The organism is Rhodococcus opacus (assembly GCF_012396235.1).
Taxonomy (GTDB): domain Bacteria; phylum Actinomycetota; class Actinomycetes; order Mycobacteriales; family Mycobacteriaceae; genus Rhodococcus_F; species Rhodococcus_F opacus.
Genome location: NZ_JAAXPA010000002.1, coordinates 226,340 through 283,082 on the forward strand (window position 1 = coordinate 226,340; position 56,743 = coordinate 283,082).

The 56,743-nt window shown below is 68.3% G+C and carries 54 protein-coding genes, 1 tRNA gene and 1 pseudogene (2 of these 56 cut by a window edge); 36 read left to right on the top strand and 20 right to left on the bottom strand.

Going from position 1 to position 56,743, the window contains the following annotated elements; all coding sequences use genetic code 11:
• From HGB39_RS03035 to HGB39_RS03070, 8 genes are all read left to right on the top strand, one after another.
• Nucleotides 1-632, top strand: partial view of an alpha/beta fold hydrolase gene (locus tag HGB39_RS03035; protein WP_005573373.1) — the end only. Its footprint begins 1,144 nt before the window's first position; 632 of the gene's 1,776 nt are visible here — the last part of the coding sequence; its start codon lies beyond the left edge, outside the window; it ends in the stop codon at nt 630-632.
• Between the two features lie 2 nt (nt 633-634).
• Nucleotides 635-2,008 carry a lipopolysaccharide biosynthesis protein gene (locus tag HGB39_RS03040; protein ID WP_005573372.1) on the top strand — a complete coding sequence of 458 codons (1,374 nt, stop codon included), beginning with the start codon at nt 635-637 and terminating at the stop codon, nt 2,006-2,008.
• On the top strand, nt 1,995-3,239 hold the full coding sequence (locus tag HGB39_RS03045; RefSeq protein ID WP_052024083.1) for a hypothetical protein: 1,245 nt from the start codon (nt 1,995-1,997) through the stop codon (nt 3,237-3,239). The genes HGB39_RS03040 and HGB39_RS03045 overlap by 14 nt, the downstream gene beginning before the upstream one ends.
• Nucleotides 3,240-3,241: 2 nt before the next feature.
• On the top strand, nt 3,242-3,913 hold the full coding sequence (locus HGB39_RS03050) for a DUF998 domain-containing protein (RefSeq protein ID WP_005573370.1): 672 nt from the start codon (nt 3,242-3,244) through the stop codon (nt 3,911-3,913).
• Entirely contained in the window at nt 3,906-4,742 is an 837-nt protein-coding gene (locus HGB39_RS03055; RefSeq protein WP_237720595.1) for a glycoside hydrolase family 16 protein, read from the top strand. The genes HGB39_RS03050 and HGB39_RS03055 overlap by 8 nt, the downstream gene beginning before the upstream one ends.
• Complete coding sequence (locus HGB39_RS03060) at nt 4,735-6,843, top strand: hypothetical protein (RefSeq protein ID WP_005573368.1); 2,109 nt, start codon at nt 4,735-4,737, stop codon at nt 6,841-6,843. Before HGB39_RS03055 ends, HGB39_RS03060 begins: the two co-directional genes overlap by 8 nt.
• A 56-nt stretch (nt 6,844-6,899) precedes the next feature.
• The gene (locus tag HGB39_RS03065) at nt 6,900-7,739 is read left to right on the top strand and encodes a glycoside hydrolase family 16 protein (RefSeq protein ID WP_005573367.1); all 840 of its coding nucleotides are present in this window, start codon (nt 6,900-6,902) and stop codon (nt 7,737-7,739) included.
• A 394-nt stretch (nt 7,740-8,133) separates the two neighbouring features.
• On the top strand, nt 8,134-12,108 hold the full coding sequence (locus tag HGB39_RS03070; protein ID WP_043793462.1) for a bifunctional diguanylate cyclase/phosphodiesterase: 3,975 nt from the start codon (nt 8,134-8,136) through the stop codon (nt 12,106-12,108).
• Nucleotides 12,109-12,144: 36 nt separating this feature from the next.
• On the opposite strand, the gene efeB is transcribed toward HGB39_RS03070, so the two are convergent.
• From efeB to efeU, 3 genes are read right to left on the bottom strand one after another with little or no spacing between them, the layout of a single operon-like run.
• Complete coding sequence (efeB, locus tag HGB39_RS03075; RefSeq protein WP_210752483.1) at nt 12,145-13,425, bottom strand: iron uptake transporter deferrochelatase/peroxidase subunit; 1,281 nt, start codon at nt 13,423-13,425, stop codon at nt 12,145-12,147.
• A gap of 2 nt (nt 13,426-13,427) precedes the next feature.
• Complete coding sequence (gene efeO, locus HGB39_RS03080) at nt 13,428-14,567, bottom strand: iron uptake system protein EfeO (protein ID WP_005572551.1); 1,140 nt, start codon at nt 14,565-14,567, stop codon at nt 13,428-13,430.
• Nucleotides 14,568-14,583: 16 nt separating this feature from the next.
• Complete coding sequence (efeU, locus tag HGB39_RS03085; RefSeq protein ID WP_005572554.1) at nt 14,584-15,492, bottom strand: iron uptake transporter permease EfeU; 909 nt, start codon at nt 15,490-15,492, stop codon at nt 14,584-14,586.
• A 245-nt stretch (nt 15,493-15,737) separates the two neighbouring features.
• On the opposite strand from efeU, the gene HGB39_RS03090 reads away from it, so the two are divergent.
• The 6 genes from HGB39_RS03090 to HGB39_RS03115 all read left to right on the top strand — a co-directional run bounded on the left by HGB39_RS03090 (nt 15,738) and on the right by HGB39_RS03115 (nt 20,361).
• A complete protein-coding gene (locus HGB39_RS03090) occupies nt 15,738-16,508 on the top strand; it encodes a lytic transglycosylase domain-containing protein (RefSeq protein ID WP_005255613.1) in 771 nt (256 codons plus the stop codon).
• Nucleotides 16,509-16,704: 196 nt separating this feature from the next.
• Entirely contained in the window at nt 16,705-17,991 is a 1,287-nt protein-coding gene (gene eno, locus HGB39_RS03095) for a phosphopyruvate hydratase (protein WP_005238851.1), read from the top strand.
• A 33-nt stretch (nt 17,992-18,024) separates the two neighbouring features.
• Nucleotides 18,025-18,750, top strand: coding sequence for an FtsB family cell division protein (locus HGB39_RS39795; RefSeq protein WP_005255615.1), 726 nt, complete (start codon nt 18,025-18,027; stop codon nt 18,748-18,750).
• Entirely contained in the window at nt 18,747-19,301 is a 555-nt protein-coding gene (locus tag HGB39_RS03105; RefSeq protein WP_005255623.1) for a DUF501 domain-containing protein, read from the top strand. The genes HGB39_RS39795 and HGB39_RS03105 overlap by 4 nt, the downstream gene beginning before the upstream one ends.
• Nucleotides 19,298-20,242 (top strand): Ppx/GppA phosphatase family protein, encoded by a 945-nt coding sequence (locus HGB39_RS03110; protein ID WP_005572558.1) that lies wholly within the window; start codon nt 19,298-19,300, stop codon nt 20,240-20,242. The genes HGB39_RS03105 and HGB39_RS03110 overlap by 4 nt, the downstream gene beginning before the upstream one ends.
• A gap of 42 nt (nt 20,243-20,284) precedes the next feature.
• Nucleotides 20,285-20,361, top strand: a tRNA-Leu gene (locus tag HGB39_RS03115).
• 29 nt (nt 20,362-20,390) lie between these two features.
• Here the strand turns inward: HGB39_RS03115 and HGB39_RS03120 are convergent.
• The 3 genes from HGB39_RS03120 to HGB39_RS03130 form a co-directional block, all read right to left on the bottom strand.
• Complete coding sequence (locus tag HGB39_RS03120; protein WP_005255625.1) at nt 20,391-21,167, bottom strand: class I SAM-dependent methyltransferase; 777 nt, start codon at nt 21,165-21,167, stop codon at nt 20,391-20,393.
• A 21-nt stretch (nt 21,168-21,188) separates the two neighbouring features.
• The gene (locus HGB39_RS03125) at nt 21,189-21,560 is read right to left on the bottom strand and encodes a hypothetical protein (protein ID WP_005255626.1); all 372 of its coding nucleotides are present in this window, start codon (nt 21,558-21,560) and stop codon (nt 21,189-21,191) included.
• Between the two features lie 154 nt (nt 21,561-21,714).
• The gene (locus HGB39_RS03130; protein ID WP_005255627.1) at nt 21,715-22,158 is read right to left on the bottom strand and encodes a hypothetical protein; all 444 of its coding nucleotides are present in this window, start codon (nt 22,156-22,158) and stop codon (nt 21,715-21,717) included.
• A gap of 167 nt (nt 22,159-22,325) precedes the next feature.
• On the opposite strand from HGB39_RS03130, the gene HGB39_RS03135 reads away from it, so the two are divergent.
• Both HGB39_RS03135 and HGB39_RS03140 read left to right on the top strand, forming a co-directional pair.
• Nucleotides 22,326-22,760 carry a hypothetical protein gene (locus HGB39_RS03135; RefSeq protein WP_005572559.1) on the top strand — a complete coding sequence of 145 codons (435 nt, stop codon included), beginning with the start codon at nt 22,326-22,328 and terminating at the stop codon, nt 22,758-22,760.
• Nucleotides 22,757-23,359 carry a metallophosphoesterase gene (locus HGB39_RS03140; RefSeq protein ID WP_005572560.1) on the top strand — a complete coding sequence of 201 codons (603 nt, stop codon included), beginning with the start codon at nt 22,757-22,759 and terminating at the stop codon, nt 23,357-23,359. Before HGB39_RS03135 ends, HGB39_RS03140 begins: the two co-directional genes overlap by 4 nt.
• Here the strand turns inward: HGB39_RS03140 and HGB39_RS03145 are convergent.
• The 5 genes from HGB39_RS03145 to HGB39_RS03165 all read right to left on the bottom strand — a co-directional run bounded on the left by HGB39_RS03145 (nt 23,331) and on the right by HGB39_RS03165 (nt 27,530).
• Entirely contained in the window at nt 23,331-24,317 is a 987-nt protein-coding gene (locus HGB39_RS03145) for an AraC-like ligand-binding domain-containing protein (protein ID WP_064080172.1), read from the bottom strand. The genes HGB39_RS03140 and HGB39_RS03145 overlap by 29 nt on opposite strands.
• Before the next feature lie 8 nt (nt 24,318-24,325).
• On the bottom strand, nt 24,326-24,865 hold the full coding sequence (locus HGB39_RS03150; RefSeq protein ID WP_005571065.1) for a MarR family winged helix-turn-helix transcriptional regulator: 540 nt from the start codon (nt 24,863-24,865) through the stop codon (nt 24,326-24,328).
• A gap of 100 nt (nt 24,866-24,965) precedes the next feature.
• Complete coding sequence (locus tag HGB39_RS03155; RefSeq protein ID WP_005571066.1) at nt 24,966-25,802, bottom strand: mycofactocin-coupled SDR family oxidoreductase; 837 nt, start codon at nt 25,800-25,802, stop codon at nt 24,966-24,968.
• A gap of 23 nt (nt 25,803-25,825) precedes the next feature.
• Complete coding sequence (locus HGB39_RS03160; protein ID WP_005571067.1) at nt 25,826-26,569, bottom strand: SDR family NAD(P)-dependent oxidoreductase; 744 nt, start codon at nt 26,567-26,569, stop codon at nt 25,826-25,828.
• Nucleotides 26,570-26,594: 25 nt separating this feature from the next.
• Nucleotides 26,595-27,530 carry a 3-oxoacyl-ACP reductase gene (locus HGB39_RS03165; protein ID WP_005255638.1) on the bottom strand — a complete coding sequence of 312 codons (936 nt, stop codon included), beginning with the start codon at nt 27,528-27,530 and terminating at the stop codon, nt 26,595-26,597.
• Nucleotides 27,531-27,773: 243 nt separating this feature from the next.
• Between HGB39_RS03165 and HGB39_RS03170 the strand changes: the two genes are divergently transcribed.
• Entirely contained in the window at nt 27,774-29,237 is a 1,464-nt protein-coding gene (locus HGB39_RS03170) for an MFS transporter (protein WP_043791485.1), read from the top strand.
• Nucleotides 29,238-29,327: 90 nt separating this feature from the next.
• On the opposite strand, the gene HGB39_RS03175 is transcribed toward HGB39_RS03170, so the two are convergent.
• Both HGB39_RS03175 and HGB39_RS03180 read right to left on the bottom strand, forming a co-directional pair.
• Nucleotides 29,328-29,810 (bottom strand): nuclear transport factor 2 family protein, encoded by a 483-nt coding sequence (locus tag HGB39_RS03175; RefSeq protein ID WP_005238867.1) that lies wholly within the window; start codon nt 29,808-29,810, stop codon nt 29,328-29,330.
• Nucleotides 29,807-30,703 carry a TIGR03619 family F420-dependent LLM class oxidoreductase gene (locus HGB39_RS03180; protein WP_005569934.1) on the bottom strand — a complete coding sequence of 299 codons (897 nt, stop codon included), beginning with the start codon at nt 30,701-30,703 and terminating at the stop codon, nt 29,807-29,809. Before HGB39_RS03180 ends, HGB39_RS03175 begins: the two co-directional genes overlap by 4 nt.
• A gap of 203 nt (nt 30,704-30,906) precedes the next feature.
• On the opposite strand from HGB39_RS03180, the gene HGB39_RS03185 reads away from it, so the two are divergent.
• Complete coding sequence (locus HGB39_RS03185; protein ID WP_005569936.1) at nt 30,907-31,800, top strand: IclR family transcriptional regulator; 894 nt, start codon at nt 30,907-30,909, stop codon at nt 31,798-31,800.
• 33 nt (nt 31,801-31,833) lie between these two features.
• On the opposite strand, the gene HGB39_RS03190 is transcribed toward HGB39_RS03185, so the two are convergent.
• Nucleotides 31,834-32,370: a flavin reductase family protein gene (locus HGB39_RS03190; RefSeq protein WP_005565232.1), complete on the bottom strand. Its 537-nt coding sequence runs from the start codon at nt 32,368-32,370 to the stop codon at nt 31,834-31,836.
• Nucleotides 32,371-32,567: 197 nt separating this feature from the next.
• On the opposite strand from HGB39_RS03190, the gene HGB39_RS03195 reads away from it, so the two are divergent.
• The 13 genes and pseudogenes from HGB39_RS03195 to HGB39_RS03250 all read left to right on the top strand — a co-directional run bounded on the left by HGB39_RS03195 (nt 32,568) and on the right by HGB39_RS03250 (nt 44,335).
• Nucleotides 32,568-33,443, top strand: coding sequence for an alpha/beta fold hydrolase (locus HGB39_RS03195; protein ID WP_005565233.1), 876 nt, complete (start codon nt 32,568-32,570; stop codon nt 33,441-33,443).
• A complete protein-coding gene (locus HGB39_RS03200; RefSeq protein ID WP_005565234.1) occupies nt 33,440-35,152 on the top strand; it encodes an FAD-binding protein in 1,713 nt (570 codons plus the stop codon). Before HGB39_RS03195 ends, HGB39_RS03200 begins: the two co-directional genes overlap by 4 nt.
• Nucleotides 35,152-35,937 carry a 2-keto-4-pentenoate hydratase gene (locus HGB39_RS03205; protein WP_005565235.1) on the top strand — a complete coding sequence of 262 codons (786 nt, stop codon included), beginning with the start codon at nt 35,152-35,154 and terminating at the stop codon, nt 35,935-35,937. The genes HGB39_RS03200 and HGB39_RS03205 overlap by 1 nt, the downstream gene beginning before the upstream one ends.
• A gap of 11 nt (nt 35,938-35,948) precedes the next feature.
• Complete coding sequence (locus tag HGB39_RS03210) at nt 35,949-36,851, top strand: acetaldehyde dehydrogenase (acetylating) (RefSeq protein ID WP_005565236.1); 903 nt, start codon at nt 35,949-35,951, stop codon at nt 36,849-36,851.
• Nucleotides 36,852-36,887: 36 nt separating this feature from the next.
• Nucleotides 36,888-37,946: a 4-hydroxy-2-oxovalerate aldolase gene (dmpG, locus tag HGB39_RS03215; protein WP_005565237.1), complete on the top strand. Its 1,059-nt coding sequence runs from the start codon at nt 36,888-36,890 to the stop codon at nt 37,944-37,946.
• A gap of 40 nt (nt 37,947-37,986) precedes the next feature.
• Entirely contained in the window at nt 37,987-39,165 is a 1,179-nt protein-coding gene (locus HGB39_RS03220; protein ID WP_005565238.1) for an acyl-CoA dehydrogenase family protein, read from the top strand.
• 88 nt (nt 39,166-39,253) lie between these two features.
• On the top strand, nt 39,254-40,165 hold the full coding sequence (gene bphC, locus HGB39_RS03225; RefSeq protein WP_005565239.1) for a biphenyl-2,3-diol 1,2-dioxygenase: 912 nt from the start codon (nt 39,254-39,256) through the stop codon (nt 40,163-40,165).
• A complete protein-coding gene (locus HGB39_RS03230) occupies nt 40,162-41,319 on the top strand; it encodes an alpha/beta hydrolase family protein (protein ID WP_005565240.1) in 1,158 nt (385 codons plus the stop codon). The genes bphC and HGB39_RS03230 overlap by 4 nt, the downstream gene beginning before the upstream one ends.
• Nucleotides 41,320-41,397: 78 nt before the next feature.
• Nucleotides 41,398-41,784: a hypothetical protein gene (locus HGB39_RS03235; protein ID WP_005565241.1), complete on the top strand. Its 387-nt coding sequence runs from the start codon at nt 41,398-41,400 to the stop codon at nt 41,782-41,784.
• Between the two features lie 9 nt (nt 41,785-41,793).
• Nucleotides 41,794-42,446 (top strand): annotated as a pseudogene (locus HGB39_RS38420) (PEP/pyruvate-binding domain-containing protein); the annotation flags it as partial.
• Between the two features lie 189 nt (nt 42,447-42,635).
• Nucleotides 42,636-42,875, top strand: coding sequence for a PEP-utilizing enzyme (locus HGB39_RS38425; RefSeq protein ID WP_248949740.1), 240 nt, complete (start codon nt 42,636-42,638; stop codon nt 42,873-42,875).
• Entirely contained in the window at nt 42,875-43,474 is a 600-nt protein-coding gene (locus HGB39_RS03245) for a hypothetical protein (protein WP_005565246.1), read from the top strand. Before HGB39_RS38425 ends, HGB39_RS03245 begins: the two co-directional genes overlap by 1 nt.
• Before the next feature lie 18 nt (nt 43,475-43,492).
• Nucleotides 43,493-44,335 (top strand): DUF427 domain-containing protein, encoded by an 843-nt coding sequence (locus tag HGB39_RS03250; protein ID WP_005565247.1) that lies wholly within the window; start codon nt 43,493-43,495, stop codon nt 44,333-44,335.
• On the opposite strand, the gene HGB39_RS03255 is transcribed toward HGB39_RS03250, so the two are convergent.
• Together HGB39_RS03255 and HGB39_RS03260 are read right to left on the bottom strand one after the other, a co-directional pair.
• Nucleotides 44,332-45,567, bottom strand: coding sequence for a low temperature requirement protein A (locus HGB39_RS03255; protein WP_005565249.1), 1,236 nt, complete (start codon nt 45,565-45,567; stop codon nt 44,332-44,334). The genes HGB39_RS03250 and HGB39_RS03255 overlap by 4 nt on opposite strands.
• A gap of 69 nt (nt 45,568-45,636) precedes the next feature.
• Nucleotides 45,637-46,452: an alpha/beta fold hydrolase gene (locus tag HGB39_RS03260; protein ID WP_054247348.1), complete on the bottom strand. Its 816-nt coding sequence runs from the start codon at nt 46,450-46,452 to the stop codon at nt 45,637-45,639.
• 230 nt (nt 46,453-46,682) lie between these two features.
• Here HGB39_RS03260 and HGB39_RS03265 point away from each other — a divergent pair, with 230 nt between their 5' ends.
• A complete protein-coding gene (locus HGB39_RS03265; protein WP_005570109.1) occupies nt 46,683-47,468 on the top strand; it encodes an SDR family NAD(P)-dependent oxidoreductase in 786 nt (261 codons plus the stop codon).
• A 9-nt stretch (nt 47,469-47,477) separates the two neighbouring features.
• Here HGB39_RS03265 and HGB39_RS03270 read toward each other — a convergent pair whose 3' ends face one another.
• Genes HGB39_RS03270 through HGB39_RS03280 form a run of 3 tightly spaced genes read right to left on the bottom strand, consistent with a single transcriptional unit; the run spans nt 47,478 to nt 49,684 of the window.
• Nucleotides 47,478-48,269 carry an SDR family NAD(P)-dependent oxidoreductase gene (locus tag HGB39_RS03270; RefSeq protein WP_005570110.1) on the bottom strand — a complete coding sequence of 264 codons (792 nt, stop codon included), beginning with the start codon at nt 48,267-48,269 and terminating at the stop codon, nt 47,478-47,480.
• Between the two features lie 22 nt (nt 48,270-48,291).
• Nucleotides 48,292-48,546 carry a hypothetical protein gene (locus HGB39_RS03275; RefSeq protein WP_005255686.1) on the bottom strand — a complete coding sequence of 85 codons (255 nt, stop codon included), beginning with the start codon at nt 48,544-48,546 and terminating at the stop codon, nt 48,292-48,294.
• On the bottom strand, nt 48,524-49,684 hold the full coding sequence (locus HGB39_RS03280; protein ID WP_043791620.1) for a 3-ketosteroid-9-alpha-monooxygenase, oxygenase component: 1,161 nt from the start codon (nt 49,682-49,684) through the stop codon (nt 48,524-48,526). The genes HGB39_RS03275 and HGB39_RS03280 overlap by 23 nt, the downstream gene beginning before the upstream one ends.
• A 167-nt stretch (nt 49,685-49,851) precedes the next feature.
• Here HGB39_RS03280 and hsaA point away from each other — a divergent pair, with 167 nt between their 5' ends.
• Nucleotides 49,852-51,018: a 3-hydroxy-9,10-secoandrosta-1,3,5(10)-triene-9,17-dione monooxygenase oxygenase subunit gene (hsaA, locus tag HGB39_RS03285; RefSeq protein ID WP_005570116.1), complete on the top strand. Its 1,167-nt coding sequence runs from the start codon at nt 49,852-49,854 to the stop codon at nt 51,016-51,018.
• On the opposite strand, the gene HGB39_RS03290 is transcribed toward hsaA, so the two are convergent.
• Nucleotides 51,019-52,557 carry an FAD-dependent oxidoreductase gene (locus HGB39_RS03290; protein ID WP_005570118.1) on the bottom strand — a complete coding sequence of 513 codons (1,539 nt, stop codon included), beginning with the start codon at nt 52,555-52,557 and terminating at the stop codon, nt 51,019-51,021.
• Nucleotides 52,558-52,741: 184 nt separating this feature from the next.
• Between HGB39_RS03290 and HGB39_RS03295 the strand changes: the two genes are divergently transcribed.
• From HGB39_RS03295 to HGB39_RS03305, 3 genes are all read left to right on the top strand, one after another.
• On the top strand, nt 52,742-53,353 hold the full coding sequence (locus tag HGB39_RS03295) for a TetR/AcrR family transcriptional regulator (protein ID WP_005238914.1): 612 nt from the start codon (nt 52,742-52,744) through the stop codon (nt 53,351-53,353).
• A 181-nt stretch (nt 53,354-53,534) separates the two neighbouring features.
• Nucleotides 53,535-54,698: a steroid 3-ketoacyl-CoA thiolase gene (locus HGB39_RS03300; RefSeq protein ID WP_005570121.1), complete on the top strand. Its 1,164-nt coding sequence runs from the start codon at nt 53,535-53,537 to the stop codon at nt 54,696-54,698.
• A 23-nt stretch (nt 54,699-54,721) separates the two neighbouring features.
• Nucleotides 54,722-56,743: the 5' portion of an acyl-CoA dehydrogenase family protein gene (locus HGB39_RS03305; protein ID WP_043791627.1), read on the top strand. It continues 207 nt past the right edge of the window; 2,022 of the gene's 2,229 nt are visible here — the first part of the coding sequence; it begins with the start codon at nt 54,722-54,724; the stop codon falls past the right edge of the window.

Sequence of the window (56,743 nt, forward strand, 5' to 3'; positions counted from 1 at the left end):
CGGACGAATCCCGGGTCGACGCCGTCGACATCATCTCCGTCAGCGGTGCGCAGCCCGAATCGGCTGTGCTCGTGGGCATGTGTTCGGGGGCGTGGAACTCGAGCTACGCCGCCCTCCGGCGTCCCGTCCGGGCGGTGGTCCTCGTCAACATGGCGGACTGGACCATCACCCGTCAGGCGTTCGTGAAGCAGTCGACGATGGGCGCCGACCGGAAATCTCTGAAGGGTGCAGCGCTCGCGCTGCTCCACCGGCACGCGGCGACAGCGAAAAAGTACCTGCGGGTGTGGATGCCGTACCGCGGCTGGTTGTGGCTGGGCCGGGCCGGGTTGCTGCAGGTGCCGGAGGTCATGCTCGCTCCGCTGAACGAGCGTGGCGTGCACACCACCGTTCTGCTTTCACCGATCGACTACGCCGCGTTCGTCGAGAACCAGGGCGAGCGCAGCCTTCGCCGGCTCCGGCGCGCCGGCTGGAACGGCCGCCTGGTGACGTACCCGTCCGGCGATCACTCGCTGTACAGCACCGCCCTGCGGGACAGGGTCCTGCGGGACGTCCTCGCCACCACGCTCGGTGAACTGACCGTGGGCTCTGTCGACGACGCCCGTGACGATTCCCGGCCGGAGTTGGTCGGGTAGCCATGGGATCCCCGACAGCGACGCAGTCGCAACTACGCGCGAAGCACCGTGCCGAGCAGCCACCGCGCTCCGCGGGGCGGAATCTGCAGCTCAACTCGATGGCCCTGATGCTGTCGAGTGTCGTCACCGGTGTACTGGGCCTCGCCTTCTGGGGCGCGGCCGCGCGCTTGTTCCCCGCCGATCAGGTGGGCGTGGCGTCCGCTCTCATCTCGACGGCGATCATGCTGTCGACGCTGTCGAATCTCAGCCTCGGCTCGATGTTCGAGCGCTTCCTGCCCGTGGCGGGCCACCGCGCGGGACCGTTGCTGGTCAAGGGTTTCGCCGCCGTGGCCACGCTGGCCTTCGTGTCGGCCGTCGGGCTCATCGTCCTCGGTCCGCGGGACACGCTGTTCGAGAACAACCTGGAAATCGCGATCTATCCGGTGTTCGTCGTCGTCCTCGCGCTCTTCGCTCTTCAGGACCAGACCGTCTCCGGGCTGGGCGTGGCCCGCTGGGCGGCGTCGAAGAACGTCTTCCACGCACTGGCCAAACTGCTCGCGGTCGTGGTGCTCGCGGCGTCGGGGTCGGCGCTCGCCATCGTCGCGTCCTGGGGGGTCACCGCGGCGCTCGCCGTGGTGGTCGTGTTGACGTCGATGGGCCTGCGCATCCGGTCCGACCCGCGATACCGGCAGGTACCCGCGCTGCCCTCCAACAAGGAACTCGGAGTGTACTTCGGTTCCTCGTACGGCATTTCGGCGCTGGGGGCCATCGCCCCGCTCGTCGTCCCGCTGATCGTCGTCACCCGGGTCGGCACCGCGGCGAACGCGTACTTCGCGGTGACCTGGTCGATCGTCAGCGCCCTCTACATCATGGTGAACCTCATGGTGGGCCCGTTCGTCGCCGAGGCCGCCGCCCATCCGGACAAGATCGTCAGCCTGTCGCGCCGGTTCGTCCGCACCATTGCCGTGGTCGCGGTGGTGGGCGGATTCGGGCTGGCCTTCGTCGCGCCGCCCGCACTCGGATTCATCGGTGACGAATACCGTGTGGAAGGAACGCCTCTGCTCCATCTCGCCGCGGTGTTCGTGCCTCTCACCGTCATCGGCGCCGTCTACGACGGTCTCGCGCGGGTGTACCGCCGGCTGACCCTCGCCGTCGTCACCCAGTGCCTGGCCACGGTGGTCATCATCGTCGGCAGCCTGGTCTTCAGCGCGTCGATCGGGGTCGCGGGTGTGGGCTGGGCGTATCTCGCCGCCGAGACGCTCACCGCCGTGATCCTCGCAGGACCGCTCATCTCCTGGCTCCGCCGACTCCAGAACCGCGCCAAGTGGGAGCGGTGGCTGGCGAAGAAGAGCGTGAACCAGAAACCGATGTGGCAGGTGTCCGATGTCGACGCATAGAGCGAGTTCCCGCGACCTGATGCGCAGCGGGAGCCGGATGATCACCGCGATCGGTCCCGTCCGACTGCCGAGCATCGGCGAGATCCGGGACACGCTGACCCTGCTCGCGCACGCGGGCGGGCGGCACACCCCGATCGGTCTCGTCCCGGCCCCCGGATCACGCCGGTGGGAGCACCGACCGCAGGACTTCCTCGGGCAGGTACGGGAACTCGAACCCTGTACCCGGGAGGAGGTGCCGCAGTTGCTGACCCGGCTGGCACGGTCGGGTGCGTCCGCACACGCGCTGAACGTCGCGGTCGCGGGCGATTTCCTCCTCCTCGACATCTCCCACGGACTCGGCGACGGCAGGCTCGCGCTGTCTCTCGTCCGCGCCGTCGCCGGTGGACGCACCGGGACGCCAGTTCCGGAATGGGCGCGGACACGGGACAGCGCACTGCCGCTCGCACGCGCCCTGACCCGGACCTTCGCGTCGACCCCCACACGTGTCGCGACGCTTCTCGAGTCCCGGCCACCTGCCACACACGGTTCCGGATCGGCCGGGGTGGTCGTGCCGTGGCACCGCGCGCCCACCGCGGTCATCGCGTCCACAGCGTCCGGGACCACCGCAGAACTGCGTCGCTGGCGGGATCGGGAAATGCCCCGGGCGTCGGTGTCGTCGTTGCTGTTCGCGGCCGTCGCGCGGGCGATGCGGAGTCATGGACTGGCTGTCGACGACACGGTCGACGTCCTCTTCGACTGCCGCCGATACCTTCCCGAGGCTGCGACGGTGAACGGCAACTTCGCCGCCCTGGTGCGCTTCTCGCTCTCGGACCCGGGTGATGCCGCCGAGATGAGTGCGGTGATCGCGCAGGCCACGGCGTCGGGCCGGCCGCTCGCCTCGCTCGCACTCAGCACCGCCACGTTCCGCAGGCGGGTGCGTGCCGGCAGTGCGCACGCGCAGGCCACCCACGTTCCTGCGGACCCCCTGGCGCGGCTCGTGTACTCCGACATGGGAGAGGCCGCACTGCTGGCCGACCTCGACTGGACCGACGAGCCCGGCCGGCGTCTCGTCACCGCACTGAGCGAACCGGCCGACCCTGCATCGATCGTCTTCAACTCGGTGCGCCACGGTTCCGAACTGGACGTGTCGGCGTCGCTGCACGACAACGTCTTCGACCCCGAACTCGTCCGCACCGCACTCGCGGACGCACTGTGCGACCCACTGTCTCTACTGTCTCGAAGGATGTTCTGACCATGCCCTCACACGTCCTCGAGACATCGAAGCGGACTCCGCTGTACCTCACCGTTGCCGTCCTGCAGTTGTTCGTCGTCGAATTCCTCGTCGCCGGCACGTGGCGCGGTCACTACAGCTACTCCGCCAACTTCATCAGTGACCTCGGCGTCCCGTTCTGCGGCACGGACGGAAACGCGCCGTGCAGCAAGACATCACTGCTGATGGACGCGTCGTTCGTGGTGACCGGACTCGCCTACATGGTTGCCGCCGTCCTCTGGCACCGTATCGAACGGGTGCTGCCGCCGGCCCCCGTCGTCTTCCTGGTGGTGGCCGGGATCGGCGGAGTAGTGGTCGGTCTCGCGCCGTCGAACACGCACTGGGAACTGCATTCACTCGGCGCCACGCTGTTCCTCATCTTCGGCAGTCTCTTCACACTGACGACGGCACTTACCGTCGGGCCTCGGATATCCGGGCCGGCAACGTACCTCGCCCTCGCACTGGGGGTCCTCGGACTGGTGGGGTACTTCTGCTTCACCTACTCCTGGGACCTCGGTCTCGGCGTGGGTGGTATCGAACGGGTCGCGGCCTACTCGGCGATCCTGGGGTTCGTCGTGTGCGTCCACCTCGTGACGCAACTGCAGTCGGTTCGACATTCGGCCGTCGCCCGGGTCGGAGACAGTGCCGGTGCATAGGCAGCTGAACCGTCCACGCCGAACCCGCGCCGTGTCTGCGGCGACGGTGTTCCTCGCGCTCGTCTGCATCGGCGCCACCGGGTGGTACGCGTCGAGCGATGTCGCGCAGGCATCGAGGAAGGCCGAGTCCGTGCTCATGTTCGAAGATTTCGTCGGGCCCGCCGGAACCGCGCCCGACCCCCGCTACTGGGGACACGCAGTCGGGGGAGGAGGCTGGGGAAACGACGAGGCGCAGGTCTATACGGACGATCCCGTCAATTCCCGGCTCGACGGCGAGGGCAACCTCGTGATCGAAGCCCGTCCCGACGGGTCGGGTTACACGTCCGCCCGGCTTGTCACCCTCGACCGCTTCGCATTCCAGTACGGACGGGCCGAGGCCCGCATCAAGCTGCCGAGCGGACAGGGCCTGCACCCGGCGTTCTGGTTGATGGGCACGGACGTCAACCGTGTGGGCTGGCCGCAGTCGGGGGAGATCGACGTGATCGAGACGATCAACGACGCGTCGTTCTACCACAGTGCGCTGCACGGCCCCTCCTCGGACGGCACGCCCTGGGAAGTGAAAGCCGAAGGCAGCGGAAACATGTCGGACGATTTTCACGACTACTGGGTGGAGCGGTCGCCGGACCGGGTCACGTTCGGCATCGACGACGCGGTGACGGGCGAGTTCTCGCGTGCCGACCTGGCCCCGGGGCAGGAGTGGGTGTTCGACAAACCGTTCTCCCTGTTGCTGAACGTCGCCGTCGGGGGACGGTGGCCGGGCGACGTCGGAGCCGACACGACGTTTCCCGCCGCAATGCTCGTCGACTGGGTGAGGGTCACCGATGAGTGATCTCCTCACTGGGGAGCGCCTCGACACCAGGGCTCCGGAGCTGACCCGGTACTACGACGTCGCCGCGCTGGCCTCGGCGGTCGCGGGACTGGCGTCCCTGGCGCCGCTTCCGTCGTCGGTGAGTTCGGTGCTACTGACGGTGTTCGTGTTGGTCGGACCGGGTCTCGCGATCGTGACGTGGATGCGGATACCGGTCGCCGCAGCCGTCGCGGCCGTCCCCGTTCTCGGACTGTCCGTGGTGACTGCGGCCACCACCGTCCTGGCCTGGTTCTACCGATGGCCCGCGACGGGTCTGCTGCTGGTGATGGTCCTTGCCGTCGTGGCGTCCGCGCTGCGGCATCGGTGGCACGACACCGGCGCCGAGCCGGTTCGCGCGGTGACCGTGCAGCAGGTGTCGTTCCGTCTGTCGCAATGGTGGCACGCTGCCCGCCGCAACCGGCCCCTGATCCTCGTTTCCGTGGCGCTCGCCGTGTGGGTGGTGGTTCTCTTCGGGCTCGGCTCCACTGCGTACTCACAGTTCGGTCTGCTGTTCGTCGGCAGCGGGCCCGGCTTGGTGGTGTGCGCGCTGATGATGCTCGGTGCATTCGTCTGGGCTCTTCGCAAGAGGACCGTCGGGACCGCCGCCGCGGCCGTGCTCGGCGTGATCGCGGTGGAACGGCTCACCCCGACCCTCATCACCGACGTGCCCATCTACGGGTGGACGTACAAGCACCTCGGCGTGGTCGACTACATCCAGCAGTTCCAGACACTGCCGCCCAAGGGCGTCGACATCTACGGCGAGTGGCCGGGCTTCTTCACCGCTTTCGCGTGGTTCGGCGACATCACGTCCGCGGACATGATGTCGATCGCCCACTGGTTCGCGCCGGTGATCCACGTGCTGCTGGCAGTCGTGATCGCCGCGATCGCCCGGCTCCTCGGGTTCGGCATGCGGGTGGCACTGACGGTTGCGATGGTGGCGGAACTCGCCAACTGGGTGGGGCAGGACTACTTCTCGCCGCAGGCCATCGCCCTCGTCATGGCGCTGGGCGTGGTGGCACTGCTCGTGGTGTCGACGGAGCACCGCTCTGCGGCGTACCTGTCGATCCTCGTCTTCGCCGCTCTGGTGCCCACCCACCAGCTGACCCCGTACTGGCTGTTCGGCGTGACAGTGGCCCTGGCGGTGACGCGGAAGATCCGTCCGTGGTGGATCCCCGTTCCCTACTTCGCGATCCTCGTCGCCTATCTCGTTCCCCGGCTGGACATCGTGGCACCGTACGGGCTGCTGTCCGGTTTCAACCCGGTCGACAACGCCGCCAGCAACGTGACTGCCGTCGGCACGTTCGGGAAGATCTTCACCTCCGCCGTGTGCCGTTCCCTGTCAGCGGGCATCATCCTGCTCGCCGTGGTCTGTGCGATCGTCCTCTGGCGTCGCAAGCGTCCCGCCTGGGTCGCAACCGTCATGGCGTTCAGCTCGTTCGCGCTGCTGGCCGGTCAGAGCTACGGCGGTGAGGCGATCTTCCGGGTCTATCTCTACGCCGTGCCCGGGTGCGCGATTCTCATCGCGCCGATCCTCGTGGACGCTCTCACGATCAGGTTCCGGTCCGGATTGCTCCGTCGAGTCGTCCCGGTCGGACTCGCGAGCGGACTGGCGTACGTGACGTTCGCGGGCCTGCAAGGCTATGTCGGGCTGTGGTCGCTGGTCATCGGGTATCAGTCCCAGGTGACATTCGCAGAGGACATCCTCGCGAACGAGAAGCCGCCGGCGACGATCATGTCGCTCTATCCCGCCGGCCTTCCCACTCGGGTCAGCGCCGACTACATCAAGTTCGCCGTCGTCGACAAGGATTTCGATCAACCCTTGCTGGCCTTGCCCCCGGCCGTGCTGGAGGGCTTTCCGCACGGCGGCCAGATCGAGATGCTCACCGCGGATGCGGCGGAACGCGACGGCGACACGTATCTCGTGTTCAACACGCAGGGCACTGCCGCCATCCGCTACTACGGCTATCTACCGGACGGATCCGTCGAGAACTTCGAGGACCAGATGCGGTCCAGCCCCGACTGGTCCGTGTACGCGCAGGACGACAACAGCACGATCTTCCGTTACACGGGGCCGCGCCGGTAACGGCCACGTCGCGTATTCGGTCACGACCGGTCGCGGCGACGCCTAGCATCGGCACAATGCGGCGGATGCGCTCGGCCCTGTTCGAGATTGCGTTGACGTGCTCGGTGGCGCTGTGCGCGCTGTCCCTCACCCCGGCTGTCGCCGCCGCCGCGCCCGGCGGTGGAGGCGTCCGGACCGCCTACCCCGGATACACCGTGATCGGCAGCGACGAATTCGACGGACCCGCAAACGCGGCACCCAATCCACTGTTCTGGGGCTACGACCTCGGCGGCGGTGGGTGGGGCAACAACGAGAAGCAGGTGTACACCGACTCCCGGCAGAATTCGCGGCTCGACGGCAACGGTCGTCTCGTCGTCGAGGCCCGCAGAAACGGTGGCGGATTCACGTCGGCTCGACTCGTGACCCGTGGAAAGTTCGAATTCACGTACGGGGTGATCGAGGCACGGATTCAGGTACCGTCCGGTCCGGGAATCCATCCTGCGTTCTGGACGCTCGGAAGCAACATCACCAGCGTCGGGTGGCCTGCCTGCGGCGAGATCGACATCCTCGAGGTGATCGGGGATGGTTCGCGATACCACGCGGGAGTGCACGGCCCGACCGTCGGCGGCGGGCACTGGGAACGCTCGACGGACGGCTCTATCGGTGCGAACCTCAGCGCAGGTTTCCACGATTACGCCCTGATCAAAGCGCCCGGCCGCATCTCGGTGGGCATCGACGGGAACATCGTCGGCACGGTCACCACGGCGGACCTGCGACCCGAGGAGCGCTGGGTGTTCGACGCCCCGGCGTACCTGCTGCTCGATGTGGCCGTCGGCGGGAACTGGCCCGGCCCTGTCACGTCGTCGACACGCTTTCCCGCCACCATGCTGGTGGACTGGGTGAGGTTCTCCCAGTGACGTCCGGGACGCGCGAGTTTCGGGTGTGAATAGAATCAAGTTCATGGCCGTGTCGAACTCAGAGTGCCGCTGCGGCCACCCATTCGACGCTCACGAGCACTACCGCAAGGGCACGTCCTGTGCACTGTGCGACTGTCCGCGGTTTCGGCGGCCGCTTCCCCGGTTGATCCGGAAGCTCGTCGGCCGTTGACCGCGATCCGCGCACGGTAGCGGTGCGGATCGGGCAAGCGATGTCGAACGTTCGTGCTTGCCTGCCTGCCTTACGGTGACGACAAAACATACTAATAGTATCGTTCTGCACTGTATTTCAGTATGTACGTCGTGCAAAGATGGACGTCTGGATACTTTGAATTCAAGAATTCACTGACAGCAGGCGGCAGTTCGGGTGGTGACGATGGGACATCGGACAGCCGAGCGGGTGGGGACGTCGTCGAGCGCCGAGGCCGTGTGGAGAGGCGGTCTGTGTGCGATCGCCGTCGCATTCATCGTCCCATCGCTGCTGTTCGCGATGGGTTGGTGGTCGGGATGGGATGGAGCGTTCACGACGATCGTGATTGCCGACGTGAGTTTGCTGGTGTTCGCCGTGCTCGCCACCGCGTGTGCCGCCTGGGCTGCCTGGGTAGGGCGGGGCGCGGTGCGCCACAGCTGGTCGGCGTTGGCAGGTGGGCTGGCGGCCTGGTCGGTCGGTCAAGGCATCTGGTGCTACTACGTGGTGAACGAGGGAAGTGATCAGATACCGTTCCCCTCCGCGGCGGCTGCGGCGTATCTGTTGTTTCCGGTCGGCGCATGCGCGGCGTTGTTGCTGTTCCCGGCCGGTGACAGCGGACAGTCCCGTACCCGGCTGATTCTGGACGGAATCATCGTGGCCGGTTCACTGTTCGTGGTGTCGTGGGTGAGCGTGCTCGGCAGCGTGTACCACGCGGGGAGCGACACACCGGCAAGCCTCGTGTCGTCCCTCGCCTATCCTGTCGCGGACCTGGTGATTGCGACGATGGCGATTGTGGTGCTGACCCGAGCGCGGGTCGGGCAACGCCTGACCCTGGGATTGCTGTGCATCGGGATCATCCTGATGGCATTGTCTGCCAGCGCAGTCTCCTACCTGACCGCGCTGGGCACCTATCGCAACGGCGGTGTGACAGACCTGGGCTGGGTGGCCGCCTTCGTCGCGATCGGGCTGGCGGCGCTGTCGAGCACCCGCACACCGTCACCCGAACCGGTCCCGGTGCAGATTCCGTCCCGGGCACGATTGTGGTTGCCGTACGTTCCGTTGTTGCTGGCCGTTGCCGTCGGCCTGCAGCGGGAGCTGCCCGGGCTGGGTTCCGGCCCGATTCCCGCTGCGATCATGGTCCTGGTGTCGGCCTTGCTGGCACGGCAGTTCATCGTGTTGGCCGAGAACCGGCGGTTGTTGCTCACCGTGGCCCGACAGGCCTTTCGCGACCGACTGACCGGACTGGCGAACCGTGCGTTGTTTCTCGACCGTCTCGACCAGGCAGTGCAGCGACAACGGCGGGAACGGTCACCGATCGTGGTGTTGTGTGTGGACCTCGATGATTTCAAGACAGTCAACGACAGCCTCGGCCATCCCGCAGGGGACGAGCTGTTGATCCGCGTTGCCGAACGGCTCACCGGGTGCGTGCGGAGCACCGACACCGTAGCCCGGCTCGGAGGTGACGAGTTCGCGGCCCTGGTCGAAGGGAGCGTCGCGGATGCCCTGTCTGCTGCGGATCGGGTGCTGGAGGCCTTCATCCCGCCGTTCGTCATCGACGGTGTCGCGCTCTCCATCCGTCCCAGTATCGGGCTGACCATTGCCGCATCCGAGGTCCCCGACGCGACGACCGAGAGCCTGCTCAAACAGGCAGATTTGGCAATGTACGCGGCCAAACGCGGCGGCGGTGGCTGCCTTCGCAGTTTCATGCCGAATGCGGCCGGCTTCGACGAGTTCGACGGGCGGCCCTGTGTCGACCATCCCACCTCCCGCACCGTCGACACCGGGCCGGGGGAGATCGAGAACCTGCCTCGAGCCGCGGAACCCGTAACAGAGCAGCCTCTCTCGGGCCGGCGTGCCGCAACTGGAATGACGTCGGCACACAGCCGAACACGGCCGTTTCGGACGGGCTGGGTGTCGCCACCAGGTCGGTCACGGCGCGGTGTGATGGCGGTGCTCGGGATTCTGCTGATCGGTGCGGTCTCGTACGCGATCTCGATCGCGGTGGGTGATCGGGCTGGCTGGATCGTGCTGCGCGAGGCGCTCTACGACGGATTGACGCTCTCGGTCGCCTTCATGGTCGCCGCTCGCGCGTGGTGGGTGCCGGCCGAGCGCCAGGCGTGGTGGCTGATCGCGCTGGGGCTGACGAGCTGGTGCGTGGGCGATGTCGTGGCGATGTCGTGGGTGCCCGAGGGCCAGTCCCCATCCGTGGCCGATCCGCTGAAGTTGGCGTTCTACCCACTCGTCTATACCGGGCTGGTGTTGCTCCTCCGTGCGCGAGCGCGGCGACTACCGGCGGAGATCTGGTTGGATGCCGTCACCGCCGGGTTGACGCTCGCGGCTCTGGCGGCGGCCCTCGCATTCGGTCCGATCGAGTCGGTGGCGAGCGGGTCACCCGCAGCGGTGATCGTCGGGCTGGCGTACCCGGTGGGAGACGTGCTGCTCCTCGCGCTTGCGGTCGGAGCGCTCGCGGTGCTGGGTTGGCGTGCCGAGCAGCGGTGGGTGCTGCTGGTTGCGGGGTTCATGCTGTTTGCGGTGGCCGACACCTTTTACCTGTTCCGCAGTGCTGACGGCTACGTCGAGGGCACGTGGATCGATGCGCTCCCGCACGTCGCGGTGCTGCTGGTGGCCTTGGCCAGTTGGCGGGCCCCCGGCCGACGGCGATCCAATCAGCTTCCCGGACTGGCTATCTGGGTCCCCCCACTGGTGTGCACCGCTGCGTCGGTGGGCCTGCTGGTGCTTGACCACGATGCGCGGCTGTCGCGGCTCGCGGTGGTTCTCGCCGCGCTCACCCTGGTCGCGGTCGCGGCCCGATTCGCGGTGACGTTCCGTGAAGTGGTCGTCCTGGCCGACAGCCACCGCGAGGCGAGGACCGACGACCTCACGAACCTGGCAAACCGGCGGGCGATCACGGCCGCGTTGACGGCCGAATACTTCGACCATGTGGCGCAGCCGGCCGGGCAACCCCACCGCCCGGGTCCCGGCTTGCTGCTGATGGATCTGGACCGGTTCAAGGAGATCAATGATTCTTTCGGACGGTACGTGGGCGATCAATTGCTGCGCCAGGTCGCGGACCGGCTGGCGCGGTCGGTGCGACCGGGTGATCTGCCGGCCCGGATCGGCGGAGACGCGTTCGCGGTCCTACTCCCGTCCGGGATCGACCTTACGGAAGCCCGTGCGCTGGCTGGTCGTCTCCTCGAAGCGTTGCGCGAGCCGTTCCACCTCGATGAGATCACCGTTCACGTCGAGGCGAGCATCGGAATCGCCCTCTGCCCGCAACATTGCGCCAACCCCCAGGACTTGCTTCAGCGCGCCGGAGTGGCGATGTATCGGGCCAAGTGCGGCCGTCGCGCGCTCGAGGTGTACGACGCTGCCGAGTACCAACGCAGCATCGAGGAGAGGCAGTCCGTCGAGGAGTTGCGCACAGCGATCGCCGGCGACGAGCTCACGTGCTATTACCAACCGAAGGTCAGCGCGTGCGACGGGCAGGTGCACAGCGTCGAGGCTCTCGTTCGATGGGAACACCCTCGCCACGGCCTACTCCTGCCCGATCAATTCCTTCCTCATGCCGAACAGTCGGGCCTGATGCGGCCACTGACAACGAGAGTCCTGGAGCTTGCTCTGGGTCAAGCGCGCACCTGGCTCGATCGCGGGGTATCGCTGACCGTCGCGGTGAACCTTTCGGTCACGAATCTGCTCGACGCAGACCTGGTTGCCGAGATCGACCGGCTCTTGAAGGACTTTCGACTACCCGCCGACGCACTCATTCTCGAGATCACCGAAAGTGTCCTGATGACCGACTACATGCGCGCCAGAAGGGTGGTCGAGGCGCTGCAGGGTCTCGGAATCGGATTGTCGATCGACGACTACGGCACCGGGTGGTCCTCCCTTGCCTATCTGCAGGACCTTGCCGTCGATGAGCTGAAACTCGACCGGGTCTTCGTCGCCCGCCTCGCCAGCGACCCTCGATCCGTCGCGATTGTGCGATCGACCGTGGAGCTCGCACACAGCCTGGGCGCGTCTCTGGTCGCCGAAGGTGTCGAAGACGAGGAAACCCTGAGGGCCCTGCGTCGATACGGCTGCGACGTCACCCAGGGGCATTACCACGGCCGCCCGCTGCCTCCCGACCAGCTCGATCTTCGGTTGCTCGGCCGGCACCGTTGATGCGGTACGACTGTCCGGTGCGTTGATCGGGAGGCTCTACGTGAACAGGCCCTGACCCCAGTACTGCCCCTCGGCGAGGCCGGTCGGGCAGGCGAAGAGGGCGGAACCGACGTGCTGGATGTACTCGTTCATCGCGTCGTTCCTGGACAGGTTGAGCTGCATCGGCACGAACTGTTCCTGTGGGTTGCGGCAGTAGGCGATGAAGAAGAGTCCGGCGTCGAGGTGGCCGAAACCGTCGGAGCCGTCGGTGAAGTTGTATCCACGACGCAGGATCTGGATGCCGCCGAGTTCCTGAGCGGATGCCAGTCGCACGTGCGCGTCGACGTCGATGACGGGGTCGTGACCCTTCTTGGAATCGAAGTCGAGTTCGTCGAATTCCGCCTTGCCGCTCAGCGGGGCGCCGGTGCCCTTGGACCGTCCGATCACGCGTTCCTGCTCGCCGAGCACGGTGCGATCCCACTGCTCGATGAGCATGCGGATCCGCCGCGCCACGAGGTACGCGCCGCCGCCCATCCACGCCTGGTCGTCGTCGGACGCCACCCACACGTGCTGGTCGAGGACGCCGGGTTCCTCGGCCTTGATGTTGTTCGTTCCGTCCTTGAACCCGAACAGGTTTCGCGGCGTGTCCTGGGTGGTCGACGTCGACGAGGTGCGGCCGAACCCCAGCTGCGACCACCGGACGGAGGCCGTCCCGAACGCGACGCGCGCCAGGTTGCGGATGGCGTGCACGGCCACCTGCGGGTCGTTGGCGCACGCCTGGATCGCGATGTCGCCGCCGCTGCGCGCCGGATCCAGGTTGTCCGCCCGGAAGTGCGGAAGGTCGACGAGCGCGGCAGGCTTCTTGGACGCGAAGCCGAACCGGTCGTCGAACAGTGAGGGTCCGAACCCGATGGTGAGCGTCAGCTGGGACGCCGGCAGGCCGAGCGCCTCCCCGGTGTCGCTGGGCGGAACGTAGGCTCCGTCGCCGATGGCACCGTCCGGGGTGGCCTCCTCGCCCGCGGTCATCCGCTCGGCCATCACGGTCCACTTCTTCAGCAGTGCTTCGAGTTCCTCACGGGACTTCGTGGTGACGTCGAACGCCACGAAGTGCATCCGGTCCTGCGCGGGCGTCACGATGCCCGCCTGGTGTTCGCCCCGGAAGGCGACGACGTCGCCGTGCGAGAACGGTGGTTCGGCGGCGGTGGCGCGCCCGACCAGTGCACCGGCGCCGGCGAGGGCGGCTCCCGCCCCGACGGCGCCGAACAGACGTCGTCGGGACATTCCCCTGCGCTCGTCCACCGAGGTGGTCGTGTCGGGTGTTCCGGTCGGATCAGTCATGATCATGCGCCTGCTACCACGCCCTGAACCTGGCTGACCTCGGCCGAGAGGGCGTCGATCTTGCGCGACAGTTCCTGGCGCTGTTGTTCGTCGACAGTGTCGTAGAAGACGAACCCGTCACCCTGGCGGTATTGAGCGAGTTCGGCATCGAGGTCCGCGAAACGCTGGGTGATGTTCGCGGCCAGTTCGGGATTGCGTTCGTCGATGATCGGCTGCAGTGCGGCGACCGCGGCCTGCGAGCCGTCGACGTTGGCCTGGAAGTCCCACAGGTCGGTGTGCGAGAAGATGTCTTCCTCACCGGTGATCTTCGACGTCGAGATCTCGTCGAGAAGTCCCTGCGCGTCGCCGGCGATCTTGGTGGGATCGATCGTGTAGTCCTCGGCGTTCACCTGGTCGGCGAGGTACTGGACGTCGACGACGAGTTGGTCGGCGATCGCGTTGGTGTCGGGCTGGGGACCGGTGACCCACAGATCCTTCTCGAGCCGGTGGAAGCCCGTCCATTCCTGCCCGGGTTCGAGGTCGGCCTCCCGCAGGTCGAGCTTGGGGTCGAGTTCGCCGAAGCTCTCCGCCTCGGGCTCGATGCGCTCGTAGTAGGTGCGGGAGACGGGGAAGAGTGCCTTGGCCTGATCGATGTTGCCGGCCTTGACGGCGTCGACGAACTGCTGCGTGGTGTCCTGCAGGGCCACGACCTGACTGCGGATGTAGCGGCGGTAGCCGTCGGCGGCCTCGGCGAGCTGTCCGCTCTCCTCGGAGGCGCTCATCGAGTCTCCGGTGACGGTGAACTCCTGGCGGATGCCGTCGCCGACCATGCCGGGCTTGCATGCGAGCTGGTAGGTGCCGGCGTCGGGCAGCGACACGATGAGCTGGCGGGTGAGGCCGGGACCGATGTTCTCGACCTCGCCCATCGCCCGGTCGCCCTCGGCGAATACGTAGAACTCGGTGACCTTGGTGCCGTTGTTCGTGACCTGGAACGTGCTGTTCCCGGTGGTCCCGGAGTCGGCGCTGACGTCACACGTGTCGTCGCTCGCGGTAACGGTGATGTCGTCGGTGCTTGCGGTCGACTTCTCCGTGCAGCCGGCGAGCGCCAGCGGCAGTACGGCGACCGAGGCGAGGGCGAAGGTGGTTCGGCGCTTGGTCTTCATGGGCGGAAGGTGCCTTTCATGAAACGGTCTCGTCGGGGGTGGGGGAAGCGGTGCGCTCGGGTGCCGCGGGGGCCGGTGTGGGTGCGGAGACGGGCCGGAGGAACAGGAACAGGACCACGACGACGTACACGACCCAGGCGACGGCCTGCAGGACCGTCGGGTCGGGCCGGAAGTTGAAGATGCCTGCCAGGACGGTGCCGTACCAGCTGGACGCGTCGTAGCCGTCCGAGATGTCGAAGGCGAGTGCCGAGCCGCCGGGCAGGACTCCGCCGATCTGCAGGGCATGGATGCCGTACCCGAGGATTCCGGCGGCGACGATGATCAGGAAGATGCCGGTGTATTTGAAGAATTTCGCGAAGTCGAGCCGGACGGCGCCGAAGTACAGCAGGACCGTGAGGGCCGCGGCGGCGACGATACCGAGCAGGAGGCCGACTAGGGGCCAGGCGCTACCCGCTGTGTTCTCGGCGTACCCGACCATCAGGAGCGCCGTCTCGACGCCTTCCCGGCCGACGGCGAAGAACGCGAGGGTGAGCACCGCGATGGGCCCCGCGACCAATGCTTTCTCCATGCCCGCCTTGAGGTCGTGGGAGATGGTCCGCGCGGCCTTGCGCATCCACAGCACCATGACGGTGACGATCGCGACCGCGACGAGGGACGCGACGCCGGCGATGACCTCCGCGGTGAGTCCGGTGACGGTGGACGTTCCGTAGTGGATGACGAGAAAGATCGCGGCCACCATCGCGACGGCGACGCCGACGCCGAGCCAGACCCACTTGAGTGCGTCCTTGCGCTCCGCTTTCACGAGGAATGCGGCAAGGATCATGACGACGATGCCAGCCTCGAGGCCCTCGCGCAGACCGATCAAACCACTGCCGAACAGCTGTGTGGCGATCGACGGCGCGGTCCCTGCGGCGAGGACTGACATGCACACTCCTGGGCGAGACGGGGTCGAGTCGAGTGGTCCGCAAGGTTGGGTAGGCAAACTTGCGGTAGGCAAGGCGAACCTTAGCCCTGAAGAAAAACATACACCGCGCCTACTTATCCGAAGAAGCCCTCACCAGCACTTTTACAACCCTTTACCTTTGGTGTGGTGCCTCGTCGCGGCCCGGCGCCGTGCGGGGGCCGTCCCGCGTGGCTGGGATCGACCAGTTTCGTGTGGATGATGGAGACGTGAACCGATATCCCGCGCGGCCGAAACGTCGTTCCCGATGGCCCGGACCGCTGTTCGCTCTTCTCGCGGCGACGGTGGTCGTGGTTCTCGCCTACGGCGCGTGCTCGCGGGAGCAGCAACCGAGGATCGCGATTCCGGAAGGCATCCCACCCGGGCCCGGCGCGGCGACCCCGCCGATCGACATCAACGCACCCGGGCGTTCGGCGGATCAGCTGCACGGATGGTCTGCCGGGCTGGCCGACTCGGTCGGCGTCGGGAGTACCGCGCTCGAGGCGTACGGCTACGCGGCGACGGTGATGGCCGAGACGAAGCCGGAATGCGGAATCGGGTGGACCACCCTCGCCGGAATCGCGAGTGTGGAGAGCCGGCACGGCACCCACGCCGGTTCGGCGGTCGGGCCCACCGGTCAGGTGACGCCCGAGATCCGGGGTATCCCCCTCGACGGGGGGCCTGGTGTCGCCGAAATCCCCGACACCGACGGCGGGGCGATGGACGGTGACCCCGTGCACGACCGCGCGATGGGTCCCCTGCAGTTCATTCCCGAGACGTGGAAGCGGTGGGGAGTCGACGCGAACGGTGACGGCGTGGCCGACGCCGACAACATCGACGACGCGGCGCTGACCGCCGCCCGCTACCTGTGCGAGCGTGGCGGCGACCTCACCGCGGCGGAGGGCTGGCAGTCGGCGCTGATGGCCTACAACCTGTCGGGGGAGTACCTCACGCTGGTGCGCGACCGGGCGTCCGCCTACTCGGTCGGGGTTCGCCCGTAATCCTTCCACCACCCCTTTGTGACGTGATCGGCGCCACATCGATGGATGTCGTGCGGGCGGCTCGCCGTCCGCGGGGCGCGCCATCCCGCGCCGGTTTCGGTGTGCCGTTACGCTGTGTGCTGGCACGATCTGGTGTCCCTGGCACGATCGGACCGGTCGATGCACAGTGCGAAGCCCATATAAGGAGAATCAGCAAGTGTCCATCATTGAGCAGGTCGGAGCCCGTGAGATCCTCGATTCCCGTGGTAACCCCACGGTGGAGGTCGAGGTGCTGCTCGACGACGGAAGTTTCGCTCGCGCCGCGGTCCCGTCAGGTGCATCGACCGGTGAGCACGAGGCCGTCGAATTGCGTGACGGCGGCGACCGGTATGGCGGCAAGGGTGTCGAGAAGGCCGTCGAGGCCGTCCTGAGCGAGATCGCTCCGGCCATCATCGGGATCGACGCCACCGAGCAGCGGACCGTCGACCAGGCCCTGCTGGACGCCGACGGCACCCCGGACAAGTCGCGTCTGGGCGCCAACGCGCTCCTGGGTGCGTCACTGGCGGTGGCCCGCGCGGCCGCCGAGTCGTCGGGTCTGGATCTCTTCCGTTACGTCGGTGGCCCCAACGCCCACGTCCTTCCCGTTCCGATGATGAACATCCTCAACGGAGGTGCGCACGCCGACACCGGTGTCGACGTCCAGGAGTTCATGGTCGCCCCGATCGGTGCCGCCACGTTCAAGGAGTCGCTGCGCTGGGGCGCCGAGGTGTACCACGCCCTCAAGTCGGTGCTCAAGGAGAAGGGCCTGGCCACCGGTCTCGGTGACGAGGGCGGCTTCGCCCCCGACGTCGCGGGCACCAAGGAAGCACTGGACCTGATCAGCGTCGCCATCGGCAAGACGGGCCTGGTCCTGGGCACCGACGTGGCACTCGCACTCGACGTCGCCGCCACCGAGTTCTACACCGACGGCACCGGCTACAAGTTCGAGGGCAGCAACCGGACCGCGGCCGAGATGTCGGCGTTCTACGCCGAGCTCGTCGATGCCTACCCGATCGTGTCCATCGAGGACCCGCTGGACGAGGACGACTGGGACGGCTGGGTCGCCCTGACCGATCAGATCGGCAACAAGGTGCAGCTCGTCGGTGACGACCTGTTCGTCACCAACCCGGAGCGTCTGGAAGAGGGCATCGTCAAGGGTGCCGCGAACGCTTTGCTGGTGAAGGTCAACCAGATCGGCACGCTGACCGAGACCCTCGACGCCGTCGACCTCGCGCACCGCAACGGCTACAAGACGATGATGAGCCACCGGTCCGGTGAGACCGAGGACACCACCATCGCCGACCTCGCGGTCGCCGTGGGCAGCGGTCAGATCAAGACCGGTGCCCCCGCACGCAGTGAGCGCGTCGCCAAGTACAACCAGCTGCTGCGCATCGAGGAGAACCTGGGCGACGCCGCCCGCTACGCCGGCGAGGTCGCGTTCCCGCGGTTCGCGTTCGAAGGCTGACGTTCGACAGTCGAGTAAGGGGTGTTGGGGTAGGTGGCACAGCGCGGCAGGCCGCGGTCGTCCGGAGCAAGTCCGGGCGGCCGGGGCTCCGGGCGGGGTGAGCGGGTCCGCGGAAACCGGGCGGACGGCGCTCCGGGCGGAGCGCGGCGTCCCCGTACCACCAAGTCGACGACGCCGGGGCAGGCTGACGGCAAGCCGGACGCCGTCGACGGCGCCGACACCGGCAAGGTGCTTCCCGGTCGCGCCCGCCCGAGACGGGTGGGCGCGGCCGGGGCCGCCCGCACAATGCGCTCCGAGCACACGATCCTCGGACTGTCGACGGGCCGGGCGCTCGTCCTCGTCATGGTCGTGCTGCTTCTCGCGCTCACCCTCGCGGTTCCGCTGCGCAACTACCTCACCCAGCGTGGGGAAGCGGACCGTGTTGCGGCGGAACAGGTTCAGCTCGAGAAGGATCTGCAGGAACTGCGGATACTCGAGGAGCGCTACTCCGACCCCGCCTACATCGAGGCGCAGGCACGCGGCCGGCTCCGGTGGGTGAAGCCCGGCGACACCCCGTTCCAGGTGCAGCTGCCCGGCGACTACAAGGAACCCGAGAAGCCGGAGGAGAAGGACGCCGAGATGGCGGGCCCCTGGTACTCCGACCTGTGGAAGACCATTTCAGAACCGCCGGCCGCGCCCGAGGTGCAGCCGGCACCGGCTCCGGCGCCCCCTGTGGTGCCGCCGCCCGTACCGCCAGAACCAGGAGAACCCACCGGGTGACCACTTCGTCCGACCCGTCCAATCCCGTGCCGCAGGAAGACCTCGACGCCGTCGCCGCCCAGCTGGGCCGCGAACCGCGTGGAGTGCTCGAGATCGCGTACCGCAGTCCCGACGGCACGCCCGGCGTCGTGAAGACCGCGCCCACACTTCCGGATGGAACACCGTTCCCGACGCTGTACTACCTGACCGATCCGCGACTGACCGCGGAGGCCAGCCGGCAGGAGTCCGCGGGGGTGATGCGTGAGATGACCGAGCGTCTCGGGCAGGACCCGGAACTCGCGGCCGCGTACCTGCGCGCCCACCAGTCGTATCTCGCCGAACGTGACGCCATCGAGCCCCTCGGAACGGACTTCACCGGCGGCGGAATGCCCGAGCGCGTCAAATGCCTGCACGTGCTGATGGCCCACTCGCTGGCGAAGGGACCGGGCGTCAACCCGCTGGGCGACGAATCGGTGGCCCTCGCCGCGTCCGCGGCAGGCGGAAAGCTGAGGGGCACCGCGATCCCCGCGGACTGGCCCGGCATCGACGACGTCGAAAGTCCCGAGCAGTGACCCGCGTCGCCGCCGTCGACTGCGGCACGAACTCCATCCGCCTGCTCGTCGCCGACGTCGACGACCAGGGCGCACTGCACGACGTATGTCGCGAGATGCGCGTCGTCCGGCTGGGACAGGGCGTGGACGCCACCGGGCGCCTGGCGCCCGAGGCCATCGAACGCACCCGGGTCGCGTTGAGCGAGTACGCCGGCATGATCGCCGACGCCGGCGCCACCGCGGTCCGCATGGTCGCCACGTCCGCCACCCGCGACGCGTCCAATCGGGAGGACTTCTTCTCGATGACCCGCGAGGTGCTGGGCGCAGTCATCCCCGGCGCCGGGGCCGAGGTCATCACCGGCGACGAGGAAGCACGGCTGTCGTTCAAAGGAGCGGTCGGGGAGCTCGATCCGTCGCAGGGACCGTTCGTGGTCGTGGACCTCGGCGGCGGTTCCACCGAAGTGGTCCTGGGCGACGAATCCGGCGTCCACGCCGCATTCTCCACCGACATCGGATGCGTGCGCATCACGGAGCGCTGCCTCCACGACGATCCGCCGACTCCCGCACAGGTCGAGGAGGCCCGCGCGTTCGCGCAGGAACGCCTGGACGAGGCGTTCGCGCGTGTCCCCGTCGAACAGGCCCACACCTGGGTGGGCGTCGCCGGAACGATGACCACCATCGCCGCGCTCGCCGAAGAACTGCCCGAGTACGACGCCGAGCGGGTGCACCTGTCCCGCATCCCGATGCCCCGGCTGCGCGAGGTCTGCAACTCGCTGATCGCCATGACCCACACCGAGCGGGCCGCCCTCGGCCCGATGCATCCGGGCCGGGTCGACGTCATCGGCGGCGGCGCGATCGTGACCCTGACACTGGCCGACGCATTCGAGAAGAAGGCGGGCATCGACCAACTCGTCGTCAGCGAACACGACATCCTCGACGGAATCGCATTGTCGATCGCCTGAGCTAGGGTGATCTGCGCACGGTCGCCGAGTCGGCGGCCGGTAGCCCCTATAGCCCAATTGGCAGAGGCAGCGGACTTAAAATCCGCACAGTGTCGGTTCGAGTCCGACTGGGGGCACCACCACCATGCAGGCGTGCTTGCGCGGCGGGTCAGGGCGTTCGGGCAAGTTCCGCCCGCATCTGGGTGAACAGGAACAGCCCGGGGCGTCCCGAGATCTGCTCGTACGCGTGCACGACGTCGTCCATGAACTCGGGCACGGCTGCGTCGTCGAGGTTCGTGGTCCAGTCGGTGGACCCGACGGTGCACCACCGCGCGAATTCCTCCCGGGAACCGAAATCCCATTCGACGTCGCGCACGACGAGGTCGGTGGTGTCGAGTCCTGCCGCCTTCGCGACGTCGCGGAACTTCTCCGGTTCGACGTGGATGAACGGCGCCGTGAAGTCGGTGAAGAACTCCGCCCATCGCGGGCCCGCCGCCACGGCCATCAAGACGTCTTCGACACTGGTCCGCGGGCCGGCGCACACCATCTGGATGATCACCCGTCCGCCGTCCACGACGCTGCGGGCGATCCCGGCCAAGGCCACCTGCAGGTCGGGGACCCAGTGCAGGGCGTTGAACGACACCGCGACGTCGAACTCGGCGTCGAACGGGAGGCCACGTGCGTCGGCAATGCGGAACTCGGCGCGGGTGCCGTCCGGCAACACTCGCGATTGGGCTTTCGCGATCATCCGCGGCGACGCGTCCACTCCGACCACCGAACCGCCGGGAAGCCGTTTGGCGATGCGGAGCGTGACGAATCCGTCGCCGCATCCCACGTCGAGCAACCGTTCACGGCCCGCGAGGGCGAGTTCCGCGATCGATGTCTCCGCGACGGCGCGCTGGAGGGCGCCGACATCGGCGTAGCCTTCGCCGTCCCAGTCGACCATGACGGCGGCGGCCCGGCTTCCTCAGGCTCCCTGGTGGTGCGGGCTCGAGTGTGCGCCGCCGCCGGATCGTGCGATGGACGCGCGGACGCGGGCCGTGGCCTGCCAGATCTGGGTGCTGTCGTGGACGCTGATCACCGGTATGCCCTGTTCACGAGCATTCTGAACGGTCAGCGCGTCCTGGGGTGAGCCGACCCCGTCGAGGACGTCCTCGGTGACGATCGCGCAGAGCGCGGGGCCGTCCATCTTCCGGACGGGCTCGAGTCCGTGGACCACCATCCACTGCTTGACCATCGCCCAGTGCGACACCTCTTTGTACCGCGTGGGGTTGCCGATGAAGAGAACCCGACGGGAGCGGCGGGCGCGAGCGATATCGATGTGCGTGACGGTAGCCATGGCGGAGGGTTCCTGTCCGTTGCGGGATTCCGTACTGTCAATCCCCGCTCGCAGCGGTTTCGTTACGCGTTGGTCCAAGAAGTTCGCCATTCCCGCGTACGTGAGTGAGAAAGAGTGCTCGAACACGCTTTGCCGCTCACGTACGCACGGTCCGTCAACTGCCGAACGGGCTGCCGGACGAGCCTCCGCCGCCCGGCCCGGATGTCTCGGTGACGGTGACGATGGTGGGTTCGACGGTGCCGTTGGTCAGCGGCGGAATGCTTCCCCACTGCTCGAACGACGGCACGCTCGAGCAGGACCATTGCACCGCGTACTTGCCGGGGTCGACGGTGGCCTTCAGCTCGCCGTCGTCTCCGCCCATCACGACGGTCGGGCCCACGGTGGCGGCCGGCAGGGTTCCGTCGACGGGGACGATGTTCATCACGCACACCACTGCCCCGGACACGTCGTACCGGACGTCCATCACCACGGCATTCCCGTCGACGCCGATATCGACCGTGACGTCTTCGGGTGCCGCGGACGCGGTGGGTGCGGCGAGTAGACCCGCGCCGGCGACAGCGGCGGCGATACCTACGGTTCGTGCAATCGTGACCTTCATCGGTGCATCCTTCCGGACTTCTTTGTTGCCGGTTGATACGAGGCAAGAGCCACCCGGGAGTATCGCACCTCGAACCCTCATCTGCTGGGATGTGGAAGGTGGAACACTGCTGGTCTGGGAGTTCAGCGTGTCGATCCGACACCCGGTGCATCGAAGGAGACGGCGAAGTGCTCGGACGGAAGAACTACACGAAGGACGAAATCGATCACGCCGAGGCGTCCGTCGCGGAGCAGGTCGCCGCGTACACGTCGCTGACGGGGGCGATTGCGGGCGAGGTCACGGGCAAGAAGGTTTTCGCCGCACTCGAGGACTTCGAGCCACTGTTCTTCGGCAACATGGTCCTGGTGCTGGACCGCTACTTCGTCCACCGGATCCGGGCGGTCACGGGCAAGGACGGGAACCCGCTCAACGAACTCGAGATCATCGCCGACTCGTTGATGAACAACGACGGCATCCTGCGCGGCATCAGCGTCCTGAAGTATTTCTCCGGCCAGTCCGTGCTGAAGTTGGAGATCGGCGACCGGATCCGCGTGAGCGCCGACGACTTCGAGCGGCTGTCGGCGGCGTTCTTCGCGGAACTGCGGTCGCGGTTCCTGGCATGAGCGTGTGGTTCACGTCCGATCTGCACCTTCGTCACGCCCGGCTGGTGGAGATCCGGGGCTTCGAAACGGAGATCGACGCGCACGACCAATCCATCCTCGACGCGCTGGCCGCCGCCGTCGGGAGCGGCGATCAACTCTGGATACTCGGCGACATCACCGTCGGAGGTAAGGCCGCCGAGGACTGGGCGCTGCGCGCACTCGACGAGTTCGCGCGGAAGCGGAACGTCGAACTGCATCTGATCCCCGGCAATCACGACTCGTGTCACCCGATGGCGAACCGCAACAGCCACATCCGGCAACGGGTGTTCCTGGAGACGTTCGCGTCGGTGCAGTTGTTCGCGCGGCGCAAGATCGCGGGCGAGACCGTGCTGCTCTCCCATTTCCCGTACGTCGGCGACCACACCGCGGAGGACCGGGGCGTGAAATACCGGCTGCAGGACGAGGGAGACTGGTTGCTGCACGGGCACACTCACCAGGACGGCGTGCTCGACCCGTCCGTGCACCCGCGGCAGATCCACGTGGGCTGGGACAGTTGGCGCAGGCCCGTGCACGTCGACGAGATCGCGGAGATCATCGGGCCGGACGCGTCGACCCGGTGACCGGTGTGGCGTCGGCGCGGTATCTGCCGGGCGTCGATCCGTGCGTGTTCTTGAACAGCCGGGAGAAGTGGGCGGCGTCGGTGAAACCCCAGCGGGCACCGATGGCCGAGACGGGCAGATCGCGGTGACGGGGGTCGGCGAGATCGCGTCGGCACTGCTCGAGGCGGCGGCGTCGGATCCATCCGCTCACCGTGTCGCCGTCGGCCTCGAACAGCTTCTGCAGGTGCCGCACCGAGATGTGATGCGCGGTGGCGATCGAGTGCAGATCCAGCTCCCGGTCGGCGAGCCGCTCGTCGATGAAGGCGGTGACCCGAACTCGCAGTGCGTTCCCGCGCGACTGCGGGATCAGTCCGTCGGCGAGGTGGAGTTGCTCCGCGAAAGCGGCCGCGACCAGATCGAGGACGGCGTCGCCGAGGTGGACCGCGACAGTGGGGGAGGCGTCGGCGATCTGCTCGCCGAGCCCGCGCAACAGCGGGGTGACGACGACACCGAGCCCCTGGCTGCCCCGCACGCGGCGCGCGGTGAGCTGGGCGATGCCGTCGGGCGGAACGCGGAGCAGGTGCCGGGGAAACATCACGACCAGCATCCGGAACCGGTCGTCGAACGACAGCTGATACGGCCGGGTCGTGTCGTAGATCGCGAAGTCGCCGGGGGTGAGCGCGGCTTCGCGGCCGTCCTGGCTCAGGACGCACGACCCGTGCACCTGCAGTCCGAGTTTGAAGTAGTCGGGGTTGGCGGCGCGGATGGTCCGCGGTGTTCGGCGAATAACGTGCGGGGCGGCCGTGACCTCGCTGATCCGGATCGCACCGACCGTCGCGCCGCGCACGACGCCACGGAAGTCGTCGTGGTCGGCCGACGTCATTTCGAGGGGGACGAACGCGTCGCTCACCGACTCGCGGAACTCGTCGAACGAGACCAGGCGCTGTTCGCCCGGACGGATGAGACTGCTCACGACCATCGTCTACCTCAACTGCGTTTGACGGCTTCGCGTGCGGCGGTGCCCGACGCCAGCTTCTCCAGCAACCCGATCAGGACGAGCCGTTCCGACGCTGTCAGCGCGTCGGTCCACGTCTGCTCGCGTTTGTTGTGCGCCGAGTACGTGCTGACGATGGCGTCGTGCCCGGCGTCGGTGAGTTCGAGGTCGACCGCCCGGCGGTCGCCTGCGGACGGTCGCCGCGTCACGAGACCGTCGCGCTCGAGCGTATTCACCAGCGCCGATACAGCAGACCTGCTCATCCCGGACAGTGAGGCCACCCGCTTGGCTTCGCACGGTCCGGCGAGCCACAACACGAACAGCACCCGGAATCCGGGCCAGCTCCACCCGCTGGGCCGGTGGACCGTCGACTCGAGGTCGTAGACGAGGGCACTGGTCACGCGGTGCAGCGCGAGAACCAGGCGCATGGACACCGGATCGACCTCGGGCAGTTCGTCGACGGTCTTGCCCACCGCGAAGTCCACGAAGGACAGGAAGTCCAGGTTGCTCTGGTCGGTCGTCTCCTCGGGCATGAGCACAGGTTAGCGGCCGAATCGGTGTAATCAAAGCCTTGACCATTAGCGCCCGTGAGTACTTGTTAACCGCCCGACGTTAATAAGTACTCACGGGGCGTCAGCCAGTGACCCTCGCGGCATTGCCCGCGTCGACGGGCAGGACGATGCCGCTGATGTGTGCGCTGCCCTCGGCGGCGAGGAACAGCACGACCCGGGTGACCTCGGCGGCATCCAGCCACGCCACGGGCTGGGCGTGCAGGCTGCGGAACACCGGTTCCACGTCCTGTGCTCCGGGCATCTCCAGGTCCGGCCGCATCATCCGGTAGAGGGCGTCGTTGTGAATCATCGGTGTCGAGATATTGCCCGGTGCAATCGCATTCACCGTGATGCCGTGCGGGGCGAGGTCGAGCGCCGCGCTCTTGGTGAGCCCGATGACACCCCACTTCGACGCCGCGTACGCGGCCATGTTGGTGTTGCCGGCCCGGCCGAGCATCGACGAGATGGTGACGATCCGGCCGTATCCCCGCCGGATCATGCCGGGCGCCACCGCTCCCACTGTGTTGAAGACGCCGGTGAGGTTGGAACCGATCGCCTCCGACCACTGTTCCTGCGTAAGCGACTGCACCGGGGCGGCCACCGAGACGCCGGCATTCGCGACCGCGACGTCGATCCGCCCGAACTCGGACTCCGCCTCCGCAACCAGTGCGTCCATCGCGGCCCGGTCCGCGGTGTCCACCTTGGCGGTGATGCACCGGCGGCCGGTGGCGCGCACCAGCTCCGCGGTCTCGTCGAGATCGGCGGCAGTGGCCAGGGGATAGTTCACGGCCGGGCTGTCCTCACAGCGGTCGCACAGAACTATGTCTGCTCCACGTTCGGCCAGTGCGACCGCGTGGCTGCGGCCCTGGCCGCGGGCGCCGCCGGTGATCAGGGCGACCCGGCCTTCGAAGTCTTCCATCGTCGTTCTCCTGTCCGGGCGGATCAGCGCAGCTTGATGCTGCCGCCGTCCGCCATCAGTGTCTGTCCGGTCATGTACCGCGAATCTTCGGAGGCGAGGAACACCGCGACGGGCGCGATGTCGGTCTCGGGATCGCCGATCCGCTGCAGCGGAACCTTCGCCACGGACGCGGCGGCGCGGTCGGGAAATTGTTCCTGCCAGGCGAGGACGCCCTCGGTCGCGGCGAACGGGCAGATCACGTTGACCCGGATCTGATCGGCCGCCCACTCGTTGGCGGCCACCCGGCTGACGCCGCGAATCGCTTCCTTGGCCGCGGCGTACGACGTCTGGGTGGGCATGCCGTCGAGCCCGGACCCGGACGCGAAGTTGATCACCGACCCCTTCGCCGCCGTCAACTGCTCGTAGCACGCCTGCATGAGGTGAACGACCGGATAGAACCCGGTCCGGAACGAGAGGTCGAACATCTCCTGGGTGTGGTCGATCAGTAGGGCCTGCCGCGAGGCGTGGGCGTTGTTGACCAGCACGTCCACGGATCCGAACGCTGCGACGGCGGCGTCCCGGATCTGCTCGGCGGATTCGCGCCGGGAGATGTCGGTGTTCAGGAAGCGAGCGGACGATCCCAATTCCTGCTCGAGATCCTTGCCGCGTTCGTCGTCGATGTCGACGAACAGGACGTTGGCGCCCTCGCGGACGAACACCGTCGTCACGGCCCGGCCGATGCCGCCGGCGCCGCCCGTCACGATCGCCGTCTTTCCGTGCAGCCTCATCGTGCGCTCCTTCTGCGGTTGTGGCTCAGACATCGGCGGTGTCGCCGGTCGCCAGCGCGACCTTCTCCAGTTCGGCGACGCTGAACGCGGCATAATTCTCGTACGGTCCGCGGCCGGCGAAGTAGGGTGTGAGAAGCTCCTCCAGCTCCTCGGGCGAGAACGCGGAACCCGCTGCGTCGAAGCGGTTCTCGACCTGCGGTGCCGCCATCACCGCGACCATCTTGCCGTACACGACGAACACCTGTCCGTTGATCTCGTCGGCGGCGGGGGAGGACAGGTAGTGGACGAGGGTGGCGACCCGTTCGGGTGACAGAGGGTCGAGTCCCGCGTCGGCCGTGTTCTCGCCGAACGCGTCGGCGGTCATGGCCGTCCTGGCGCGCGGGCAGATCGCGTTGGCGCGCACCCCGTAGCGGGACAGGCCCTGTGCCGTCGAGAGTGTGAGTGCGGTGATCCCGGCCTTCGCGGCCGAGTAGTTGGGCTGGCCCGCCGATCCGAACAGGAACGCCTCGGACGACGTGTTGACGACCCGCCCGTATACCGGGCCTCCGGCGGCCTTGCTCGCCTCGCGCCAGTGCACGGCGGCGGCCCGCGACGTGGCGGCGTGCCCCTTGAGGTGGACGCGGATGACGTCGTCCCAGTCGGATTCGGTGAGGTTGAAAATCATCTTGTCGCGCAGGATTCCGGCGTTGTTGACGAGGATGTCCATCGATCCGAACGTGCTGACGGCCTCGTGCACGAGGTGTTCGCCCAGCGACCAGTCGGAGACGTCACCGGTCACGGCGGTGGCGCGGCCGCCGGCCGCCGCGATCTCCGCGGTCACTGCGTGTGCGCCGTCGCCCATGTCGTTGACGACGACTGCCGCGCCGGCGGCGGCGAGTGCGAGGGCTTCGGCCCGGCCGAGGCCTGCGCCCGCGCCGGTGACGACGGCAGTGCGTCCGGCGAGGCTGAGTGATTCCGTCATGGGAACTCCTGAGTGAGAGATGAACTAGATTTCATTCTAGTTGTATCGCACGAACTACTGATCAGTCACGAGAGAAGCGCAATCTGATAGAGGAATGTTTTCTACTTTCCCTGCCGATTCGGCATTGACGGCACCGGCTGCGGACAGGTCTCGGTGAGTGGGAACTGTGGTCGACGTCACTGAGCGGCATGCCAGGTTGGGCGTGCTGATCCTCTCGAATCCCCGGAGCCACATATGCATAACATGCCCCTGTCCCCAGGTGAGGCGGAGCGCGCACCGCTCTCACGCGGGAAGTCGTTCGCCCTCCTCGCCCTGATCATCCTTCTCGTCGAAGTCATCCCGCTCGCCTACAACTTCGTCACCCCGGCGCTGCCGGAGATCGCGAAACACTTCGGCACCGCGAACGTCGGTTGGGTGATCACGATCGTCACGCTCGTCCTCGCCGCCTCGACTCCGCTCGTCGGCAAACTCGGCGACATCTACGGCAAGAAGCGGATGATGCTCGTGTCCGCCGCGGTGTTCGGCGCCGGTTCACTACTCGGCGCGCTGGCCCCCAACTTCGAACTCTTCCTCGTGGGCCGCGGACTCCAGGGTGCGGGCATGGCGATACTCGTACTCGCCTACGGGTTGATCCGAGACATCCTGCCCCCGTCGATCATTCCCGTGGCCGTCGGATTCGTCGCCACCGGAATGGGCGCCAGCACCATCCTCGGCCCGATCATCGGCGGCTACCTCATCGACCACTTCGGCTACACCGGCGTGTTCTGGGCGCAACTCCTCCACGTGGCGGTCGTCGGAATCGCGGTCGCGATCTTCGTTCCCGAGACCACGCTGCGGACGCGATCGAAGCTCGACGTGCTCGGCGCGGCCATCCTCGGACTCGGCGCATTCGTGCTGCTGTTCGGTATCGGTAAGGCCGCCGCGTGGGGTTACACGGCCCCGCAGACGCTTCTGTGCGTGGGCGGCGGTATCGCCATCCTCGCCGGCTGGCTTCTCTACGAACGCACGCCGAAGGAACCGCTCATCGACCTGCAGATGCTGAAACACGGACCCGTCGCGAAGACATTGGCCGCCAGCGGTTTCGTCCAGTTCGTCCTCGTCAGCCATTCGATGCTCATCCCGATGTTCGTCATGACCGATCCCGACCTCGGTCTCGGTTACGGATTCGGAGTCACCGCCCTCGCCGTCGCCATCTACACCGTCCCCACGGGCGTCGTGTCGATGATCGCGGGCCCGGTCGGCGGATACTTCACCCGTCGTATCGGCCCGGCGCCGGTTCTGGTGTTCGGCGGCGCATCCCTCGCGCTCGGATCGTTCCTGCTCGCCACCCTGCACGATTCGACGGTCCAGATGATGTTCGGGCAGTTGGTGATCGGCCTCGGGCTCGGTTCCGCGTCGGCGACGCTGCCGAACCTCATCATGCGCACCGTGCCCGCGCAGACGCAGGGGATTGCCGGCGGGATGCTGAACCTGTCCGGCTCGCTGGGCAGTGCGATCGGCAGTCAGGTGATGATCGCCATCGTCGCGATCCCCGGTGTCATGCTGGTGGGCCGTGCCGCGCAGTACTCGGAGAAGGGCTTCGTGTACGCCTTCTTCACACTCGCCGTCGCCGGACTGCTCGCCGCGGTGATGGGGCTTCTCCTCACCCGCAACAAGATCGAGCGTCCGGTCGACGCGACGGTGCCCAAGTCGGAGATGGTCGCCTGATCTTTCCTCCGCGCACACCTTCCCTCCGCGCACACCGACACGAGGCCCGCAGCACCTGCGGGCCTCGCGTCGGGGTGGCGGAGCCAGTGCTCAGGCCCGCACACCAGCCGCCAGCAGGGTGCGCGCCTCCTCCCGGCCGTCGAGCAACCGATTGACGCGCCGGGTCACCTTCCACGCGCCGTCGATCTTGGCGAGCTCCCACCGGTTGGCGGTGATCCGGTGGACACGGAATCCGTCGTCGTCGTGAATGATCAACTGCGACTTGCACGTGGCCACCGCGGTGTCGCCGTCGACGCGCACGTGCCCGGGCTCGAGCATGTGCGCGCAGCCACCACCGATCCAGCCCTGATGCGCCTGCGACTGCACCATCGCCGTGATGGCCGCATGCCCGCGCATCACCCCGGTGTCGACGTCGTACACGCCGTCCTCGGTCCACAGCCGCGCGACCGCGTCGGCCGAACCGCTGTCGATGGCGGGACCGTAGGCGGTCATCAATTCGAGGATGGCGAGCTTGTCTTCGAGTGCGGTGACGCGTTCGGCGAGTGCGCGGACGAGTTCGTCGGTGCCGGTCATGGACGGATCCTGTCTTCGGTTGCGGTGCGGAAGGAGACGCCGAGTTCGTCGCCCAACTGCCGGAGGGCCTCCAGTTGCTCGCAGTAGTGGGCTGCGCTCGTGGACGCGAGGGTGGCGCTGACGACGGTGGTGCCGGCGTCGCGTCGTCGTTCGAGGGCGCGGGTCACGGTGTCGCGGGAGCCGATCGGGTCGAGGGGCGCGCCGGCGCTGAGGACCACCTCGAAACCGTCGGGGAGGTCGACCCTGGCGAGCAGCGTGCACAACTCGTCGAGCGACAGGCCGAACGGCACCCACCCGTCGCCGAGCGTCGCGGCGCGGCGCAGGGATCGCAGAGTCCGTCCCCCGATCCACAGCGGGACCCGCGGCTGGACGGCGTGCGGTTCGACGACGACGCCGTCGAAGTCGTAGAACGTGCCGTGGTACTCGGGCCGGGGTTGCGACAGCGACGCACGGAGCGCCGCGAGGGCGTCGTCGGCGCGGGCACCGCGGTCGTCGAAGTGGGCGCCGAGCAGGTCGAATTCCTCGCGCAGGCTGCCCACGCCGAGGCCCAGGACGAGCCGGCCGCCGCTGACGACGTCGAGCGTGCCGTAGCGCTTCGCGATCTCGAGGGGGTGGTGATAGCCGAGTACCAGAACCTGGGTGGCGAGGCGGATGCCGGTGGTCTGGGCGGCGAGGAAACCGAGTGTCGCGAGCGGGTCCCAGTAGGTGCCGCCGCGCTCGACCGCGACGTCGGTGGGTACGGCGACGTGCTCGCTGCAGGTGAGGTGGTGGTAGCCGAGGCGGTCGGCTGTGCGGGCGATCGCGGTCAACTCCGCGATGCCGGCGCCGAGTTCCCAGTCCGCGCGGACGGCGGGGTGCGCGATGACGATGGGCGGCGCGATTCCTATGTGCATCAGTTCGTTACTCCGCTGTCGGGGGGGTCGGTCTGTCGTCACCGTTGTAGTGGAGGTGCCCGGGTGCCGCGCGGGCATTCCCGGTGACCGGACGCGGCGGTTGTCCGATTCCTTCCCCGCGGCGGGCACGACTGGTACATTTTAAGAATTCATTTCAATTTTTGTCGGGCGTATGCGTGTGACCAGGATATTTGGAGGCGTCGATGACTGTCGTCGATTCGGATGATGCACTGTCGGTAGCCGCTGCGAAGAAGGATCTGCCCCCGTCGATGGTCGAGCGGATGACGCTGATCCTCGACGCGTTCGACGGCCGCACGTCGCGCCTGACCCTCGAGGAGGTCGCGTGCCGCACCCGGCTGCCGCGGTCCACGGTGCACCGCATCCTCGACCAGCTGGTCCGCCTCGACTGGGTCGACCACGCGAGCTTCGGCTACTGCCTCGGACGGCGCGCGATGGGGCTCGGCGGCGGCGACAACGGACACAGCCAGGTGCGGGCCGCGGCGGCCCCGCTGCTGCACGAACTGCACATGCAGACCGGAATGGTGGTGCACCTGGCCGTGCTGGACGGCGCGGAGAGCGTGTACCTGGACAAGGTGGGCGGACGGATGGCCGCGAGCCTGCCGTCGCGGGTGGGTGGGCGCGTTCCCGCCTACACGACGGCGGGCGGCAAGGCGATGCTGGCGTGGGTCGACCCGGAACAGGTCGACGGCATGTACGGGCCGCGGCTCAACCGGAGCACGGACCGCACGATCACCGAACTGTCCACGCTGCACCAGGAGCTCAACCGGATCCGGCAGCGCCGCGGTCTCGCGTTCGAGCGGGGGGAGGCGGTGCGCGGAATCGGTTGCGTCGGTGTCGCGGTCCGCAGCGCCGACGGGCCGGTGGCCGGGATCTCGCTGTGCGGCGACGCGCGCACCGTCCAACTCGAACGCGTCGCCCCGCTCGTCGTCGACGCCGCGCGGGAAGTCACCCGGACGCTCCACCCCGAACTGGGAACACCCCGTCGCGGCCGCCGGACCCCGGAAATCCCGGACAGCTCGTGGTCGACCGAGACCCTGGACCAGCTCCTCGCGGTGCAGTCCGGGCAATGGCTGTAGCGCCCGTGCGCGCGTGACGAGTCTCTGGACTCGTTACGCGCGCACGGGTCGCGGAGCGGCGTCGAGGCCGAAACCGCCCCGGAAGAACACCATCGGACGCTCCTCGCACACCGATTCGAGTTCCAGGACGCGTCCGATCACCACGTCGTGGTCCCCGGCGGTGTGCACCGACTGCGCGTCCGCGTGCACGCGCACGAGAACCCCCGGCAGCGACGGCGTCGACCACCGCGACGGCTCCCAGGACAGCCCGTCGAACTTGGTGCCCCGGCTCGAACCGAACCGGAAACAGAGGTCCATTTGGTCCTCTCGCAGCACGTTGATCGTGAAGCGCCCAGACTGCCGAATGCGCGGCCAGGCCCGCCCGCGGTGATCGGCGCAGAACAGGATCAGCGGCGGCTCCAGGGACACCGACGCGAACGACTGACACGTGAATCCCACCGGACCCTCCGTGTCGAGCCCGGTCACCACTGTCACTCCGCTGGCGAATTGGCCGAGGGCACGGCGCATCTCGTCCGGTGACGGTGCGTCCGAGCGTGTCCCGGGCTGGGTGCCGGCCGGTTCGGTTGCCATCAGACCGCCTCCGATTGCTCTTCCGTCGCCGACCCGTTCGACGATCGTCCCCGAGGCTAAGGACGGCCCGGTACCGTCACGAGATGCCGTCTCGGTCAGTGGAAATCCCCTGCCGATACCTGCGCGAGCAGGGCGATGTCTCGCTGACCGGGATCGCTTCTGTCCGAGCCGGGAGCGCGCTGGCAACGTGACCGACCATGACGACTGACTCGAGTTACGAGGGCACCCTGAAGGAGCTCAAGACCGACCTCGGCGTGCTTCGCTACCACGAGGCCGGCGACGGCCCGCCTCTTCTGCTGCTGCACGGCTCCGGCCCCGGCGTGACGGGGTGGCGCAACTTCCGCGGCAACCTCAGCGTCTTCGCCGAGCACTTCCGCACCTTCGTCCTGGAGTTCCCGGGATTCGGGGTCAGCGACGACTTCGGCGGTCATCCGATGCTCACCGCAGGCGACGCGGTACTCCGCTTCCTCGACGGGCTCGGACTCGACGAGGTGGCGATGCTCGGAAACTCGATGGGCGGCATCGTCGCCACCCAGTTCGCCATCGCGCACCCCGACCGGGTCGGCAAGCTGATCACCATCGGCGGCATCGGCAGGAACCTCTTCAGCCCCGGCCCCGGTGAGGGCATCAACCTCCTGATGGAGTTCACGGACGACCCCACCCGGGAACGACTGATCGCGTGGCTGCACTCGATGGTGTTCGACCCCGCGATGGTCACCGAGGAACTGATCGAGGAACGCTGGACGCAGGCAACCGACCCCGAGACCCTCGCCAGCGCCCGCAAGATGTACAGCAAGGCGGCGTTCGAGGCCGGCGCCAAGGCGGCACTCGAGTCCGATGCGACGCCGTACTGGGCTCAGCTGCACAAGGTGAAGGCGCCGACACTGCTCACGTGGGGTCGCGACGACCGGGTCAGCCCGCTGGACATGGCGATCATCCCGATGCGGTCGATTCCCCGGGCGGAACTGCACGTCTTCCCGAACTGCGGGCACTGGGCGATGATCGAGCAGAAGACGGCGTTCGAGAGTGCCGTCCTCGCCTTCCTCCTCCGCAAGGAGGGCACCGGACGATGAGCGGCACCGAAGAAAACTTCGACACCACAGTCGATTTCCTCGTCGTCGGCAGCGGTGGCGGTGGCATGGCCGCGGCGATCACCGCGGCCGACCGGGGAATCGACACTCTCGTCATCGACAAGGGCGCCACGTTCGGCGGATCCACCGCCATCTCCGGGGGCGGCATCTGGATTCCCAACGCCCCGACGCTGCGCGAGAAGGGTGTGATCGACTCGCGGGAATCGATCCGCCGCTACCTGGACATCATCACCGAGGGCACGGTCCCCGCCGACCGTCTCGACGCGTTCGTCGACAAGGGCCCCGAGCTGATGGAACTGCTCGACCGCAGCCCGCACATGAAGCTCTACTGGGTGAAGGGTTACTCCGACTACCACCCGGAGTACGACGGCGGCCGTCCGCTCGGACGCACCATCGAATGCACACCGTTCGACACCCGGGCGCTGAAGGAGGACGAGCAGTACCAGCGGCCGAACAGCATGAAGGGCCCGCTGGGACTGTGGGTCACGTCCAAGGACTACCACGATCTCGCCATGGTCAAGCGCACCTGGAAGGGCCGCAAGGCATCACTGGTCGCGGCGTGGCGGGTGGCGTCCAACGTGATCCGCCGACGCCACATGGCCACCGGCGGCCGCGCACTCGTGGCGCGGATGCGGATGGTCCTCAAGGATGCCGGGGTGCCGCTGTGGCTGAATACGTCGATGACGGAGCTGATCGTCGACGGCACCGGAGCCGTCGTGGGTGTTCTCGCCGAGCGTGACGGACGAACGGTCCGGATCGGCGCCCGCCGCGGCGTGCTGCTCGCGACCGGCGGATTCGACCACAACCAGGACATGCGTGCGAAGTACCTGCCCAAGCACGGCGTCCCGGACGTCAGCGCCGGTGCCCGGGAGAACACCGGCGACGGCATCGTCGCCGGCCAGAAGCTCGGCGCTGCAGTCGACCTCATGGACGACGCCTGGTGGATGCCGTCGGTGTTCCACCCGATGGGCGCCGTGATCCCGCTCGTGTCGGAGCGGTGCATTCCGCCGTCGGTGATCGTCAACGGCCGCGGCGAGCGCTTCACCAACGAGTCGTCGCCGTACGTGAATTTCGTCCACGACCAGCTCGACGGCGGTCACGTCCCGGCGTGGTTCGTGATGGACGCCAAGGCGAAGTCGCGGTACCCGTTCGCGCAGGTGCTGCCGGGTGTGCCGTTCCCGCAGGGGTTCTACGACTCCGGGGTCGTGCACAAGGCGGACACGCTGCGTGACCTCGCCGACGCGATCGGCGTCAAGGCCGACACCCTGGTTGCGACGATCGACCGGTTCAACGGCTTCGCCCGCACCGGCAAGGACGAGGACTTCGGCCGCGGCGACAGCGCATACGACCGGTACTACGGCGACCCGACGATGAAGAACCCGTGCCTCGACGAGATCGTCGAGGGACCGTTCTACGCGATCCGGTGCGAGGCCGGCGACCTGGGCACCAAGGGCGGACTCGTCACCGACGCCGACGCGCGGGTGCTCCGCGAGGACGGTTCCGTCATCGACGGCCTGTACGCCACCGGCAACACGTCGGCGTCGGTGATGGGCAACGAATACGCCGGTGCGGGCGCGACCATCGGTCCCGCCATGGTGTTCGGGTACATCGCCGCGCAGCACGTCGCCGACGTGAGTGGCGAGACGTCCCGGGGCGCGCGACAGCACTCACGTGCGGGAGAGGTGGCGTGATGCTGAGCGATGCACAGCGACTGTCCGCCGCCCACCTCCTGCGGAATGCCGAACAGAGCCGCGCGCCGATCGATCCGTTGACCACCGTGTTCCCGGGCATCGACGTCGTCGACGCCTACGAGATCGCGCTGATCAACATCCGGGCAAGGCGGGGCGCGGGGGAGACGGTGTACGGCCACAAGGTCGGGCTGTCGTCCGAGGTCATGCAGAAGATGATGGGCGTCGACGAACCCGACTACGGGCATCTGCTGTCGAGCATGGTGTACGCCGAGGGGACGCCGATCGACACCGCCCGATTCTGCTACCCGCGCATCGAGGTGGAGATCGGATACGTCCTCGGCGAGACCCTGCCGGGGGAGGGATGCACCGAGGCGGACGTGCTGGCGGCCACCGAATACATCGTTCCCAGCATCGAACTGATCGACTCCCGCATCACCGACTGGAAGATCGGGCTCGCCGACACGATCGCCGACAACGCGTCCTCGGCCGGGGTGATCCTCGGCGCCGGACGGGTCGAACCGGCGAACGTCGACATCGGCGGGATCTCCGCCGTGCTGTTCCAGGGCGAGGAGGAGATCGCGCGGGGCGAGGCGTCGGCGGTGCTCGGCAATCCCACGAAGGCCGTGGCCTGGCTGGCACGGAAGGTCGCGAGCTTCGGAGTGCGACTCGAGGCCGGGCACGTGATCCTGCCGGGTTCGTGCACCCGCGCGATCGACGCCCGGCCCGGCGACGTGTTCCGCGCCGATTTCAGTGACATCGGTTCCGTATCAGTACAATTCAAGTAAAGGCGACAACTGTGACCAAGGCTCTCGCCGCGATCGTCGGATCCGGCAACATCGGCACCGACCTCCTGTACAAGCTCCTCCGCTCGGAGATCATCGAGCCCCGCTGGATGATCGGCGTCGACCCGGACAGCGAGGGACTGAAGCGCGCCGCGGACCGGGGTGTGATCGCCAGTGCCGAGGGCGTCGACTGGCTGCTCGCCCAGGACGAGCGGCCCGACATCGTCTTCGAGGCCACGTCCGCCTACGTGCACCGGGTGAACGCACCCCGTTACCGGGAACTCGGCATCCAGGCCGTCGACCTCACCCCCGCCGCGCTCGGACCTGCCGTCGTGCCCGCCGTGAACATGGGCGAGCACCGGACGGCGCCGAACGTCAACCTCATCACGTGCGGCGGCCAGGCGACCATCCCGATGGTCCACGCCGTCTCCCGGATCACCGAGGTGGCGTACGCCGAGATCGTCGCCAGCGTGGCGTCGCCGTCCGCAGGCCCGGGCACCCGCGCGAACATCGACGAGTTCACGATCACCACGAGCCGGGGCATCGAGACGATCGGCGGGGCGAAGAAGGGCAAGGCCATCATCATCCTGAACCCGGCCGAACCGCCGATGTTCATGAAGGACACCGTGTTCTGCTCCATTCCCGCCGACGCCGACCGGGCCGCGATCACCGCGTCCATCCACGACGTCGCGGCGTCCGTGCAGGCGTACGTCCCCGGCTACCGTCTGCGCGCCGAACCGCAGTTCGACGACCCGACGCCGATCAGCGGTGGCCTCGCCCGGGTCGGCATCTTCCTCGAGGTCGAGGGAGCGGGCGACTTCCTGCCGCCCTATTCCGGCAACCTCGACATCATGACCGCCGCCGCCACCAAGGTCGGCGAGAGCTTCGCGACGCAGATCCTCGGCGCGAGCGTCTGAGCGCGTCCGCCCCATTCACTCTTCGAAGGAATACCGATGCCTTACAGTGCTGATCTCGACATCCGGGTGACGGACTCGTCGCTGCGCGACGGCTCCCACGCCAAGCGACACCAGTTCACCGTCGAACACGTCCACTCGATCGTCGAGGCGCTCGACGCCGCCGGGGTTCCGGTCATCGAGGTCACCCACGGCGACGGACTCGGCGGTTCCTCGTTCAACTACGGCTTCAGCCACACCCCGGAGCAGAAGCTGATCAAGGCCGCGGTGGAGACGGCGGAGCGGGCCAGGATCGCGTTCCTCATGCTCCCCGGACTGGGTGTCCAGTCGGACATCCGCGAGGCCGCGGACAACGGCGCGAGCATCTGCCGCATCGCCACGCACTGCACTGAAGCCGACATCTCCGTGCAGCATTTCGGTCTCGCCCGCGAACTCGGGCTGGAGACGGTCGGCTTCCTGATGATGTCGCACAGCCAGCCGCCGGAGGTTCTCGCGAAGCAGGCCCGGATCATGGCCGACGCCGGCTGCCAGTGCGTGTACGTGGTGGACTCGGCCGGGGCGCTGATCCTGAACGCCGTCAGCGACCGCGTGTCCGCCCTGGTGGCCGAACTCGGCGACGACGCGCAGGTCGGCTTCCACGGGCACGAGAACCTCGGGCTCGGTGTCGCCAACTCGGTGCTCGCCGTCGAGGCCGGCGCCCTGCAGATCGACGGCTCCACCCGGCGTTTCGGTGCGGGCGCGGGCAACACCCCGGTCGAGGCGTTCGCCGCCGTCACCGAGAAGCTCGGAATCCGCACCGGCATCGACACTCTGAAGATCATCGACGCCGCCGAGGACGTCGTCCGGCCGATCATGGACGGCGACTGCCTGCTCGACCGGCTGTCGCTGACCATGGGCTACGCGGGTGTCTACTCCAGCTTCCTCAAGCACGCCGATTCCCACGCCCGCCGGTACGGGGTGTCCGGTGCGGAGATCCTCATCGAGGCCGGCCGACGCAAGCTGGTCGGCGGTCAGGAGGACCAGCTGATCGAGATCGCCCTCGGTCTCGCAGACCGGAAGTCCGCGGGGTCCGCAGTCGCCGAGAAGAAGTCCGCCTAGGCGTTTCGCCGGGTACCGACACCAGAAAGCCGAGATCATCATGGGCCAGGTTCTTGACAGGATCGAACAGTACGCGGACGAGATCCGCGCGGAAGGCGCCGAGGGCGACAAGCTGATGCGCCTGTCCGACACCTCCGCGAAACGGTTGCGCGACTCCGGCGTGATGCGGATGCTGCAGCCCAAGGAGTACGGCGGCTACGAATCGCATCCGCGCGAGTTCGCGGAGACCGCGATGGGCATCGGCGCCATCGACGGGGCCGCGGGCTGGGTGAGCGGCATCGTCGGCGTCCACCCGTGGGAACTGGCGTTCTTCGACCGCACGGCCCAGGACGAGGTGTGGGGCGAGGACTCCGACATGTGGATGGCCTCGCCGTACGCGCCGATGGGTGTGGCCGTGCCCACCGACGGCGGCTACGTCCTCAACGGACGGTGGTCGTTCTCCTCGGGCACCGACCACTGCGGGTGGATCATGATCGGCGCCGCGGTCGGTGACCGGGACGGCAACCGGGTGATGCCCCCGCAGATCCTGCACGTGCTGCTGCCACGCTCGGACTACGACATCGACCAGGACAGCTGGAACGTCGTCGGACTGCGCGGCACCGGGTCCAAGGACCTGATCGTCAAGGACGCGTACATCCCGCAGCACCGGACCCTGCAGGCCGACAAGGTGTTCGACGGGTCTGCGCCGAGGGAGTTCGGCCGCACCCAGACGCTCTACAACTTCCCGTTCTCGTGCATCTTCCCGCTCGGCATCACGTCGTCGCTGATCGGGATCGCCGAGGGCGCGCTGGCCTGCCACCTGAATGCGCAGCGTGAACGTGTCACCGTGTCGGGTACCGCGATCAAGGACGACCCGTACGTGCTGTTCGCGATCGGCGAGGCAGCGGCGGAGATCGCGGCGTCGCGCGCGGCGATCCTCGAGACGGTCGACCGGTTCTGGGACATGACCGAGAAGGGCCAGGACGTCTCGTTCGAACTCCGCTCCATCGGCCGGCGCACGCAGACGGCCGCCGCGTGGCGGGCGGTGCGCGCCGTGGACGAGATCTTCGCACGTTCCGGTGGCGGTGCGCTCCAACTGAAGACACCCCTGCAGCGCTTCTGGCGCGACGCCCATGCCGGCCTCTCCCACGCCATCCACGTGCCGGGGTCGATCTTCCACTCCTCGGCTCTGACCCAGCTCGGCGGGGAACCTCAGGGCATCCACCGCTCGATGATCTAGGCGCTCCGCGCCCGTGCGCCTTTCTGGTAGTTCCAGCTACCAGAAAGGCGCACGGGTGGCGGAGCCGCCTCCAGGAAAGGACTTTCACATGACCGACATTCGAGGACTCGGCTACCTCAGGATCCAGACGAAGGACGTGCCACGCTGGCGTGAGCTGGTGGTGGACGGGCTGGGGATGGCCGAGGGGTCCGGCCCCGAGCCCGACGGCCTGTACCTGCGCGTCGACGAGCGGCGGTCGCGGCTGATCGTCCTCCCCGGCGACACGGACACGGCACTCGCGGTGGGGTGGGAGGTGCGCGACCAGTTCGCTCTCCAGCGGCTGCGTGAGCAGGTGGAGAAGTCGGGTGTCACGGTCGACGTCCTGTCCGAGGAGGAGTCGCGCCACCGCGACGCAGAGCAGGTGATCGCGTTCGACGATCCGTCCGGCACACGGGTGGAGGTGTTCTTCGGGCCCGTGCTCGACCACAGTCCGGTCGTCACTCCGCACGGCGGCCGGTTCGTCACCGGCGCACAGGGTCTGGGGCACGTGGTCCTCCCGACGCCGGCGTTCGAGGAGGCCTACACGTTCTACACCGAGGTGCTGGGCTTCCTGCCGCGCGGCGCGATCCGGCTCGGACCGGCCGACGCCCCGGGACCGGCCCGCCGGGTGCGGTTCATGGGCGTCAATCAGCGCCATCACAGCCTCGCGTTGTGCCCTGCACCGCGCAGCGGCGAACCCGGGATGGTGCATCTGATGACGGAGGTCGACACCCTCGACGCCGTCGGCCAGGCGCTCGACCGGCTCGGCAAGCTCGGCTTCTCCATCTCGTCGACCCTCGGCCGGCACACCAACGACCGCATGGTGTCGTTCTACGTGCGTGCCCCCGGCGGCTGGGACCTCGAGTTCGGCACGGAGGGCATGCTCGTCGACGAGATGCACTACACCGCGGAGGAGATCACGGCGGACAGCTACTGGGGTCACGACTGGTCGGGTTCCGAGCCGCTGGCGGCGTTCTCATGACGTTGTCGCGCGCCCGGATCGGCGCGGTGGCCGTACTCGTCCTCCTCGTCGGTGGAACCGCCTGTTCCACTGCGACATCCGAGACGGCGACCGACCCGGGCGCACTGCGGCCGGGCCAGCTTCTGTCGTCCCGCGCCGTCGCAGACGGTCCCGCACTGCCGAGTGCCGCGCGAAACGACGTGATCACCTACGTGTCGCAGGACGGCAACGGCGACCCCGTCGTGGTGTCGGGCACCGTGTCGATCCCCCGCACGCCGGCACCCGAGGACGGGTATCCGGTGATCAGCTGGGCGCACGGCACGACCGGCGTCGCGGACGCCTGCGCCCCGTCCGCGGATTTCGCCGGCGGCCCCGCCCACGGCTATCTCTCCGGGGTGGACGCGTCCCTCGAGGACTGGGTCGCCAAGGGATATGCGGTGGTGAGCACGGACTACCTGGGTCTGGGCACGCCGGGGATCCATCCGTACATCAACGGTGACACGGAGGCGAACGCCGTCGTGGACATCGTGCGCGCCGCCCGGACGATGGATCCGGCGGTCGGCTCGACGTGGTTCGTGATCGGTCACAGCCAGGGCGGGCAGGCGGCGTTGTTCACCGCCGCGCAGGGCGGGGAGCGCGCCCCGGAACTGCGCCTCGGTGGTGCGGTGGCGATCGCGCCGGGCAACGGGCTCGACCAGACGCCGCAGTACTTCCGCTCGGGTGTTCCGGGTATCGAGGCGGCCGAGGCGTTCCTCCCGCTGATCCTCCTCGGAGCCCAGGCCGCGGATCCCGCCATCGACCCGTCGACGTTGCTGACGGAGCAGGCGCAACCGCTGCTGACGGTGGCGCGGACCGGCTGCATCGACGACATCCGGAAGGTGCCGCCCGTGCCCGCCGGTCAGGTCTTCCGTCCCGACGCCGACCTGGGACCGCTCACCGAGTACCTGGCCCGTCAGGAGCCGTCGCGGGTTCACGTGCAGGTCCCGACGCTGGTCGCGCAGAGTTCGGGCGACCTGGTGGTGAGCAAGCCGTCGACGGATCTGATGGTGAAGACGTTGCAGGACAACGGGAACGAACTGACGTATCGGACGTACGAGGGTGCGGACCATCGCGGGACGATCGGTGCGTCGCAGAAGGACGCGCAGGATTTCGTCGCCGGGATCCTCGCCGGCTGAGGATGCCGGGACCTCGCCCGACGACGCGCCCATCAACAGGATGTTGACAACAGACTGTTGATGGCGTGTGGTGGTCGGGTGACCACCGACGACCAGACCCACGCGGCCGAACTCGATCAGGCACGCACGACGCTGAACGAGGCCGGTGCCGCCCGGCTCGAGCGGCGTCCCTGGGAGCATTCCGGGCAGCCACGTTCGGACACCGACCTCGTCAGGTTCGCGGCGTGGGCCGGCCGGGACGCACACGGCACGGACCCCGCGGTGCTCGCGGCCGGGCTGCGGCTGCTGTCGTCAGCTCGGGTCGAGCTCGATCAGATCGAGTCCGGCCTGCTGTTCGCCGCCCGTGCCTGTGGGATGACCTGGCCGCAGGTCGCGGAGGCGCTCGGTCTGGGTTCGGCGCAGGCAGCCCAGCAGCGCCTGAACCGGGTCCTTGCCAGAGCCGGCGACCGCGACGCGGAGGCCTGAGCAGTGCCGATGCTCCCCCTGCCGGACGCGTCCGAGCGTTGCGGTGTGAAGGCCCGCAACCTCGGCCGGCTGCTGCGTGCCGGATACCGGGTACCCGACGGATTCGTGATACCCGACCCCCTCGGCGATCCCGGTTGGGAGCGGGAGATCGAGGCCGGACTGCACCGTCTCGGTCCCGGTCCGTTCGCGGTGCGCTCGTCCGCCCTCGCGGAGGACGGCGTCGAGTCTTCGTTCGCCGGACAACTGGCCACGACGCTCGGGGTCACCACCAGCGCGAGGTGATCGAGGCGGTGCATCGCAGCGCCGCGTCGGGTTCCTCACCCGAAGCCGTCGCGTACGCTGCTCGCACGGATCGGGAAGCCCCCGCGTCGGCCGGGGTGATCGTGCAGGTGATGGTGCAACCCGAGACGGCCGGAGTCATGTTCACCCGGCACCCGGTCAGCGGGGCCGAGCAGGTGGTGATCGAGGCCACGAGAGGCCTGGGCGACAGTGTCGTGGCCGGGACCGTCACTCCGGAGGCGTACCTGGTCGACGGTGCGCACGTGCAGGTCGCCCGGCACCGGGGCGGGCAACTGCTGACCTCTGCCCAGGCCCTCGCCCTCGCGGCGCTGGGACGCGATATCGAGAGCCTGTTCGGCCGCCCGCAGGACATCGAGTGGGCGATCGCCGGCGAAGACATCCGGGTCCTGCAGGCCCGCCCGATCACGACCGCTCCCTCCACCGCGCGGCCAGTGCGAGCCACGTCGGGCGACATTCTGCTGACGGGCATCGCAGCCGGCCCGGGCACCGCCGTCGGGCCTGCACGGATCATCGGCAGCCTGGACGACTTCGCCCGCTTTCGTCCGGACGACGTGCTGGTCTGCCGTACGACCTCGCCGGCGTGGACCCCGCTGCTGGCCCGAGCCTGCGCGGTGGTCACCGAGACGGGCGGGATGCTCGCGCACGCCGCGATCGTGGCCCGCGAATTCGGCATCCCGGCAGTCCTGGCAGCGGCGGGGGCCATGACCACCCTGACCGAGGGCAGGCTGGTCCGCGTCGACGGCACCCACGGGCACGTCGGCACCGCCACCGGGAACACTGGGAGAAACTGATGTCGCACCGCACACCGACGGACATCCTGGTGCTGCACGCCGTGCGGATCCTGGGCTACGCGGAGACCGCGCGCATCGCCGCCCGGTTCGCGCTGCCTGCAGGACTGGCAGCCGAGCACCTGCTCGATACCGAGGCCCGTGGGTGGGTCACCCACACCGACTTTGCCGGGGACAGCGGCTGGTCCCTGACCGAAACCGGGAAGGTTCACGGCGAGCGACTGCTCGCCGCCGAGCTCGACCGGTGCGGCACCCGCGCCGTGGTGGTGCAGGTGCACCGGGACTTCCTGCCGCACAACGTCGCCGTGGCGGACGCGTGCACCGCCTGGCAGCTGGCCGAGATGGGCGTCGGCGAGGCGACCGTGACCATCGACGCGACGATCACCCGCCTGGCGACCGCGGCGCACGCCCTGGGCGAACTCGAGGCGCGCCTGGTCGCGGGCATGGACCGGTTCGCCGGCTATCACCAGCGGTTCGCCGGCGCCGTCGAGCGAGCGGGCACCGATCCGGGCTGGATCACGGCAAACGACCGCGACTCCTGCCACCGCGTCTGGTTCGAGTTCCACGAGGACCTCGTCGCTTCCCTCGGCCTGGCCCGATGACAGGCCTAGTCTCAACTCATGGGCCTGCGACTGCGCGACAGCATCGGACGTCAGCTACGCGAGCTTCGCTACGAGCCGACGGCGAAGCGGATCCGTGCCGTGCTGAACGGGACCACGGTGGTCGACAGTGACCGTGCGGTCCTGGTCTGGGAACCGCGGCGCGTCGTTCCCACGTACGCGGTGCCGGCGGAGGACATCGACGCGGAGTTGTCGCCGGAGCCAACGGGTTCGGTGGCTGCGGAGGGGACCGGCGACGTCGGCTTCGCCCTGCCGGACGTGACGACGATGCCGGTACTCGATCCGCGGGTGCCGTTCTCGGTGCACAGCACGGAGGGCGAACCCGTCGCGCTCCGTACCGCCGGCGCAGGGAACGCCCTGGGGTTCCGGCCCGGAGACGAGGACCTGGCCTTGTACGTGGTTCTCGATTTCGACGGCTTCGACCGCTGGCTGGAGGAGGACGACGAGATCGTCGGTCATCCGCACGACCCGTTCCAGCGCATCGACGTTCGCCGCACGTCCCGCCACATCCGGGTGATGCTGGGCGACACGCTCCTCGCCGACACTCGGCGGGCGAAAATGCTGTTCGAAACACTGCTGCCGGTCCGCTACTACCTGCCGCCCGACGACGTCGTCGCGGAACTGCAGCCGAGTGCGACGACGTCGTACTGCGCCTACAAGGGCGAGGCCGCCTACCGGTCCGCGGTCACCGCAGGCGGAGTGCTCCACGACATCGCGTGGCGGTACGACGAGCCCCTCGTCGACGCGTCGGAAGTTCGGGGGCTCGTGGCCTTTTTCGACGAGCGGCTCGATCTGGTCGTCGACGGTGTGGCCCGGCCTCGGCCGGTGACTCCCTGGTCCTAGTGCTCCTCGCCGGCGCCGGTGTCGGCGCGCCCGAGGACGATCTCGAGCGCCCGGGCCTCGTGCGCGTGTCCGAGCAATTCGTATCCGACGACCGTGACGATCGGCGCCAGCATCACCACGATCAGACACCATGCCATCGACACACCCTGCGCCGCCAGCACCAGCGCGAGCGCGATCGTGGCCGCGGTCAGGACGAGGAGCAGGACATGGAACGGGTCGGGCACCCGCAGCAGGTACGTGTACAGCGCGTAGACGCCGGCGAGGAAGATCGCGACGGGCGCGGCGACGGAGAGCACCGTTGCCGTCGCGCCGATGTGGGAGGCGTGTTCGATGTAGTACGCCGCCACGTGTAGTCCGGCTCCCACCGCGGCCAGCGACGCGAAGAGCGCGATGTGGCTGTAACCCCAGACGAACGACCGGTTGCGGTACACCGCGAGCACCTCGGCCGACGGCAGGATGTAGTACACCCACCACAGTCCGAACGTGAGTCCGATGCCTGCGACCGTGACGAGTATCGCGTCGAGTGTCCAGCCCTGGTGTTCGACCACGGCGGACAGGGACGCCACGGTGCCGATCACACCCTCGCCGAGGGTGATGATGACGAGCAGGCCGTGACGCTCGACGATGTGGTGTGCGTGCCAGGGTGTTCCGCCCCGGTACCGTTCGGCGATGACGGGGCTGGTCAGCTCGACGAGGATGAGGATCGCGCCGAAGCCGAACGCGTACTCGACGGTGAGGGGAGCGATCACCAAGGCGACCCAGCCGATCTGCGCGATGACGAGCGTCGTGGCGTACGTCAGTGACGCGGGACGGTGCTCGGGGTCGTGTTTGGCGGCGCGCAGCCATTGGAACACCATGGCGACGCGCACGACGATGTACCCGGACACCATCACGGAATTGTCGAGCTCGACGCCGCGGTCGATGGACGCGAACATCGGCGGCATGCCCAGCGCCAGGATGACGACGCCGATCATCTGGACCATGGTGGTGACCCGGAAGATCCAGTCGTCGGTGTCGTAGGCCGACGCGAACCAGGAGAAGTTGATCCACGCCCAGATGATCGAGAACATCGCGAACGCGAATCCCGCCAGCCCGGCGGCGACGTGCCCTTCGGCGACGAGGTGCGCGAACTGCTCGCCCGCGACGCCGAACGCGACGACGAACGTCAGGTCGAACAGCAACTCCAACGGCGTTGCCGCACGGTGTTCCTCGTGCGGATCACGCCCGACCATCTTGTGGACCCGATGGGCGAGGCTCCTGCTGTTCGGTGCCGGTGTTCCGGGCGCGTTCACGGCGGTCCGCTACGGAGTTCCCTGGTCTGCCTGCACCACGAGGTCCGCGACCGCGCCGGGCTGGGACACCAGGACGGCGTGCGACGCGGAAACTTCCGTGATCCGGGCTCCCGCGCGTGTGGCCATGAACCGCTCCGCGGCCGCCGGAATCACGCGATCGTTCTGAGCGACCATGGCCCAGCTGGGTGTCGACGCCCACGACGGATCGGCGGTCGGCTCGAGGTTCGCGACGAGCGCGGCCGACTTCTGGTGTGCGATCATGTCGGCCACCGTGGCGTCCGGGACGTCCTGGGCGAACACCTCGTGGAATCGGCCGGGGTCGATGTAACCGTCGAGGTTTCTCTCGGCGATTCCGGTGGGATCGTTCTCGATGACCTTCACCTGAAGCACCGGCGGGAGCAGTTGGCTGCCGGGGAACCGGATCGGATCGAGGTTCAGCATGACCGGCTCGCCTTGCGCCGGGGCGAAGGCCGCCACGTAGACGAGGGCCTCGACGTTCGGCGAATGCACATTGGTGATGACCGCGCCGCCGTACGAGTGACCGACGAGCACCACCGGCCCCGGGATGTCCGCGAGCACCTTCTCGATGGCGGCGGAGTCGTATGCCGGTCCGCGCAACGGGTTGTCGGGGACCACGACTTCGTATCCTCGGCCGCGCAGTTCCGCGGCCACCGCATCCCAGCTGGTCGTGTCGGCGAACGCGCCGTGGACCAGCACCACCGTCGGCAGATCCTGGGCGAGGGCCGGTCCGGCCCCCACGGTCAGCGTGCCGGCAGCCGCGATCGCGCACGCGGCAACGGCGGTTCGAAGTCGAAGAAGTCGCATCACTCGTCTCCCGAGTCAGGAAAGAACACAGTGCTTAGGGGTGAAGGGGCCTGCGCGCCAGGTGTAGTCGTGCGACGACAGGCATCGCCATACGAGAGCAACGCCGTGGCCTGGCCCTTCGTCGCTGAGATTACTCGCCTGCAGCGCGGTCGGCATCATTTCGGCTAGCGTGATCGGAGGGGGATGTTCCGCTCGTCCGTGCACGCTCCGCCGTCGTCAGGAGGAACCCCGTGGATCTTGCCTTACGTGGCACCGTCGCCGTGGTCACCGGAGCCAGCAAGGGCATCGGGCTCGCCATCACCCGGGCGCTCGCCGCGGAAGGCGCGTTCGTGGTGGCGGGGGCCCGTTCGCCCAGCCCCGAACTGGAAGAACTCGTCCGCAGCGGAACGGTGGAGGCGGTGAGCGTCGACTTGTCGACCCCCACCGGTCCGGGCGAACTCGTCGCCGCCGCCACTGCTCGGGGCAGTCTCGGCATCGTCGTCAACAACGTCGGCGCCGCCCACCCGAGACTGACCGGGTTCCTCGACGTGACCGACGAAGACTGGATCACGACGATGAATCTCAACCTGATGTCGGCGGTGCGGACGATCCGCGCCGCCCTGCCCACGATGATCGCGGCGGGCCGGGGAAGCATCGTGACCACGAGTTCGGTCAACAGTTTCCTGCCCGACCCCACCGTCATCGACTACTGCGCGTCCAAGGCCGCGCTCACCAACTTCTCGAAGGCCCTGTCGAAAGAGTTGGGACCCTTGGGTATTCGGGTGAACACCGTCAGCCCCGGTCCGGTGTCGACCGCCCTGTGGCTCGGCGACGACGGGGTCGCCGCGACGGTGGCGCGCGCCGCAGGCGGTGACCCGGAGGCAGTGGCGGAGCGTGTCGCGGAGCAGGCGGTCACGGGCCGGTTCACCCGCCCGGACGAGGTGGCGGATCTCGTCGTGTTCCTCGCGAGCGACCGGGCGGGCAATGTGACGGGCTCCGATTTCGTGATCGACGGCGGACTCGTCACCACCCTCTGACGTCCGCGGCTACCGGCGGCCCAGAAGTTTCCGCATACCCTCGGCTGCCCCGCGCACGAGTGCGTCGCGGGGGAAACCGCTGCGCTTGCGCGCCGCGTCGTAGTTGCCGCCCGCCACCCAGACCGGGCCGTCGGCGATGTGCGCGATCCCCTCCCGGGCAACGTCTTCGGGTTCGGCGACCTTCATCCCGGGAAGATTGAAGTTCAGGCCCGCCCGGACCATCGCCGGCGTGCGGGTGACGCCGAGGACCAGTTCGACCACGTGGACGCCGAACGGCGCGAGCTCGAGCCAGAGGCTTTCGGCGAAGATCCGGCCGAACGCCTTGGATGCGGCGTAGATGCTCTGGTCTTCCGAACCCAGGTACCCGGCCAGCGAACCGACCAGCACGATGCCGCCCCGGCCGCGGTCCTTCATCCTCGCGCCGAAATGCTGCGAAAGGTGCAGCTGCGAGGTGATGTTCAGGTCGATGACGCGCTGGAAGCCGGTGAGGTCGCCGCTGACGAACTCGTGTCCGTAACTGTTGGCCCCGGCGTTGAAGATCAGCAACCCGACCTCGACGTCGTCGGTGGCCGTGCGGATCCGGTCGAGGGCGTCCGGATCGAGGAGATCGAGCGCGAGTGTGCGCACCAGGACGCCGTGGGCGCGGACCGTGGCCGCGGTCTCCTCGAGCGGCCCGGGCTTACGGGCGATCAGCACGAGGTTGATCCCCGCGCGGCCCAGTGCCTCGGCGAAACTCGCGCCCACACCCTCGGAGCCGCCTGCGATCACGGCCCACGGACCGTAGTGCTCGGTGTCGATCATGTTGTGTCCTTCCGGAAAACGTTCAGTGGGCGACGACGGGGGTCGGGACGGGGGCGGGATCGCGCACCGGGACGACGCCCGCTTCCGCGGCTCGGGTGATCGACACCGTCAGCGCCGAACACCCTTTCCGGGGAGCGCCGGGGCGCCCCGGCCCCGCGCTGCCGATCTCGCGGCACCGGGCGCGGGCCGCGTCGTCCCACTGAACGGAAGTGTGTTCCCAGCTGTTCTTCTGGACCAGCACGCTCGCGCCGCACTCAGTGCACTGCAGTGGCTGCATCTTCGCGTACCTTCCGGGCGAGATTCTCTTCGACTTCCCTCTTCCACGACTCCACGGGGCGGGTGGTGTCGAGTTCGAACTCGAACCGTTCGGTCATCTGCGGGGTCACCGCGGCGACGTCGACGTAGAACTGCTCGTACCAGCGTCGCAACTGGTAGACCGGGCCGTCCTCCTCGCACAGCAGCGGGTTCTCGATGCGGGTCTTGTTCTTCCAGATCTCGATGTCCTGTTCGAAACCCTTCGCGATGAACGTGCCGAAGTTCTTCGCCATCTCGGTGGCCGCGTCGCCTTCGAGGTCCTTCGACTTCTTGACGATGATGCCGTACTGCAGCACGAACTTGTCGGCGCTGACGGGGTAGTGGCAGTTGATCAGCACGGAGTCGACGTCGTGCGTCTCGTACTGGTACGTCAGGTCGTCGACCATGAACGACGGGCCGAAATAGGTGGCGTCCGAGCGGCTTCCGACCATCTTGGGCTGACCCGACGCGTGCGGGCGCATGTCGTCGCGGGCCTGCCCGCGCATGAACTGGCTGGCGACGTGGCCCTCGAAGACGTTCTTGAAGTACGTGGGGAACGAGTAGTGCACGTAGAAGAAGTGCGCCATGTCGACGATGTTGTCGACCACCTCGCGGCAGTTGGTGTCGACCGTGGTCCGATACCAGACCCAGTCCGTCCATTCGTCGTCGAGCGCGCCGTCGATGCGGGGAATCGTGACGTCCGCGGGCGGCGGATTGCCCTCCGGATCGTTCCACACGAACAACATCCCGTCCTGGTCGAGCGCGTGCCACGACCGGGTCCGGGCGAGCGGCGGCACCCGGCGCGCGTACGGAATCTTCTTGCACCGGCCGTTGCTTCCCCACCTCCAGTCGTGGAACGGGCACGCCACCTCGTCGCCCTTGACCGTGCCCTGGCTGAGGTCGCCGCCCATGTGTCGGCAGTAGCCCTCGAGCACGGCGAGATCACCCGCAGTGTCGGCGAAGACGACGAGCTTGGTGCCGAACGCTTCGACGGAGTGGGGCTTGCCGTCCTTGAAAGCGTCGGACAATCCGATGCAGTGCCATCCACGGGCGAATCGGGTGGGCGCTGCGCCGGCGTCGATTTCGCGTACCTCGACTGTCTCGGACTGTTGGGTGGTCACGATGCGTCCCGTCCTCTCCTGGGCTTGTGCGGTGCCCTGCACGCTAAGTGAGCGTGGACGGCCCGCATGACGTGGTCCCACTGGACGGGACCGGGCGGTGGGGCGGCGTTTCCCGTTGAGCGAGATGCCTGTCCACGCGCGGGGGTGATCGCCCTACCCTCCGACAGATGACGAACGAGGTCCTGAGATCGATCCGCGGCCTGCTGCCGATGATCGCGGAACGCGCGGACAAGGTCGACGAGTCGCGGCGGGTGTCCGAACAGGTGATCCGTGAGCTCGGCGACGCCGGATTGTTCAAGATGCTGCAGCCCAGGCGGTACGGCGGCACGGAAAGCAATCCGGTGCACTTCTACGAGGTGGTGCGCGCCGTGTCCGGTGTGTGCGGCTCGACGGGCTGGCTGGCGTCCGTGCTCGGGGTGCACCCGTGGCACCTGGCCCTGTTCGACGACCGGGCGCAAAATGACGTGTGGGGCCACGACGATTCGGTGCTCGTGTCGTCCGCCTACGCACCCGTCGGGCGGCTCGTCCCCGTCGAGGGCGGCTACCGGCTGACGGGGGACTGGCATTTCTCCTCGGGCTGCGAGCACGCGTCGTGGGCGCTGCTCGGCGCGATGGTGGTCGGGACCGAGGGCCGCCCGGTCGATTTCATGACCGCGCTGGTGCCGCGGTCGGACTACCGCATCCACGACGTGTGGGACGTGGTGGGGATGCGCGGCACGGCCAGCAACGAGATCAGTGCCGAGGACGTGTTCGTTCCCGACTACCGGATCAAGAGGAATTACGAGACGGCGCAACTGCGCGGACCCGGACAGAAGGTGAACCGGGGACCGCTGTACCGGCTGCCGTTCGCCACACTCTTCACGACCGCCGTCGCGGCGCCCGGGGTCGGCATCGTCGCGGGATGCTACGAACGCTATCTGACGTTCATGCGGGAACGAGTGCGGCTCAGCCTCGGTGGCGGAAGATTCGTCGACGACCAGTTCGCCCAGGTCGCGGTGGCCCGGGCGTCGTCCGAGATCGACGCCGCGATACTGCAGATGGATCGCAACGTGCGTGAACTGTGGGAACTGGCCGAGGCCGGGGAGGAACTCCCCATGGGTCTGCGCCTGCGGGTGCGCCGCGATCAGGTTCGCGCGACCGAGCGAGCCCTCGACGCGATCGACCTGCTGTTCAAGACCGCCGGCGGAAGTTCGCTGTCGCGCGGCAACGCGATCGAACGGTCGTGGCGCGACTCCCACGCGGGCAGCGTGCACGTGGCCAACGAGCCCGAACGCGCCCTCGCCCTGTTCGGCAGGGGCGCGTTCGGACTCCCGGTGGAGGACAACCTCGTGTAGTCAGCTCCGCATGTGCTGAACTGCCCGGTAGGAGAAGACCATCGCGGTGCCGAGCGGCACTCCGGGACCGGGGTAGAACCGGCCGCTGAGCGATGCGCTGGTGTTGCCCGCCGCATACAGTCCGTCGATGGGCGTGCCGTCGGCGCGCAGGACGCGGGCGTCGGCGTCGGTCCGGACCCCGCCCTTGGTGCCGAGATCGCTGAGCACGATGCGGGCCGCGTGGAACGGGCCCTGCGACACCGGGCTCAGTGCCGGGTTCGGTGGCGCGTCCGCACCCGTGCCCGGAGGGCAGAAGAAGTTGTCGTACGGGTCCTCTCCCCGGTGGAAGGCCTCGTCGACGCCGTGCTTGGCGAAGTCGTTGAACTGTTCGACGGTGCGGCGCAGACCGTCTGCGGGGACGTCGATCTTCTCCGCGAGTTCCTCGATGGTGTCGGCCGAGACCCAGGTGCCCGCCGCGTGATGCTTCTCGGCGGAGATGTTCGGAATGGAGATGGCAGGCAACACGGGCCCGCCCTCCTTCGAGTCGAACACGAGATACGAACTGCTGCTGCCGTGCTCGATCATCGCTCGGCCGAACTGGTCGTACGGCAGCGATTCGTTGAGGTACCGCTCTCCGGACGTGTCGACGAGAATGCCGCCGCGCACGCCCACCATGAAAGCGCCGGAGCCGTCCGGAAGTTCGACCCCGGGGCACCACCACGCCTCGTCGAGGAGTGCGGTGTCCGCGCCGATCTCCACCGCCGCCCGCAGGAGGTCGCCGGTGTTCGCGCCGCGCGGGCCCATGCTCCAGTCCGCCCGGCCCGGTGTTCCGTTCTCGGTGCGCAGGGCCGCGTTGCCCTCGATCCCGCCTGCCGCGAGCAGCACGCCGCGCGTCGCCCGGATGCGGGCGGTCTGACCGGCGGCGTTGGTCGCCTCGACGCCGACGACCCGTCCGTCCTCGACGATCAGCGAGCGCGCGGCGGTCTCGGTGCGCAGTTCCGCGTGCCCGGTGCCGTGCAGAGCCATGAGAAGGCGGCCGATCAGGGCGCGGCCACCGTTCAGTGTGCCCTCCGGATGCGGTTCCCCGGCCCGGTCGACGTCGGCCTCGGGCCGGATGACCTCGCGCAGGTCCCCGATCTCGTCGCTCGGCAGGTCGAGCGGGTTGATCGCGCGACCGTAGTCCATCCGGCCGGGTGCCCTGTAGTAGTCGGGGAACGCCCGCCACTCGAACTCGATGTGGGGATCGCGTTCGAGAAGGTCGACGACCTCGGGCGCGGTGGCGACGTACGCCTCCTGACGGTCGATCTCCTCGTCGCCCACCACTGCGCGCAGGTACGTGCGCGCCTTGTCCGTGGAGTCGCCGATGCCGGCGCGCTCCTGCACGGCGGTACCCGGCAGCCACACCGCGGCGCCGGAGTACGCGGACGTGCCGCCGAACAGTGGGGTCTTCTCGAGGACGAGGGTGCGCAATCCCTGCGAAGCGGCCGTGTATGCGCCGGTCAGCGCACCGCCCCCCGAACCGACCACCAGCACGTCGCACTCGGTTGTCCAGTCCTGCATCGTCGTTTCCTCCGTTGATGGTCTGTGAAGACTGGCGGTCCAGTCGTGGGGTTCACGCAATCGCATCCGGGCGACCTGCGGCACGCGCGGTCCCACTCACCGGACGAAATTCGATGGTTTCCCGATCCGATGCGAGAATCGACACCGGATCCGGGGCTGTGTGCGGAGTGAAGGGGGATCGAGGGTGCCGAGAATCGCCGAAGTGCGGGACGCTGCCGAACCGAGTTCGGAGGAACAGCGGGCCCGCCACGTCCGCATGCTCGAGGCCGCCATCGAACTGGCCACCGAGAAGGAACTCGCCCGGGTCCAGATGCACGAGGTGGCCAAACGTGCCGGCGTCGCGATCGGGACGCTGTACCGGTACTTTCCGTCGAAGACGCATCTGTTCGTCGCGGTGATGGTCGATCAGATCGACCGGATGGGTGCCGGGTTCAAGAAGAGTGCGCCCCCTGGCGAATCGCCGCAGGATGCGGTGTACAACGTGCTGGTCCGCGCCACCCGCGGGCTGTTGCGCCGGCCCGCATTGTCCACCGCGATGATCCAGTCCACGAGCACCGCCAACGTCGCGTCCGTGCCGGACGCGGGGAAGGTCGACCGGGCATTCCGGCAGATCATGCTGGACGCCGCCGGGATCGAACATCCGACGGAGGAAGACCTCACGGCGCTGCGCCTGCTGGTGCAGCTGTGGTTCGGCGTCATCCAGTCCTGCCTCAACGGCCGGGTCTCGATTCCCGATGCCGAGTCCGACATCCGTAGGGCGTGTGACCTGCTGCTGGTCAACCTGTCGCATCGCTGACAGATCGCCGGCGTCGGGCCGCCTCCCGCCGACCTCGACGTGAAATTCATTCCTGACTCCTGAGCTGTGCGGAGAACTATTTCGCATGGCGAAGGGCATTGATGTCTCCTCAAAAGTAGAATACATTTCAAAAATGAGCCGCGGACGCGTCCGCGTGCCGGAAGAACTCAAGGAGCGGAACATGGGCAACGCCGTCATCGTCGACGCGGCACGGACACCGATCGGGCGCCGGCGCGGGGCACTGTCCGGACTGCACCCGGCCGAACTACTCGGCGCCGCACAGCGGGGTGTCCTCGAACGGGCCGGTGTCGCCCCGGCGGACATCGGGCAGATCGTCGGCGGATGCGTCACCCAGGCCGGTGAGCAGTCCAACAACGTGACCCGGCAGGCGTGGCTGCACGCGGGACTGCCGTACGCGACGGCGGCCACGTCGCTCGACTGCGCCTGCGGATCTTCCCAGCAGGCCGTACACGTCGTGGCGGGTCTCATCGCGTCCGGCCAGATCTCCGCCGGAATCGGGTGCGGTGTCGAGGCGATGAGCCGGGTGTTCCTCGGCCAGGCCGTCACGACGGAGACCGGCAACCCCTACCCCGACGACTGGGCGATCGACATGGGCGACCAGTTCACGTCCGCCCAGCGGATCGCCGACCTCCGCGGGCTCGGGCGCGGCGACGTCGACGCGTTCGGGCTCGAGTCGCAGCGACGCGCCGCCCAGGCCTGGGCGGACGGACGGTTCGACCGCGAGATCGTTCCCGTCACCGCTCCCGTCGTGGACAAGTCCGGCGCACCCACCGGTGAACTTGCGGTGGTCACCCAGGACGGGGGACTGCGCGAGACGACCGCGGAGGCCCTGTCGGCCCTGAAGCCCGTGATCGACGGCCACATCCACACCGCGGGCAACTCGTCCCAGATCAGCGACGGCGCCGCCGCCGTCCTGCTCATGGACGGCGGCCGTGCCCGCGAACTCGGATTGCGGCCGCGCGCGAGGATTCTCGCGTCCGGCATGGTCGGCTCCGACCCGTACTACCACCTCGACGGGCCGATCGAGTCGACGCGCATGGTCCTCGAACGCGCCGGAATGTCTTTGGGCGACATCGATCTCGTCGAGATCAACGAGGCGTTCGCGTCCGTCGTGCTGTCGTGGGCGCAGGTGCACGGAGCCGACATGTCGAAGGTGAACGTCAACGGCGGCGCCATCGCCCTCGGACATCCGGTGGGCTCCACCGGGGCCCGGCTGATCACGACCGCCCTGCACGAACTGGAGCGCTCCGACACCTCCACCGCGCTGGTCACGATGTGCGCGGGCGGCGCGCTGTCCACCGCAACCATCATCGAACGCATCTGACCCGAACGATCGACGAGGCCGACATGACAATGGGATTGACCGAAGAAGAGCGCGACCTGCGTGACTCGGTGCGAGGCTGGGCCACACGGACCGTGACCCCGGCCGTGCTCCGGGAGGCCGTCGAGGCCAAGACCGAGCAACGACCGCTGTTCTGGAAGTCGTTGGCGGAACTGGGCGTACTGGGACTCCACCTGCCCGAGGATGTGGGCGGGGCGGGGTGTGGACTGGTGGAATTGGCAGTGGTCGCCGAGGAACTGGGCCGGGTCCTGCTGCCCGGTCCCTTCCTCCCGACCGTGCTGCTCGGCGCCGTCCTGCACGAGTCCGGGCGCACGGGTGAGCTCTCCGGGCTGGCCGACGGTTCGGCCCTCGGCGCGGTGGCCCTGCAGCCGGGTTCGCTGCGTCTCGTCCGGGACGGCGGAGTGGTGACGCTGGACGGTGAGTCCGGGTACGTCCTCGGCGGGCAGGTGGGCGACCTGTTCCTGCTCGCGGCGAGAGACGGCGACGAGACCGCGTTCGTGGCGCTCGCCCGCGGCCGGCTCGACGTGACCGACCTGCCCAGCCACGATGTGGTGCGCCGCAACGCGACCGCTTCGGTGAACGCCCTCGAGATCGCCGAAGCCGATGTCCTGCAGATCGATTCGCAGCGCGTTCTCGATCTGGCGGCCACCTTGTTCGCCGCCGAGGCCTCGGGTGTCGCCGACTGGGCGGTCACCACCGCCGCCGACTACGCCAAGGTGCGCCACCAGTTCGGCCGCCCCATCGGCCAGTTCCAGGGGGTGAAACACCGGGTCGCCCGTATGCTCTGCCTCGCCGAACAGGCCCGCGTCTGTGCGTGGGACGCGGCCCGTGCGATGAATCCCGGAAGCAGTGCCAGGGCCGCGACGGCTGCGCCGCGATGCAGTGCGGCGGAGGCGTCACTCGCGGCCGCGGTCGCCGGAGCCACCGCACCCGACGCGGCGTTCGCCGTCACCAAGGACTGCATCCAGGTGCTCGGGGGAATCGGCTACACCTGGGAACACGACGCCCACCTGTACCTGCGCCGGGCGCAGTCGCTGCGGATCCTGCTCGGGTCCACCGCATCGTGGCGGCGGCGCGTGGCCCGCGCGACCCTGGGCGGGGCCCGCCGGGTGCTCGGCATCGACCTGCCTCCGGACGCCGATAGCATCCGCGCCGGCGTGCTCGCAGAACTCACGGACGCGGCCGCATTGGACGAGCCGGAGCGCAGGACGTACCTGGCCGAGAAGGGCTACACCGCACCGCACCTCCCCGCGCCGTGGGGTAGGGGAGCGGGCGCCGTGGAACAACTCGTGATCGCGGAGGAACTGCGCGCGGCCGCGCTGAAGCCCCACGACATGATCATCGGCAACTGGGTGGTGCCCACGCTCATCGCGCACGGCAGCGACGAACAGTTGCGGCGCTTCGTGCCCCCGTCGCTGCGCGGCGACCTCGTCTGGTGCCAGCTGTTCTCCGAACCCGGCGCCGGATCGGACCTCGCCGGCCTGACCACCCGGGCCACCAAGGTGGACGGCGGCTGGGTGCTGCGGGGGCAGAAGGTGTGGACGTCGATGGCCCGGGACGCGGACTGGGGTATCTGCCTCGCCCGCACAGATGCCTCGGTGCCCAAACACAAGGGGGTGTCGTACTTCCTGATCGACATGAGGGGCAGCGACGGCCTCGACATCCGGCCGCTGCGCGAGATCACCGGCGAGGCACTGTTCAACGAGGTGTTCCTCGACGACGTGTTCGTCCCGGACGAACTCCTCGTGGGCGAACCGGGCGACGGCTGGAAGCTCGCCCGCACGACCCTCGCCAACGAACGGGTATCGCTGTCGCACGACTCCTCGCTGGGCTCTGGCGGCGAGGCTCTGCTGACCCTGGCCGGCGAACTGCCCGGCGGCATCGACGACGAGCAGCTGACCGTGCTCGGCAAGGTCCTCTGCGACGCACAGTCCGGCGGCCTGATGGGGCTGCGCACCACCCTGCGCTCGATCGCGGGCGGGCAACCGGGCGCCGAGTCGTCGGTCGCGAAACTGCTCGGCGTCGAA

Coding starts and splice junctions, on each gene's coding strand:
- HGB39_RS03040 (WP_005573372.1), top strand. CDS start 635: ATGGGATCCCCGACAGCGACGCAGTCGCAACTACGCGCGAAGCACCGT.
- HGB39_RS03045 (WP_052024083.1), top strand. CDS start 1,995: ATGTCGACGCATAGAGCGAGTTCCCGCGACCTGATGCGCAGCGGGAGC.
- HGB39_RS03050 (WP_005573370.1), top strand. CDS start 3,242: ATGCCCTCACACGTCCTCGAGACATCGAAGCGGACTCCGCTGTACCTC.
- HGB39_RS03060 (WP_005573368.1), top strand. CDS start 4,735: ATGAGTGATCTCCTCACTGGGGAGCGCCTCGACACCAGGGCTCCGGAG.
- HGB39_RS03065 (WP_005573367.1), top strand. CDS start 6,900: ATGCGGCGGATGCGCTCGGCCCTGTTCGAGATTGCGTTGACGTGCTCG.
- HGB39_RS03070 (WP_043793462.1), top strand. CDS start 8,134: ATGGGACATCGGACAGCCGAGCGGGTGGGGACGTCGTCGAGCGCCGAG.
- efeB (WP_210752483.1), bottom strand. CDS start 13,425: ATGACTGATCCGACCGGAACACCCGACACGACCACCTCGGTGGACGAG.
- efeO (WP_005572551.1), bottom strand. CDS start 14,567: ATGAAGACCAAGCGCCGAACCACCTTCGCCCTCGCCTCGGTCGCCGTA.
- efeU (WP_005572554.1), bottom strand. CDS start 15,492: ATGTCAGTCCTCGCCGCAGGGACCGCGCCGTCGATCGCCACACAGCTG.
- HGB39_RS03120 (WP_005255625.1), bottom strand. CDS start 21,167: ATGGTCGACTGGGACGGCGAAGGCTACGCCGATGTCGGCGCCCTCCAG.
- HGB39_RS03125 (WP_005255626.1), bottom strand. CDS start 21,560: ATGGCTACCGTCACGCACATCGATATCGCTCGCGCCCGCCGCTCCCGT.
- HGB39_RS03130 (WP_005255627.1), bottom strand. CDS start 22,158: ATGAAGGTCACGATTGCACGAACCGTAGGTATCGCCGCCGCTGTCGCC.
- HGB39_RS03140 (WP_005572560.1), top strand. CDS start 22,757: ATGAGCGTGTGGTTCACGTCCGATCTGCACCTTCGTCACGCCCGGCTG.
- HGB39_RS03145 (WP_064080172.1), bottom strand. CDS start 24,317: ATGGTCGTGAGCAGTCTCATCCGTCCGGGCGAACAGCGCCTGGTCTCG.
- HGB39_RS03150 (WP_005571065.1), bottom strand. CDS start 24,865: ATGCCCGAGGAGACGACCGACCAGAGCAACCTGGACTTCCTGTCCTTC.
- HGB39_RS03155 (WP_005571066.1), bottom strand. CDS start 25,802: ATGGAAGACTTCGAAGGCCGGGTCGCCCTGATCACCGGCGGCGCCCGC.
- HGB39_RS03160 (WP_005571067.1), bottom strand. CDS start 26,569: ATGAGGCTGCACGGAAAGACGGCGATCGTGACGGGCGGCGCCGGCGGC.
- HGB39_RS03165 (WP_005255638.1), bottom strand. CDS start 27,530: ATGACGGAATCACTCAGCCTCGCCGGACGCACTGCCGTCGTCACCGGC.
- HGB39_RS03170 (WP_043791485.1), top strand. CDS start 27,774: ATGCCCCTGTCCCCAGGTGAGGCGGAGCGCGCACCGCTCTCACGCGGG.
- HGB39_RS03175 (WP_005238867.1), bottom strand. CDS start 29,810: ATGACCGGCACCGACGAACTCGTCCGCGCACTCGCCGAACGCGTCACC.
- HGB39_RS03180 (WP_005569934.1), bottom strand. CDS start 30,703: ATGCACATAGGAATCGCGCCGCCCATCGTCATCGCGCACCCCGCCGTC.
- HGB39_RS03185 (WP_005569936.1), top strand. CDS start 30,907: ATGACTGTCGTCGATTCGGATGATGCACTGTCGGTAGCCGCTGCGAAG.
- HGB39_RS03190 (WP_005565232.1), bottom strand. CDS start 32,370: ATGGCAACCGAACCGGCCGGCACCCAGCCCGGGACACGCTCGGACGCA.
- HGB39_RS03195 (WP_005565233.1), top strand. CDS start 32,568: ATGACGACTGACTCGAGTTACGAGGGCACCCTGAAGGAGCTCAAGACC.
- HGB39_RS03200 (WP_005565234.1), top strand. CDS start 33,440: ATGAGCGGCACCGAAGAAAACTTCGACACCACAGTCGATTTCCTCGTC.
- HGB39_RS03205 (WP_005565235.1), top strand. CDS start 35,152: ATGCTGAGCGATGCACAGCGACTGTCCGCCGCCCACCTCCTGCGGAAT.
- dmpG (WP_005565237.1), top strand. CDS start 36,888: ATGCCTTACAGTGCTGATCTCGACATCCGGGTGACGGACTCGTCGCTG.
- HGB39_RS03220 (WP_005565238.1), top strand. CDS start 37,987: ATGGGCCAGGTTCTTGACAGGATCGAACAGTACGCGGACGAGATCCGC.
- bphC (WP_005565239.1), top strand. CDS start 39,254: ATGACCGACATTCGAGGACTCGGCTACCTCAGGATCCAGACGAAGGAC.
- HGB39_RS03230 (WP_005565240.1), top strand. CDS start 40,162: ATGACGTTGTCGCGCGCCCGGATCGGCGCGGTGGCCGTACTCGTCCTC.
- HGB39_RS03245 (WP_005565246.1), top strand. CDS start 42,875: ATGTCGCACCGCACACCGACGGACATCCTGGTGCTGCACGCCGTGCGG.
- HGB39_RS03250 (WP_005565247.1), top strand. CDS start 43,493: ATGGGCCTGCGACTGCGCGACAGCATCGGACGTCAGCTACGCGAGCTT.
- HGB39_RS03255 (WP_005565249.1), bottom strand. CDS start 45,567: ATGGTCGGGCGTGATCCGCACGAGGAACACCGTGCGGCAACGCCGTTG.
- HGB39_RS03260 (WP_054247348.1), bottom strand. CDS start 46,452: ATGCGACTTCTTCGACTTCGAACCGCCGTTGCCGCGTGCGCGATCGCG.
- HGB39_RS03270 (WP_005570110.1), bottom strand. CDS start 48,269: ATGATCGACACCGAGCACTACGGTCCGTGGGCCGTGATCGCAGGCGGC.
- HGB39_RS03275 (WP_005255686.1), bottom strand. CDS start 48,546: ATGCAGCCACTGCAGTGCACTGAGTGCGGCGCGAGCGTGCTGGTCCAG.
- hsaA (WP_005570116.1), top strand. CDS start 49,852: ATGACGAACGAGGTCCTGAGATCGATCCGCGGCCTGCTGCCGATGATC.
- HGB39_RS03290 (WP_005570118.1), bottom strand. CDS start 52,557: ATGCAGGACTGGACAACCGAGTGCGACGTGCTGGTGGTCGGTTCGGGG.
- HGB39_RS03300 (WP_005570121.1), top strand. CDS start 53,535: ATGGGCAACGCCGTCATCGTCGACGCGGCACGGACACCGATCGGGCGC.